At 64.9% G+C, this 57671-nt stretch carries 52 protein-coding genes (1 of these 52 running past the window's edge); 23 read left to right on the plus strand and 29 right to left on the minus strand.

What is annotated here, in order from left to right; translation table 11 throughout:
• Positions 1-84: 84 nt before the first annotated feature.
• A complete protein-coding gene (locus VFG49_RS01260) occupies positions 85-474 on the minus strand; it encodes a hypothetical protein (protein WP_324857588.1) in 390 nt (129 codons plus the stop codon).
• Here VFG49_RS01260 and VFG49_RS01265 point away from each other — a divergent pair.
• A complete protein-coding gene (locus tag VFG49_RS01265) occupies positions 473-907 on the plus strand; it encodes a hypothetical protein (protein WP_324857590.1) in 435 nt (144 codons plus the stop codon). The two genes, VFG49_RS01260 and VFG49_RS01265, sit on opposite strands and share 2 nt — an antisense overlap.
• A gap of 80 nt (positions 908-987) precedes the next feature.
• Here VFG49_RS01265 and VFG49_RS01270 read toward each other — a convergent pair whose 3' ends face one another.
• From VFG49_RS01270 to dgcN, 4 genes are all read right to left on the minus strand, one after another.
• Entirely contained in the window at positions 988-2532 is a 1545-nt protein-coding gene (locus VFG49_RS01270; protein WP_324857592.1) for a tetratricopeptide repeat-containing sulfotransferase family protein, read from the minus strand.
• A gap of 171 nt (positions 2533-2703) precedes the next feature.
• Positions 2704-5841: a TonB-dependent receptor gene (locus VFG49_RS01275; RefSeq protein WP_324857594.1), complete on the minus strand. Its 3138-nt coding sequence runs from the start codon at positions 5839-5841 to the stop codon at positions 2704-2706.
• 558 nt (positions 5842-6399) lie between these two features.
• Positions 6400-7605: a sodium/glutamate symporter gene (gltS, locus tag VFG49_RS01280; RefSeq protein ID WP_324857596.1), complete on the minus strand. Its 1206-nt coding sequence runs from the start codon at positions 7603-7605 to the stop codon at positions 6400-6402.
• Positions 7606-7770: 165 nt separating this feature from the next.
• Positions 7771-8814, minus strand: coding sequence for an N-acetyltransferase DgcN (gene dgcN / locus VFG49_RS01285; RefSeq protein WP_324857598.1), 1044 nt, complete (start codon positions 8812-8814; stop codon positions 7771-7773).
• Positions 8815-9105: 291 nt separating this feature from the next.
• Here dgcN and VFG49_RS01290 point away from each other — a divergent pair, with 291 nt between their 5' ends.
• Entirely contained in the window at positions 9106-10005 is a 900-nt protein-coding gene (locus VFG49_RS01290; RefSeq protein ID WP_324857600.1) for a LysR family transcriptional regulator, read from the plus strand.
• A gap of 102 nt (positions 10006-10107) precedes the next feature.
• Here VFG49_RS01290 and dcp read toward each other — a convergent pair whose 3' ends face one another.
• The 3 genes from dcp to bioD all read right to left on the minus strand — a co-directional run bounded on the left by dcp (position 10108) and on the right by bioD (position 13586).
• Positions 10108-12309, minus strand: a complete 2202-nt coding sequence (gene dcp / locus VFG49_RS01295; RefSeq protein ID WP_324857603.1) for a peptidyl-dipeptidase Dcp — start codon at positions 12307-12309, stop codon at positions 10108-10110.
• 204 nt (positions 12310-12513) lie between these two features.
• Positions 12514-12864, minus strand: coding sequence for a hypothetical protein (locus tag VFG49_RS01300; protein ID WP_324857605.1), 351 nt, complete (start codon positions 12862-12864; stop codon positions 12514-12516).
• Between the two features lie 50 nt (positions 12865-12914).
• Positions 12915-13586, minus strand: a complete 672-nt coding sequence (gene bioD / locus VFG49_RS01305; RefSeq protein WP_324857607.1) for a dethiobiotin synthase — start codon at positions 13584-13586, stop codon at positions 12915-12917.
• A gap of 104 nt (positions 13587-13690) precedes the next feature.
• On the opposite strand from bioD, the gene VFG49_RS01310 reads away from it, so the two are divergent.
• Positions 13691-14182, plus strand: coding sequence for a GAF domain-containing protein (locus tag VFG49_RS01310; RefSeq protein WP_324857608.1), 492 nt, complete (start codon positions 13691-13693; stop codon positions 14180-14182).
• A 48-nt stretch (positions 14183-14230) separates the two neighbouring features.
• Here VFG49_RS01310 and yihA read toward each other — a convergent pair whose 3' ends face one another.
• Positions 14231-14866: a ribosome biogenesis GTP-binding protein YihA/YsxC gene (gene yihA / locus VFG49_RS01315; RefSeq protein ID WP_324857610.1), complete on the minus strand. Its 636-nt coding sequence runs from the start codon at positions 14864-14866 to the stop codon at positions 14231-14233.
• Between the two features lie 110 nt (positions 14867-14976).
• Here yihA and VFG49_RS01320 point away from each other — a divergent pair, with 110 nt between their 5' ends.
• From VFG49_RS01320 to VFG49_RS01340, 5 genes are all read left to right on the plus strand, one after another.
• Entirely contained in the window at positions 14977-15756 is a 780-nt protein-coding gene (locus VFG49_RS01320; RefSeq protein ID WP_324857612.1) for a c-type cytochrome, read from the plus strand.
• A 69-nt stretch (positions 15757-15825) separates the two neighbouring features.
• A complete protein-coding gene (locus tag VFG49_RS01325; protein ID WP_324857614.1) occupies positions 15826-16710 on the plus strand; it encodes a thiol:disulfide interchange protein DsbA/DsbL in 885 nt (294 codons plus the stop codon).
• Positions 16711-16751: 41 nt separating this feature from the next.
• The gene (locus VFG49_RS01330) at positions 16752-17402 is read left to right on the plus strand and encodes a thiol:disulfide interchange protein DsbA/DsbL (protein ID WP_324857615.1); all 651 of its coding nucleotides are present in this window, start codon (positions 16752-16754) and stop codon (positions 17400-17402) included.
• A gap of 121 nt (positions 17403-17523) precedes the next feature.
• On the plus strand, positions 17524-18333 hold the full coding sequence (locus VFG49_RS01335) for an endonuclease/exonuclease/phosphatase family protein (protein WP_324857618.1): 810 nt from the start codon (positions 17524-17526) through the stop codon (positions 18331-18333).
• A complete protein-coding gene (locus VFG49_RS01340; protein WP_324857620.1) occupies positions 18330-18764 on the plus strand; it encodes a hypothetical protein in 435 nt (144 codons plus the stop codon). Before VFG49_RS01335 ends, VFG49_RS01340 begins: the two co-directional genes overlap by 4 nt.
• Here VFG49_RS01340 and VFG49_RS01345 read toward each other — a convergent pair.
• Entirely contained in the window at positions 18663-20282 is a 1620-nt protein-coding gene (locus VFG49_RS01345) for a glycosyl hydrolase family 17 protein (protein ID WP_324857622.1), read from the minus strand. The genes VFG49_RS01340 and VFG49_RS01345 overlap by 102 nt on opposite strands.
• A 206-nt stretch (positions 20283-20488) precedes the next feature.
• Here VFG49_RS01345 and VFG49_RS01350 point away from each other — a divergent pair, with 206 nt between their 5' ends.
• From VFG49_RS01350 to VFG49_RS01365, 4 genes are all read left to right on the plus strand, one after another.
• Positions 20489-22564, plus strand: coding sequence for a transglycosylase SLT domain-containing protein (locus VFG49_RS01350; RefSeq protein ID WP_324857624.1), 2076 nt, complete (start codon positions 20489-20491; stop codon positions 22562-22564).
• Between the two features lie 13 nt (positions 22565-22577).
• A complete protein-coding gene (locus VFG49_RS01355; protein WP_324857626.1) occupies positions 22578-23522 on the plus strand; it encodes a complex I NDUFA9 subunit family protein in 945 nt (314 codons plus the stop codon).
• A 224-nt stretch (positions 23523-23746) separates the two neighbouring features.
• On the plus strand, positions 23747-24976 hold the full coding sequence (locus VFG49_RS01360; protein ID WP_324857628.1) for a multifunctional CCA addition/repair protein: 1230 nt from the start codon (positions 23747-23749) through the stop codon (positions 24974-24976).
• Between the two features lie 158 nt (positions 24977-25134).
• A complete protein-coding gene (locus VFG49_RS01365; RefSeq protein WP_324857630.1) occupies positions 25135-27126 on the plus strand; it encodes an LTA synthase family protein in 1992 nt (663 codons plus the stop codon).
• 9 nt (positions 27127-27135) lie between these two features.
• Here the strand turns inward: VFG49_RS01365 and VFG49_RS01370 are convergent, their stop codons facing one another.
• The 3 genes from VFG49_RS01370 to VFG49_RS01380 form a co-directional block, all read right to left on the minus strand.
• Positions 27136-28479, minus strand: a complete 1344-nt coding sequence (locus tag VFG49_RS01370; RefSeq protein ID WP_324857632.1) for a hypothetical protein — start codon at positions 28477-28479, stop codon at positions 27136-27138.
• A 62-nt stretch (positions 28480-28541) separates the two neighbouring features.
• A complete protein-coding gene (locus tag VFG49_RS01375; RefSeq protein WP_324857634.1) occupies positions 28542-29735 on the minus strand; it encodes a class I SAM-dependent methyltransferase in 1194 nt (397 codons plus the stop codon).
• A 100-nt stretch (positions 29736-29835) separates the two neighbouring features.
• A complete protein-coding gene (locus VFG49_RS01380; RefSeq protein ID WP_324857636.1) occupies positions 29836-32028 on the minus strand; it encodes a TonB-dependent receptor in 2193 nt (730 codons plus the stop codon).
• A gap of 189 nt (positions 32029-32217) precedes the next feature.
• Here VFG49_RS01380 and VFG49_RS01385 point away from each other — a divergent pair, with 189 nt between their 5' ends.
• Together VFG49_RS01385 and VFG49_RS01390 are read left to right on the plus strand one after the other, a co-directional pair.
• Positions 32218-32850 carry a hypothetical protein gene (locus tag VFG49_RS01385; protein ID WP_324857638.1) on the plus strand — a complete coding sequence of 211 codons (633 nt, stop codon included), beginning with the start codon at positions 32218-32220 and terminating at the stop codon, positions 32848-32850.
• A gap of 58 nt (positions 32851-32908) precedes the next feature.
• The gene (locus tag VFG49_RS01390) at positions 32909-33655 is read left to right on the plus strand and encodes a pteridine reductase (protein ID WP_324857640.1); all 747 of its coding nucleotides are present in this window, start codon (positions 32909-32911) and stop codon (positions 33653-33655) included.
• A gap of 123 nt (positions 33656-33778) precedes the next feature.
• Here the strand turns inward: VFG49_RS01390 and VFG49_RS01395 are convergent, their stop codons facing one another.
• From VFG49_RS01395 to folB, 3 genes are all read right to left on the minus strand, one after another.
• Positions 33779-34636 carry a DUF6159 family protein gene (locus VFG49_RS01395; RefSeq protein ID WP_324857642.1) on the minus strand — a complete coding sequence of 286 codons (858 nt, stop codon included), beginning with the start codon at positions 34634-34636 and terminating at the stop codon, positions 33779-33781.
• A 90-nt stretch (positions 34637-34726) separates the two neighbouring features.
• Positions 34727-35209 carry a 2-amino-4-hydroxy-6-hydroxymethyldihydropteridine diphosphokinase gene (folK, locus tag VFG49_RS01400; RefSeq protein ID WP_324857644.1) on the minus strand — a complete coding sequence of 161 codons (483 nt, stop codon included), beginning with the start codon at positions 35207-35209 and terminating at the stop codon, positions 34727-34729.
• Positions 35210-35211: 2 nt separating this feature from the next.
• Positions 35212-35571, minus strand: a complete 360-nt coding sequence (gene folB / locus VFG49_RS01405; RefSeq protein WP_324857646.1) for a dihydroneopterin aldolase — start codon at positions 35569-35571, stop codon at positions 35212-35214.
• 203 nt (positions 35572-35774) lie between these two features.
• On the opposite strand from folB, the gene VFG49_RS01410 reads away from it, so the two are divergent.
• Positions 35775-36524, plus strand: coding sequence for a hypothetical protein (locus VFG49_RS01410; RefSeq protein WP_324857648.1), 750 nt, complete (start codon positions 35775-35777; stop codon positions 36522-36524).
• A gap of 83 nt (positions 36525-36607) precedes the next feature.
• On the opposite strand, the gene tsaD is transcribed toward VFG49_RS01410, so the two are convergent.
• Positions 36608-37672 (minus strand): tRNA (adenosine(37)-N6)-threonylcarbamoyltransferase complex transferase subunit TsaD, encoded by a 1065-nt coding sequence (tsaD, locus tag VFG49_RS01415; RefSeq protein ID WP_324857714.1) that lies wholly within the window; start codon positions 37670-37672, stop codon positions 36608-36610.
• An 85-nt stretch (positions 37673-37757) separates the two neighbouring features.
• Here tsaD and rpsU point away from each other — a divergent pair, with 85 nt between their 5' ends.
• The 3 genes from rpsU (at position 37758) to VFG49_RS01430 (ending at position 38937) form a co-directional block, all read left to right on the plus strand.
• Positions 37758-37973 carry a 30S ribosomal protein S21 gene (gene rpsU, locus VFG49_RS01420; RefSeq protein WP_014404075.1) on the plus strand — a complete coding sequence of 72 codons (216 nt, stop codon included), beginning with the start codon at positions 37758-37760 and terminating at the stop codon, positions 37971-37973.
• A gap of 166 nt (positions 37974-38139) precedes the next feature.
• On the plus strand, positions 38140-38586 hold the full coding sequence (locus VFG49_RS01425) for a GatB/YqeY domain-containing protein (RefSeq protein ID WP_324857656.1): 447 nt from the start codon (positions 38140-38142) through the stop codon (positions 38584-38586).
• Positions 38587-38766: 180 nt separating this feature from the next.
• On the plus strand, positions 38767-38937 hold the full coding sequence (locus VFG49_RS01430; protein WP_324857658.1) for a DUF1328 domain-containing protein: 171 nt from the start codon (positions 38767-38769) through the stop codon (positions 38935-38937).
• Positions 38938-38943: 6 nt separating this feature from the next.
• On the opposite strand, the gene VFG49_RS01435 is transcribed toward VFG49_RS01430, so the two are convergent.
• The gene (locus VFG49_RS01435; RefSeq protein WP_324857660.1) at positions 38944-39600 is read right to left on the minus strand and encodes an N-acetyltransferase; all 657 of its coding nucleotides are present in this window, start codon (positions 39598-39600) and stop codon (positions 38944-38946) included.
• 148 nt (positions 39601-39748) lie between these two features.
• Between VFG49_RS01435 and dnaG the strand changes: the two genes are divergently transcribed.
• Together dnaG and VFG49_RS01445 are read left to right on the plus strand one after the other, a co-directional pair.
• Positions 39749-41479: a DNA primase gene (dnaG, locus tag VFG49_RS01440; protein ID WP_324857662.1), complete on the plus strand. Its 1731-nt coding sequence runs from the start codon at positions 39749-39751 to the stop codon at positions 41477-41479.
• A 218-nt stretch (positions 41480-41697) separates the two neighbouring features.
• Positions 41698-42318 (plus strand): DedA family protein, encoded by a 621-nt coding sequence (locus VFG49_RS01445; protein WP_324857664.1) that lies wholly within the window; start codon positions 41698-41700, stop codon positions 42316-42318.
• 35 nt (positions 42319-42353) lie between these two features.
• On the opposite strand, the gene mgtA is transcribed toward VFG49_RS01445, so the two are convergent.
• The 6 genes from mgtA to VFG49_RS01475 form a co-directional block, all read right to left on the minus strand.
• Positions 42354-45026: a magnesium-translocating P-type ATPase gene (gene mgtA, locus VFG49_RS01450; protein WP_324857666.1), complete on the minus strand. Its 2673-nt coding sequence runs from the start codon at positions 45024-45026 to the stop codon at positions 42354-42356.
• Positions 45027-45191: 165 nt separating this feature from the next.
• A complete protein-coding gene (locus VFG49_RS01455; RefSeq protein WP_324857668.1) occupies positions 45192-45422 on the minus strand; it encodes a hypothetical protein in 231 nt (76 codons plus the stop codon).
• 388 nt (positions 45423-45810) lie between these two features.
• Entirely contained in the window at positions 45811-46719 is a 909-nt protein-coding gene (cyoE, locus tag VFG49_RS01460; protein ID WP_324857670.1) for a heme o synthase, read from the minus strand.
• Between the two features lie 2 nt (positions 46720-46721).
• On the minus strand, positions 46722-47885 hold the full coding sequence (locus VFG49_RS01465) for a COX15/CtaA family protein (protein WP_324857672.1): 1164 nt from the start codon (positions 47883-47885) through the stop codon (positions 46722-46724).
• A complete protein-coding gene (locus tag VFG49_RS01470) occupies positions 47885-48454 on the minus strand; it encodes a hypothetical protein (protein ID WP_324857674.1) in 570 nt (189 codons plus the stop codon). The genes VFG49_RS01465 and VFG49_RS01470 overlap by 1 nt, the downstream gene beginning before the upstream one ends.
• Complete coding sequence (locus VFG49_RS01475; RefSeq protein ID WP_324857676.1) at positions 48441-49190, minus strand: SURF1 family protein; 750 nt, start codon at positions 49188-49190, stop codon at positions 48441-48443. The genes VFG49_RS01470 and VFG49_RS01475 overlap by 14 nt, the downstream gene beginning before the upstream one ends.
• Before the next feature lie 59 nt (positions 49191-49249).
• On the opposite strand from VFG49_RS01475, the gene VFG49_RS01480 reads away from it, so the two are divergent.
• Entirely contained in the window at positions 49250-49465 is a 216-nt protein-coding gene (locus VFG49_RS01480) for a twin transmembrane helix small protein (protein ID WP_324857678.1), read from the plus strand.
• Positions 49466-49704: 239 nt separating this feature from the next.
• Here VFG49_RS01480 and VFG49_RS01485 read toward each other — a convergent pair whose 3' ends face one another.
• The 5 genes from VFG49_RS01485 to VFG49_RS01505 all read right to left on the minus strand — a co-directional run bounded on the left by VFG49_RS01485 (position 49705) and on the right by VFG49_RS01505 (position 54001).
• Entirely contained in the window at positions 49705-50592 is an 888-nt protein-coding gene (locus tag VFG49_RS01485) for a cytochrome c oxidase subunit 3 (protein ID WP_324857680.1), read from the minus strand.
• A 107-nt stretch (positions 50593-50699) separates the two neighbouring features.
• The gene (locus VFG49_RS01490; protein ID WP_324857682.1) at positions 50700-50828 is read right to left on the minus strand and encodes a hypothetical protein; all 129 of its coding nucleotides are present in this window, start codon (positions 50826-50828) and stop codon (positions 50700-50702) included.
• 52 nt (positions 50829-50880) lie between these two features.
• Complete coding sequence (gene ctaD, locus VFG49_RS01495) at positions 50881-52497, minus strand: cytochrome c oxidase subunit I (protein ID WP_324857684.1); 1617 nt, start codon at positions 52495-52497, stop codon at positions 50881-50883.
• Positions 52498-52544: 47 nt separating this feature from the next.
• A complete protein-coding gene (gene coxB / locus VFG49_RS01500; RefSeq protein ID WP_324857686.1) occupies positions 52545-53495 on the minus strand; it encodes a cytochrome c oxidase subunit II in 951 nt (316 codons plus the stop codon).
• 20 nt (positions 53496-53515) lie between these two features.
• A complete protein-coding gene (locus VFG49_RS01505; protein ID WP_414649021.1) occupies positions 53516-54001 on the minus strand; it encodes a DUF2244 domain-containing protein in 486 nt (161 codons plus the stop codon).
• A gap of 458 nt (positions 54002-54459) precedes the next feature.
• On the opposite strand from VFG49_RS01505, the gene putA reads away from it, so the two are divergent.
• Together putA and VFG49_RS01515 are read left to right on the plus strand one after the other, a co-directional pair.
• The gene (putA, locus tag VFG49_RS01510) at positions 54460-57615 is read left to right on the plus strand and encodes a bifunctional proline dehydrogenase/L-glutamate gamma-semialdehyde dehydrogenase PutA (protein WP_324857688.1); all 3156 of its coding nucleotides are present in this window, start codon (positions 54460-54462) and stop codon (positions 57613-57615) included.
• Positions 57616-57666: 51 nt separating this feature from the next.
• Positions 57667-57671, plus strand: partial view of a TlpA disulfide reductase family protein gene (locus VFG49_RS01515; protein WP_324857690.1) — the start only. 751 nt of this gene lie beyond the right edge of the window; the window shows 5 of its 756 coding nt (coding positions 1-5); it begins with the start codon at positions 57667-57669; its stop codon lies off the right edge, out of view.

Raw genomic sequence — 57671 nt, forward strand, 5'->3', positions numbered from 1 at the left:
GGGACATCTTGCAACACTCCTGCTGCTCGCGCAGTCTTTAGTGTGTTGCAACGACCGGCTGAAACCGCAGTCGGAAGCGGACGCTCAATTTCCGTGCCCAAGTGTTGGGTTTCTCGGCGGATCAAGCAACCAGGCCAGCAACAGCAGCCCGGCGACCGCTGGAATAATCCATGCCAACAAGCTCATCACGGTAGGGGATTCCCCGGGGTAGTCCATTGCGGCGAACGGATTAATAACCCCGAGGGGAATGATGATCGCAGCAAGAAGGGAGAATGCGGCCGCCACGCGGCGCGCATATCGGTTCATACACAGCAACCCTAGTGCGAGTGTCAGCAGGCCGATCGACAGCGCGGCCGCGCCGATGAGTGCCACCTGCCCCAGAAATGCACCATAACACGCGTCTCCCGCACGCCAAACGCACCAAATGGCTACGAGATAGGCAGCAATACGGCGAACCCAATCCAAACGCCCCATGTCTATCCCCTGCTTTGTTGTTTCGCTCAACAACGCCCACTCGATATGTCTGATTCGGGTCGACAGCGGACCTCTGAAAGCTGAAGAAGAATCCTGCCCACATCAAGCCAAGGCCGCAACCAGGGAAGTGACATTGACGACGCGTGGAGAAGGATCGCTCGCAGCAGAGAGGACGCCGCCGGACCAGGATTCCAAGCATCAGGCCAAGGGCCAGCAACTGGTGCGTGGTGATCACCGCCGGATCCTCGGTCAACGGCATCGCCGTCTGGATGGCTCGCATGCGCTCGGCCATGACCTTGGCGGAGCGCACGTTGTGAGCACGGAAGAAGGCCTCAAGCGTGGCCTGACGTGCCCGATGCGCCTACCTGAGCGTGGGCCAGCGCAGCAGGAAGTCACTGAACACCACCGTGTCGTGCTGCTCAAACCAGCCTAAAACCCGCGGGTATTACCGCTTGCGCGTGTGACCGAAACCGATGGCATCGATCACGCTGTCAGCGCGCGAAAATTTCTCTCTCACGCCCCGAACAGTCCGGCATCCCGCAGGCGCTGGCGCAGGCCATCCAGTTTTTCGCCGTAGCGCGCGCTGCGTGCGGTGTCGCGGCGCAGTGGCTGCCGCACTTGCGCCGCGCTGGGTGCGCTGAGAACGGTGCGCGAGGTTTTGTGGAATTCCAGGCAGGCGGGATCGAATGGCAGGCCGCAGAAATCCAGCAGGTTGCGGATGACGGGCTCTGGTTCGGCCACCAGGGATTCGTAGGGGAGATCGAGCACGCGGCCGGGGTATCGCTCCAGCCAGAAGCGCGTGAGGCGCGAGAAGTCGATGCAGTAGTCGGCCATCTCGTCGAGGTCGCAGGTGAAGGCGGTCTGCTCGGTGAAGCACTGGCGATAGCATGCCAGGCAGGTTTCCACCGGATCACGGCGAACGACGACGACGCGCGCCGCCGGCAGCATCGCCAGTGCCGCGCCCACCAGGTACCAGGTCACCAGGCTCTTGTCGGTGAAGCGCGGTTTGCTCTTGCGCCAATGTACGGTGCGCGCCAGGTATTCCTGGCCAAGGCGATGCCAGTCCTGGGCGCTGGCGTCGGTTGCCCACAACGGGAAGGCCGAACGGCGGCGCCGTGTCTCCGCGTCGATCACCTCGGGCATGTCCTTGATCTCGTTGGCGCCCTCCACGTGCGGATGCGAAGCGAGTATCTGTTCTACCAACGTTGAACCGGAACGCGGGATGCTGACGATGAAGGTGACTTCGCGACCCAGTTCGGGATCGAGCGGCGGCGGCATTTCGTTGGCGAAGATGCGCTGGATGTCATCCACGCGGCGGCGCTCTCCTGCGGCGTTCCACTTCACCCGATGGCGACGCGACGCGTTGGCTTGGCGGAACGTCTCGAAGGCCTCGCCATAGTCGCCCTGATCCTCCAGCGCCTTGGCCAGAGTGAAGCCGAGCAGCTCGCGCTGGCGGGCCGGCAAACCCTCGCGCGTGATGGCGCGCTGCAGGCGTGCTGCATCCGCGGCATCGAAGCGGACGGTGTTGAGATTCGAAAGCCCGAACCATCCTTCGGCATTGCCCGGATCGAGACGCAGCACTTCCCTGAATCCCGCGACCGCCGCGTCGATCTCACCCAGGCTCGCTTGTGCCTTGGACAGCGACAACCGCGCAGGCATGTGCGCGGGATCGATTTCCAGTGCGTGCTGCAAGGCGGCAACGGCCTCGCCGGTATGCGTCACCCTCGCCAGGGCTTCGCCGAAATTGAACCAGGCCGGGGCGGAATCAGGTTGCAGTTCGCACGCGCGACGCATATGCGTGAGGGCCTGCTCGATACTGCCGCGCTCGAACAGCGCAATGCCGATACAGACATGCAGGTCCGAGTCGTCGGGCCACACGGCGAGCACGCGCTGGAAGCAGTCGATGGCCTGCACGTGATTGCCGCGACGCTGGGCCACCATGCCGAGCATCCGCATGGCGGCGGGCTCGCCGGGCGCCAGCGCGAGCACGCCGGTCAAGGATCGTTCCGCCGCCTCGAAGTCATGGCGTGCCCATTCCTCGCGTGCTTTCGCCAGCATGCGCTCGGCGGTTCCTGAAAGCGGTTGCCGTGGCGTGCCCTGCGCTGGCCGAATTTCTGTCATGTCGTCACCGGCGATGGTGGAGTCAGCAGACTATACAAAGGCATGCATGGGCTGCAAAAAAAACGCCGGGCAGAGCCCGGCGCGGGGAGAGGAACGTCTGCAGGTTACTCAGAAATCGTAGGCGACCGAGAATCTCACGTAGCGCGGCGAGAGCGTGTCCTGCACCCGGCCGAAGTCGGGATTGGGACTGGAGGTGGTGCCGTAGAAGTCGTTGTAGAACACGGGTGTCTGCTGGTCGAGCAGGTTGAACACGGCCAGGTTGAAATCGAGCTTGTGATCGGCCCAGCCCGGCTTGTAGTCCACGTTGAGACCAACCTGATGCGTCCACGGCAGGCGACCCAGCGAACCCGGCGGGACGGGCTCGCCGCCACACCAGTAGTAGGTGTGCGAACCATGCAGCGCCAGCTGGTTCGGCCCGTAACCGCCGCGGCAGAGCACGGGCGTGCCGGAGGCGATGTAGAGGTTGGCACCGAGCGTCCAGTCTGGAGCCACCTGATACGCGCCGAAGAGCTTGATCTGGTGCCTGCGATCGTTGGGCAACACGCCGGAGGAATACTCCATGCGCTCCGGGAAGTCCCAACCCGTGGTAAGCGATTCGTAGGAACCGCCCTGCTGGGAATACGTGCTTACCGGGCCTTCGTCATTGCCCCAGGTGCGCGAGAACACGTAGTCGAGCTTGGCGAACCATTTGCCGTCCCATGCGTGCTCCAGCGAGAGGTCCAGCGAGTAGTAGCGGCGCGTCGGTCCCTTCGGGAAACCCTGGTCCTTGGCGGACAGCGTCACTGGCACCAGGGCACCGCTGGGTGATTGCATCCACAGGTTGCTGGTTTCGCCGGGATTGATCAGCACGAGACTCTGCGCCCACTGGCTGCAGGTATCGGCCGTCATGTACGCATAGCCTTGCGCACGTCCGGCCGCGCATTCGATCTGGATATCGTCGAAGTCGTCGATGATGCGGTTCATGCGCTGATAGGTACCGGTCGCGCCGAACACCCACTGCGTTCCCAGCATCTGGAACTGCTGCTGCATGCCCAGCACGTAGTTGTCCGAGTACTCCGCCTTGATGTTGCGCGATGCGGAAACGCGAGGATCCTTCGGCTGGCCATACTCGCTGTCGATCGACACGCCCGTCGATGGATTCTGCGGCAGCGGCGTGAACCCGATGGGCGCGCCCGTGGTCGGGTCGATGCCGGTGTAGGTGCCATAGATGCCCGCGTTGGTCACCGGCGCGGCGATGGACAAGGCGACCTGCTCCGGCAGTGCCAGGTAATAGCGGCCGGCGTTGCCGAACACCTTCAGAGAGGAGTCGCCATGCACGTCCCAGCTGAAGCCCAGGCGCGGCGCCCATTGCGGCGTGGTCAGGCGGATATAGGGCACGCCCGAGGCGTCGTAGTTGGTGAACTGGTCATTGCGCAAACCCAGGTTCAACAGGAAGGTCGGCGTGACCTGCCAGTTGTCCATCACGTACTGGGCGCGTTGCTGGACGCGCACGGAAGCCACGCTGATGTCGGTGTGCTTTTGCACGAAGTAGCAGCGGACGGTTCCGGTGGAATCGGGATGGCACTGGGTCGACGGCGCGACGTAAGGCGGCACGTTGGGGTCCACACCGAACACCGGCGAGCCAGGATCGCTCTGGCCGTAGATCCATTGATATCCCGGACCCGGGTTCACCGAGCCATCGTTCAAGTCTTCGGAGTTGATGTTGTCGATGCCGACCTGGAAGTCGTGGTCACCCAGCTTGTAGTCCAGATTCAGGCGATAGTTCGTCACCGATTCCTTGTGCCGGGAATCGGTAATCGACGAGTTGATCTGCGAGTTCGAAATACCGCCCGGCGGCACGAACGCCGGATCCTGCACCGAGCTGCTGGCGATGTGCGGCAACAGCGGGTCATAGCCCGGATACCCCGGCTGCGCCGTGTAGTACGAGCCGTGCATCTTGCCGGCCATCGCATTCAAGGTCAGGTTGTCGGTGATGTAGGACGTGTAGTTGGCCGACCACACCTTGAAGGTGGTCCGGTTGATCTGGTCAAGACTGTTGAAGTCACCCGTCTTGAGGGTGTCGTAGTCAAAGTCGTAGATGGTGCCAGCGGTCTTGTGCGAGTTCTGCACGTAGCTCGCGCTCAGCACGTTGCTGTCGTTGATGTTCCAGTTGAACTTGGTATAGAACTTCGGGTCGTGCACCTTGAACGTTTCTTGCGTGCCGGTGCTGCTGAACTCCGAGGTGCTCCGGTAGTGGGAGTCGTCCTGCTCCAGGCCGATGTAGAAGAACAGCTTGTCCTTGATCAGCGGACCGCTGACGTAGGCGTCGTAGATCGTTTCGCTGCTGCTGTTGTTCTTGCGATAGACGGCGAGGTCGCCGGGGCGGTTGCCTTCACTGGTCACCAGCGGATTGGCGTAATAGTAGTTGTCCGGATCATCGCGCAGGCTGCCCGGCTGCCACAGGGCGCGCGCACCGAAGTGCCATTCGTTGTCGCCGCTCTTGCCGATCTGGTTGATCACGCCGCCGATGGAGCGGCCATAGCGGGCGTCGTAACCGCTGGTGAAGGTCTGCTGCTGCTCGATGGCGCCATAGGGAAGCGAGATGCCGCCCTGGTTGTTGAGCAGCTCGGTGGTGTTCATGCCATCGAGGTAGTACGCGTTCTCCGCCGTCGATGCGCCACCGAACACCAGGTTGGGCGTACCCAGCGGGCCGGTGCCGATCTCGGGCGAACCCAGGTTGACGCCCGGCGCCAGCAGGGCAATGTCCTCGGCGGTGCGCTGTATGGGCAATTGCTGCAACTGCTTGGCGGTGATCGTGGTCACCTGGTTGGTGGTGCTCACGTCGATGGGCGGCAGCGAGTTGCCGGTGACGTTGATCGTGCCGAGCGTCCTGGCATTCGCATTCGCGCCAGCGGTCGGGACGGCGAAGTCCACGGCCACGGCGCCTGCGGCCACCGGGCTCACGCCGCTGCGCGTATCCACGACCTTGCCGTCCTGCAGCAGTGAAACGGTGTAGGTGCCTACCGGCAGCGTGACCGAATACTTGCCGGACGTCCCTACATCGACGGTGCGGTTGAAGCCCGAGCCGCCGGTGATCTGGACCGACTCGCCCGCCACCGCGGGTACCGTGCCGTAGATGGTGCCGCTGGTCGCCTGTCCCCATGCATTGCCGGCGAAGCCCAGGACGATCGAGCTGATGGCAAGCGGCAACGCCTTGCACTTGAGGACATGCTGGGGACGCAACGCGCGCAAAGATTTGCCCTTCATGACGATGTGCACTCCACTCTGTTGAAACGCCGGGTACTGCGCCTTCGTGACTGGTGGCAGCCCTGTTGCATCATCGCCACGTGGGCGCAGGCAACACGACGTCCAGACAACAGGTCATGCAAACCCGACATGGGCCTGCTGACCGAACAAGGGCATGGCTTGGCAGAGTGCGGCGACAGCGCGGCACGACATGACGGCGCGAATCCATCGCGAGGACGGACCTGCGCCGGGTGACGATGCGCTACGAACGGCTCTCCCCAACCAGCTCATAAGTGCGCGTTCGAGCGTAGTCTTCGTCAGGCGCGAGCCGCCAATGAAAAAACATCGGCTCACCATAACTGGGGGTTATGGGATGCGACGCGGGATGGCCCGAATGACACTTGGAGTACTTTTCCTCTTGTTGTAGCGCCGCAAAACCTGCACGCCAAAACAGCGCGTTGCGTTCGGCAACGCTCGGAACCAGCGAGGAAACATCACGTATCCAAGCGTCGCGGTGCATGTGCGCACGGCGCGTCGTGCGTGCCTGCATACGCGACACGAGCGCCCGTCTACCGCTGGCTATTTCCAGATGTTGACGAACACCGTGATGATGACGGCGTTGGTGAAGTCGATGAGGAAAGCACCGACCACAGGCGCTACCAGGAAGGCGCGCGGCGCGGGACCAAAACGTTCGGTAAGCGAACTCATGCACGCCATGGCGTTCGCCGTCGTGCCGAGCATGAAGCCGGTGAAGCCGCTGGCCATGACGGCAGCATCGTAGTCGCGCCCCATCAGTTGCAGCAGCGGCCAGCAGCACACGGCCAGCACCAGCACGGTCTGCAGCGCGAGGTTGAGCAGCAGCAGCAAGGCGAGGCCCGACAGGTCCCACAGATGCAGGTCCATGAGGGCCATGACCAGGAACAGCGAGAGGCTGATGTGACCGATCAGCTCCATGCTGCATGTCGACAAGCCGAACCAGCCGCGGCGATCGTCGATGTTGCGGATGACGGCGCCGGCCAGCATCGCGCCGATGTACGCCGGCAAGGTCAGGCCAAGCATGCCCAGCCCCGTGCTGATCCATGCACCGATGCCCATGGCAATCAGCATGAACACCACGCTCTTGAGCGCCGCGTAGGCCGGGTCGACCAGGCGACTCTTCGCCGACAACGCGGCCGACGGCTCCTCCACGCCTGTGTCGGCGTTTGCAGCCACGGCGGGATACAGCCCCAGCCGCTCGATGAGCATGGCGCCCAACGGCGAGCCCAGGATGGAACCGCACACGATGCCGGCCATCGCATTGGCCAAGGCCACGCTCTTGGCGCCCTGCACGCCGGCGCTGGCGAACAGCGGCGCGAAGGCCAGCCCGGTGGCAGGGCCGCCCGCCAGCGTGGCCGATCCGGTAATCACGCCGAACAGCGGCGGCAGACCGAACGCCTTGGCCATGCCGACGCCCAGCAGGTTCTGCACCACCGCCAGGCCGCTGGCCAGTCCCAGGAACAACAGGATCTGGCGACCGCCGACCTTCAGCAGCGTGGTGCTGGCGTTGAAGCCGATGCCGGTGAAGAACGCGATCATCAGCGGCTGCTCGAAACCGGTGTCGAAGCGGACAGGCGTGATGCTCCAGTGCCTGCAGGCCAGCATCAGCAACGCCACCAGCAAGCCGCCGATGACCGGCGCAGGGATGCTGAAGCGCGCGAGCAGCGGCACGCGTCGCCGGATGGCATAGCCGACGAGCAGCAGCACGCCACCGCAGGCCAGGGTCTGTATCGAATCGAGTGTCAGCACGCGCGCGTACCCAGGTCGACAGCGAGGAAGAGTCTATAGGCAACACTCATCAAGCAGCGCCGTCCTCACCTGCCAAATCCACTCGCACGGCACAGGCCCGCTGGCGCACGGGGGAAGCGGCCATGGATGGCCACGGTTTTGAGGAGCGAGGAAGGCAGGCCGTGCTCAATCCGCGAAGCAGGCGACGAGGTTGTCCGCGATCGATTCGACGCCCATCGTCACCGGGTCCAGGCAAGGCAGCCCGAACAACGCGCTGACACGCTCGCAGGTGGCGATGGCTTCCTGCGCGGGCAGGCGCGAAGTGTTGAGCGCGATGCCGACGGGTTTCACCGCGGGGTTGGTCAGGCGTGCGGCGGCGAGGTTGGCCTCCATGCAAGCCATCAGTTCCGGTATCGGATAATCCCGCAGCCCACGCATGTGACGCCGCGTCGGCTCGTGGCAAAGCACCAGGGCATCGGGCTGCGATCCATGCAGCAAGCCCAGCGACACGCCCGCGTAGGACGGGTGGAACAGCGAACCCTGGCCCTCGATGAGATCCCAGCCGTCATCGGCACGCGCAGGCGAGATCGACTCGGCGGCGCCGGAAATGAAATCCGCGATCACTGCGTCGACGGGAATGCCCGCGCCGGCGATGAGGATGCCGGTTTGCCCCGTGGCCCGGAAATCCGCCGGAAGCCCGCGCCGACGCAGCGACTGCTCCAGCGCCAGGGCGGTGTACATCTTGCCCACCGAGCAGTCCGTACCCACCGTCAGCAGGCGGCGTCCCAGGCGGCGCGCACCGGTGCCGACCGGAATGCCCGGCCGGGGGGCACGCGCATCGAACAGCGCACGTCCGTTCCGGCGCGCGGCTTCCACGATCTCCGGTTGATCGCGCAGTTTCTGGTGCAAACCCGATACGACGTGGAGACCGGCGTCCAGCGCCGCGATGGCGTCGGCAATCATGGCGTCATTCATCACGCCGCCCGCGTTCGCCACGCCGATGACCATGGTGCTCGCGCCCGCGGCCTTGGCCCGGACGATGTCCATGTCAGGCAGATCCAGCGTCACCGCGCAATCGTCGCGACGGTGCTGGCCCAGGCACCAGTGCGGGCGCCAATACGCCAGCCCCCGGGCCGTCTTGATCGCCAGGTCATCGTTGGCACTGCCCAGGTACAACAGGTACGGCGGCCCCCACTGGGCGGACGCGGCCTCTTCGCCTTGGTCCGACATCGGCAATGCTCCCTGTTTGCGGATGGTCTCGCGCGCGTCGTGGATTGCGACTGCGTGGTTGCCGCACGGGCGGCCTTGTCGTGCACGGGCGCCGGCAGGTCCCTGCCCACGCCATCGAGCATAGTCATCGGCCGATCCGCGTCGCCAATGAAAAGTTGAACACGAGGCATAACCGTTGGTTGTGGATGCCGTACGATCTGGACACGGGCACGCCGGCGGTTTCGCGGCATTTGTTCGGACAAACCACTGGATGCCGGCCATGGCCGCATCGAACCGGATGGGGAACGGCCTATGCGTCTCCGTTACATCGAGCTGTTCCACGCTGTCCTGAGCACGGGCAGCCTGACCGGCGCGGCGAATCTGCTGAACGTCTCGCAGCCTGCCGCGAGCAAGGCGCTGCAGCAGGCGGAAAGCCACCTGGGCTTTCCGCTGTTCAGCCGCGTGCGCGGCAGGCTGCAACCGACGCAGCAGGCCTTGCTGATGCGCCATCACATCGACCGTGTCATGCGCGACCTGTACGACCTGCGGCGCCTGGCGTTGAACATCACCCGCCCGGAGAGCCATCCGCTGAGGGTCACCTGCACACCCGCCCTCGCGCAGGTGCTGGTGCCCGACGCAATCGCCCAGGTGGGAAAGGCTTACCCGGAGACGACCGTCGAGCTGTTTACGCAGCACTCGGCGGTGATGTGCGAGTCGCTGATGCTGCGCGAGGCGGACATCGGCCTCACCCTGCAGGACATCAGCCATCACGGCCTGAAGCAGGAGCCGCTATGCCGCGGCAACATCATGGTGATCGCGCCACCGGGCTGGTGGCCAAAACGCGAACTGGACCGGCCACTGCCGATCAAGGCGCTGGCCGACCAGCCGATGATCGGCATCACCGTGCAGGATGCGCTGGGCGCGATGCTGCAGAACCACCTGGCCAAGGTCGAGCCTGCGCCGCGGACCAGCGTGTGGGTGCAGACGTATCAGCTGGCGTGCTCCCTGGTTGCACGCGGCGGCGGACTCGCCCTGGTCGACCCATTCACCGCGCAGTGCAGCAGGGAGCCGGTACAGAAGCGCGCGTTGAAGCTGCAGATGGATGTCGTCCTGTACGCCGTCTATCGACCCGACAGTCCGCTCAACAGCGTGCAGACGCGTTTCCTTGACTACGTGCGCGAGCTTGCCAGGAAGATCTTGTCGAACGATTGAGATCGACCATCGGTTGTCTACCGCGCGCGTCACTGCCCATCGCATGGCCGCGAAAAAAGGGCCGGCAATGCCGGCCCTCTTTCTTTGACGCCTGTCGAAGGCTTACTTCTTCTGCGGCGCTTCCTTCAGGCCACGATTGAGCAGCATCGGCTCGATGGTCGGGTCCTTGCCACGCCAGTCCTTGTACATCTTGCCCAGTTCCTCGGTGTTGCCGCGCGAAAGGATCATCTCGCGGAAGCGGTCGCCGTTCTCGCGGGTCAGGCCGCCCTTGTCCACAAAGCCCTGGAAGGCATCATCGGCCAGCATCTCGGTCCACAGGTAGGCGTAGTAACCGGCGGCATAACCGTTGCCCCAGATGTGCTGGAAGTAGCTTGAGCGATAACGCGGCGGCACGTAGCTGAGGTTGATCTTGGCCTTGGCCAGCGCATCGGCTTCGAACTTGTCCGGGTCCTGCTTCGGCATATCGGCGCTCAGGCTATGCCAGCTCATGTCGAGCAGCGCGGCGGAGACCAGCTCGGTCATGTCGTAGCCCTTGTTGAAGGTCTTCGACTTCTTGATCTTCTCCACCAGCTCGGCCGGCATCGGCTCGCCCGTCTTATAGTTCTTCGCGTAGTTGGCGAAGATCTTCGGGTCGGTGGCCCAGTGCTCGTTGAACTGCGACGGGAATTCCACGAAGTCGCGCGCGGTGGCCGCACCCGACAGGCTCGGATACTCGGAGTTGGCGAAGATGCCGTGCAGGCCATGGCCGAACTCGTGGAACATGGTGATCACGTCGTCGAACGACAGCAGCGCCGGCTGGCCCGGCGCGGGCTTGGTGAAGTTCGCCACGTTGAACACCACCGGCTTGGTGCCCATCAGCTTGGACTGGTCGACCAGGTTGCTCATCCAGGCGCCGCCGTTCTTGTTGTCGCGCTTGAAGTAGTCGCAGTAGAACAGCGCGAGCGAGCTGCCGTCCTTGTCGAACACTTCGAACACGCGCACATCCGGCTGCCACACCGGGATGTCCTTGCGCTCCTTGAAGGTCAGGCCGTAGAGCTGGTTGGCGGCGTAGAACACGCCGTTCTGCAGCACGTTGTCCAGTTCGAAGTACGGCTTGATCTGCGATTCGTCCAGATCGTACTTGGCCTTGCGCACCTGCTCCGAATAGTGGTTCCAGTCCCACGCCTCGACCTTGAAACCGCCCTTCTGCTGGTCGATCACGTCCTGGATGTCCTTGGCCTCGCGCTCGGCGCGCGCCGTGGCGGCCGGGGCCAGCTTGTCCATGAAGGTCAGCGCCGCTTCCGGCGTCTTGGCCATCTGGTCTTCCAACTTCCACGCGGCGTAGCTGGAGAAGCCCAGCACCTTGGCTTGCTCGGCGCGGATCTGCGCAATGCGGCCGATCATGTCGCGCGTGTCGTTGGCGTCGCCCTTCTCGGCGCGATCCCACGAAGCCTTGAACAGCTGCTCGCGCGTGGCGCGATCATTGAGGCTCTGCAGCGCCGGCTGCTGCGTGGTGTTCTGCAGCGGGATCACCCACTTGCCGTCGAGCTTGCGCGCCTTGGCCGCTTCCACTGCCGCAGCGATGTCGCCATCGGACAGGCCATCGAGCTTGGCCTTGTCATCCACCACCAGCGCGCCGGCCTTGGTGGCGGCGAGCAGCTTGTTGGTGAACTGCGTGCTGAGCGTGGACTCTTCCTTGTTGAGATCCTTCAGCTTCGCCTTGTCGGCGTCGGACAGCTTGGCACCACCACGCACGAAGTTCTTGTAAGTCACTTCAACGAGACGCTTGGATTCCGGATCGAGCTTGAGCGAATCGCGCTGCTCGTAGATGGTCTCGATGCGCTTGAACAGCTTGTCGTTCATCACGATCGCGTCCTGGTGCTCGGCGAGCTTGGGCGCTTCTTCTTCCTGCACCTTCTGGATCGTGTCGTTGGTGTTCGCGCCGCTGACGGCATTGAACGCCTGCATCACGCGCTGCATCAGCTGGCCCGACTTCTCCATCGGGATGAAGGTGTTCTCGAAGGTCGGCGCATCCGGGTTGTCGGCGATCTTCTGGATCTCCGCCAGGTGCTGCTTCATGCCTTCTTCGAACGCAGGCTGGTAGTCGCCATCCTTGATCTTGTCGAACGGCGGCGCCTGGAACGGCAGCGTGCTGGGCTCGAGGAACGGGTTCACGGCGCTGACCTCCGGCGTGGCGGCCGCAGTGGAAGCCTTGGCAGGCGTGGTGCTGGCCGGGGCGGGCTGCGCGGCTTGCTCGTTGGACTGCTGCGAGCAGGCGGCGAGCGCGATGGAAGTGGCAATGACGAGAGTGCGGAGACGAAGCATCAGGATTCCCCTGCGGGTGAAAAAATCGAACCCGCAGCCTAACCACACCTTGGCTGGGGTGCCAAGGGCTGGAAGTCCTGGCCTCATTCTTGCCTTTGCCCGTCGTCTCCTTGCGGGAGCGCACCCTGTGCGCGACTCGCTACGCCGCGACGCATCATCTTCGTTGGGTCGTCGCGCACAGAGTGCGCTGCCACAACAACAACCTCAGGCCTGGCGCATGTCCCGCAGCTGCCAGCTCGGGCCGATCAACAAGTTCAGCCGATGGCGCACGACGTTCATGGGCAGGTCGGTGATCAGGTCCACGTCGGTGCGCAGATCGTGCACTTCCGCCATCACCGTGGCACTGGGGTCGGTGACCGCCAGCGCGGGATCGACGTCGTCAGGCTCGTCCTGCATCGCGCGCCAGCGCTGGAACAGCGTGGCCGTGCGCAACGATTCTTGCAACGCAGCAGCAAAATCATTCGGACCGGCGCCGTCATAGCTCAACGAGGGGACGGGGCCACGTGCTTGGGCAAGATCGGCAATGGAAAGGTAGTAGTGGCTACGCGCGGCCATGGCGGCACTCCGGGATCGACAGTCGCATGCAAACACGCGACGCGTGAAGATCACTCCAAGATGGCGTCCAGATCCAGTCGTGATGCCGCCTCGTGCGGCGGCGCGCCATGCGGCAGCACGCCCAGGCACGGCGCCGGCAGCATCCGGCGCAGCGTCGTCAGGTTCTCTTCCACGGCCGCCATGTCCGGATCGATGAGATTGCCGATCCAACCCACCAGGCGGCAGCCGTCCGTGGCGATGGCGCGCGCTGAGAGCAACGCATGGTTGAGGCAGCCCAGGCGCATGCCCACCACCAACACCACCGGCAGCTGCCACTGCCTGGCGATGTCCGACGCCAGCAATCCGCGCGACAGCGGCACCAGCCAGCCACCCACGCCCTCCACCAGCACGGCGTCGTGCATGTCGCGCAGGCGCAGGAACGCCTCGTGCAGCGGCGCCAGGCCGATCTCCACACCGTCGTGCGCCGCCGCCAGGTGCGGCGAAAGCGGCTCGCGCAACGCGATGGGGTTGATCCATTCGTAGGGCATGAGCGCGCTGCTTGCCGCCTGCAGTGCGAGTGCATCGTCGTTGCGCAGGCCTTCGGCGGTTTGCGTGCATCCGCTCGCCACTGGCTTCATGCCGCATGCGCTGCGGCCTGTCGCGCGCAGCGCATGCAACAGGGCGCACGTGGCGTGGGTCTTGCCCACGCCCGTATCAGTGCCCGCGATGAAGAACGTCGACATGCGCCTGTCCCCTGTTGACCGCAACCATCGTTCTGCGGGCGGCGTTATGCCGCAGTGCAGCGCGTCGGCGCATAATACGTTCTTTGACAGCGAGGCCCATGCCCATGTTCGACGTATCCACGCAGGCCTATGCCAGCAAGCGCGAGCACTACGAAGACCTGTGCAGCCAGGCGCGCGGCCTGCTGGAGGGCGAGCCGAACGTGATCGCCAACGCCGCCAACTTCTCGGCGCTGCTGTATCACAGCTTGCCGGACCTCAACTGGTGCGGTTTCTACCTCTACGACGGCACCGAACTGGTGGTTGGCCCCTTCCAGGGCAAGCCGGCCTGCATCCGCATCGCGCTGGGCCGCGGCGTGTGCGGCACCGCGGCGCAGACGCGCCAGACCCAGGTCGTGCGCGACGTGCATGATTTCGACGGCCACATTGCCTGCGACGCAGCATCACAGTCGGAAATCGTGGTGCCGCTGGTGCGCGCCGACGGCAGCCTGTTTGGCGTGTGGGACGTGGACAGCCCGTCCATCGCGCGCTTCGACGACGAAGACCGCGCCGGCATGGAAGCGCTGTGCGCGGTGTTCATGAAGTGCGTGAACGGTTGAGACTTTCGCTCGTCGTCCCAACGAGGGACGACAAAGCCTTCTCGGGGTTTATTCGCGCGGCGTATTGAGCAAGGTCATCACCGCCGCGCGTGCTTCCTCCACGCCCGTCGGCGTCTGCGAGGAGAACATCTGCGCCGTGGCGTGCGTGCCGCCGGCCACCAGCTCCTTTCGCAACGCGGCCAGGGCCTGCGCCGCCTGGTTGCGCGAAAGCTTGTCCGCCTTGGTCAGCAGCACGTGGCAGGGCAAGTGCGTGACGAAGCAGAAATCCAGCATCAGCCGATCGAATTCCTTCATCGGATGGCGGATATCGGTAATCAGCACGATGCCGCGCAAGCTGCGGCGTTGGTGCAGGTAAGCGTCGATTTCCTGCTTCCAGTGCTCGCGCAGCTCCGGCGGAACCTTGGCGTAACCGTAGCCCGGAAGGTCGATCAGGCGTGCCGCAAGCGGCGCCTCGCCTTCGCCCTGTGCCAGCGGCGGCAGCGAAAACGCGACCATCTGCTGCGTGCGGCCAGGCGTCTTGGACGTGCGCGCCAGGCCTCGATGCGCTGTCAACGCATTGAGCGCGCTGGACTTGCCCGCATTGGAGCGTCCGGCAAAAGCCACTTCGGCGCCGCTATCGGGCGGAAGCTGTGAGATTCGATGGGCGGCGAGTACGAACTGGGCGCCCTGCAAAGGATTGGACATGGTTTGACCGACTAAGGTGGCGCGGAGATAATCCGTCAGTTTCTGCCAGTTGCGGACGTGCAGGCCAGCGCGAGCCGTGCAGCCATAGCAGTTTTTCGGGAGACAAGTGTATGAGTTTTCGGCCCGCCGGTTTCCGGCCCGCTGTTGTTGGTTATGCCGTAGCTTTCGTCTTTGCGCTGTCTTCCAGCGTAGTGCTCGCCCAGGAAGCCAAGGCTCCCGCCGCTGCGGCCAGTGCCGCGCAGCCGGCCGCGGCCGCTCCCGCCGCCGAAGCGGCCAAGCCCGCCGAGGCTACCGCCGCCCTCAAGCCCGGTGACGCCGCTGCCGGCGCCGGCAAGGCTGCCGCCTGTGGCGCCTGCCACGGCATGGACGGCAATTCCAGCGACGCCCAGTACCCCAAGCTCGCCGGCCAGCACGAGTCCTACATCGTCCGCCAGCTCACCGACTTCAAAAGCGGCAAGCGCCAGAACCCGATCATGCTCGGCATGTCCACCCCGCTCTCCGAGCAGGACATGCACGACATCGGCGCCTATTTCGCCAGCAAGAGTGCCCTGCCCGGCGTCGCCGACCAGGCCCTTGTCGAGCGCGGCGAGCAGCTTTATCGCCAGGGCGACACCACCAAGGGCGTGCCCGCCTGCATGGCCTGCCACAGCATCGACGGCCGCGGTAACCCGGGCGCGATGTATCCGCAGCTGACCAGCCAGCACGCGCAGTACATCGAAGCGACGCTGAAGTCCTGGCACGACGGCACCACCTGGGGCGATGACGCGCACGCGCAGATCATGCCGGGCATCGCCAAGAAGCTGGACGAGAAGGACATCACCGCCATCGCCAGCTACATTGAAGGCTTGCACGCTGCCGACGGCGCCTCGGGCGCATCGGCCGCCAAGTAAGCTGCTTCGACACGCCGGCCCGATGGCCGGCGTGTCCGTTCCAAGCCAGACAAAGTATCGAGGACCACCATGCTGAAGCGTTTGTCGTTCCTGTGTGCCGCCCTGCTCGCGCTCGCCGCCTGCAGCAACAACAACGACAACGCCAGCACTGCGCAGCCGCCGGCTCCGACACCGGCACCGGCAGCCACCGCGCCCGCGACCCAGCCGACGCCCGCTGCCACCGCGCCGGCCCCGGCTGCTGCTTCCACCGCCGCTCCCGCCCCGGCCGCCAGCGCCGCAGCGGCGGAAGCACCGGCTGCACCAAGCCCGACCCCCGCCACACCGTTCGTCGACAACGGCAAGTGGGTGGAAGGCAAGCACTACGTGCGCATCGAACCGGCTCAGCCCAAGCTGACCAATACCGACAAGATCGAAGTTGTCGAGGTGTTCTCCTACGGCTGCCCGGCCTGCAACCAGTTCCACCCCACCATGAACAAGCTGGTGCAGGAGCTGCCGTCCACCGCCGTGGTCGCCTATCTGCCCGCCTCGTTCATGCCGCAGGAAAACTGGCCGATGCTGCAGCGTGCCTTCCTCGCCGCGCAGGCGCTGGGCGTGGCTGACAAGGCCAACGATGCAATGTACGACGCCGTGTGGAAGACCAACGAACTCAGCGCGCTGAAGGCCGGCGGCAATGGCCTTAAGCCGGCCTCTGCACTGCCGACGATCGATGACGCCGCCAAGGTCTACGCCAAGTTCGGCGCCGATCCGCAGGAGTTCGCGGCCGTGGCCAATTCCTTCACCATCAACACCAAGGTCAAGCGCTCCGACGAACTGGTGAAGAACTACGGCGTGGAAGAAACGCCGACCATCATCATCGACGGCAAGTATCGCCTCACCCCACGCGCCGCCGGCAGCTACGAAGATACGGTGGAACTGGTGAAGTGGCTGGTGTCCAAGGAAGCGGCCGGCAAGTAAGCCGCGCCATCATCCAACACGATCACCCGAGGTTCCCCTTCATGTTCAAGCGTTTCGCCTCACTGCGTGCAATCAGCCTGTTTGCCGGCCTGCTGCTGGCCAGCGCCTGCACGGCCGGTTCCAATGAGCCTGCGCCCTATACCAACGGCACCGAGTACGTGACGCTCGACGGCCCCGCCCATCGCTACAGCAGCGAGGGCAAGGTGGAAGTGGTCGAAGTGTTCTCCTATGGCTGCATCCACTGCGCGCACTTCGCGCCGATTGCCGAACAGATGCGCAAGCAGCTGCCGCCGGGCGTGGTGTTCAAGCTGCTGCCGGCCGCGTTCAACGACCAGTGGGTGCCGTTCGCGCGCGCCTTCTACGCCGCCAAACAGCTGGGCGTGCTCGAGCAGACGCACCTGGCGCTGTTCCAGGCCAAGTTCGACAACCACTATCCGATCTCCACGCTGGACGAACTGGCCGATTTCTACGCCACCCACGGCGTGAAGCGCGAAGACTTCATGCGCATTGCCACCTCCGACGAAGTCACCGCGCAGATCCGCAAGGATGCCGCGCTGGTGCAGGCGTGGCAGGTCGATGGCACGCCCACCATCGTGGTCAACGGCAAGTACCGCAGCGCCAACATCAAGACGCTGGATCAACTGTCCGCATTGACCCAATGGCTGGCCAAGCGCGAGCTTGCCGGGAAGTAAATCGTTGCGGGGGAAGGCTTTCCGGAACTTTCCCCGCATTCACGTGCAGGCGGGCATGCTTGCGCACCCGACAGAACCGCCGATGGCGCCTGTCATCCTTTCCCAATAACCTGCCCGCCCGATGAATCGCGCCGACACTTCCGCCCCCGCAGCCCCCGAGCGTCGCCTGCGCCTGCTCAGCTGCAACATCCTGGCCGGCGCCAGCGTGCAGCGTTACCACGAATACGTCACCCGCAGCATCAACGCGGTGCTGCCCGGCCGCAGCAAGCTGGACAATCTCGATCGCCTGGCCGAAGTGCTGCCGCAGTTCGATGTCATCGGCCTGCAGGAGGCCGACGCGGGCAGCCTGCGCTCGGGCTTTCTCAACCAGACGCGCTACCTCGCCGAAGCGGCGGGCATGCCGTTCTGGAGCCATCAGCCGAACCGCCCCATGGCGCGCCTGGCGCATTCGGCCAACGGCCTGATCAGCCGGCTGGAACCCTCCAGCGTGCTCGACTATCCGCTGCCCAGCCGCATTCCCGGTCGCGGTGCATTGCTGGCGCGTTTTGGCGAAGGCCCCGATGCGCTGGCCGTGATGATCGCCCACCTGTCGCTGAGCGCGCCTGCGCGCGCCAAGCAGCTAGGCTTCATCGGCGAGGTGATGCAGGACTATCGCCATGCCGTGTTGATGGGCGACCTCAACACGGATCTGCACAGCACCGAGATGAAGCACCTGTTCGCCAAGTCACCGCTGGTGCCGCCGGAACGTGTGACGCCCACGTTTCCCAGCTGGAAGCCGCGGCGCGCGCTCGACCACATCCTTACATCCGAGGCGATCCAGCTCGACAAGGTCTGGGCGTTGCCGCAGGCTTTCTCCGATCACCTGCCGCTGGCCGCGGAAATCCGCCTGCCGGGGCACGTCGCACCACAACCCCACCGACTGCGCCGATGAAGCGAACGCTTGCCCTGATCCTGCCCTGGCTGTTGCTGCTGGTGATCGCTGCGCTGCCGCTGCTGCTGCGCTACGGCCTGGTGGAATCGGCCGAGCTGGCGCGCGTCTGCGATGCAGGCAAGACGCTGGCTTGCGAGGTTCGCCACATCACCGTGCTGGGTTTCATCACCGGCAATATCGGTGGGCTGCGCATCGGCGTCTTCGGCTGGGTGGCGCTGGCCGCGATGCTGCTGGCGCTGTGGCACGTGCGCGTGTTCACCGCCTGGCTTGCGGCGGCCACGGGTCTGTTCGCCGTGGTGCTGTACTGCTTTGAACCCGGCGCGCTGGCGCTATTGGTGGGCTGCCTTCGCCTGGTGCGCGCGCAGGCGAACGGTGTGGACCCAGCGGATCAGCACGGCGCCACCCAGCGCGAGATTGGCGCCCATCCATAGCCACGCCGCCGGATTGAGCCCGACGTCCTGCACGACGGTGACGGCGGCCAGCAACGGCAAGGCGCAGGCCAGCAGGCGTTCCTCCGGCGAGGGCATCCCGCCTTTGTCCGCATCCAGCATGGTCGCAACGAAGTAACCCAACGCTGGCGGCCAGAACAGGCCCAGCGGGAAATCACGGTAGCGGCCGTCGAACACCAGCAGCAGCCCGTACAAGGTGAGGATGAACATCCACGCGTAGCGTGCGCGACGGTTCGGCGCCTGCCGCGGGCGCTCGCCCGCCAGCTGCGCACCGATCCAGCGCGCGAGCCCCATCGTGGTGATCAGCGCCAGCGCGCACAGCGCCAGCGATACGGTCCATTCGACCGCATCGCGGCAGGCGTAGGACATCTGCCTCAACTGCCACGCCATCGCAGTGCCCGCGGCAAAGCCCGACAGCGCCATCGCGATACGCGCGCGACGCAGCCGCCATTCGCGCCGCCACCAGCCGGCCAGCACGAACAACACCGCGCCCGCGACGCCCGCCGCCCAGCCCCACAGCCAGCGCGGCTCTTCGACCACCGCGCCCTGCATCGAAAACTTCGGGCGCGCATGCACGTCGAAGATGCCCCAGTAGCCGCCGACGGTGCCTTCCTGCTCGCGTTTCCACGGCTGGTCGAAGGCTTCGATCACGTTGTAGGGCATGTCGACGCTGCCGGCGTAGCGCAGGAAGTCGCGCATGTAGCGCGCCTCGTTCACCACGCTGGCTGCGGCGCCACGACGCTGCTTGCCTTCGCTGGGCCAGCCTGTTTCGCCGATCATCACCGCGCGCCCGGGAAACTGCGCCTTGGTGTGCGCATAGACGTCCGCCACGTGCTGCAGCGCGTCCTTCGGCTCGACCGGCTCGTCTTCCCAGTACGGCAGGATGTGGATGGTGATGTAGTCCACCACTTTGGCCAGCTCGGGATAGCGCAGCCAGAATTCCCACACGTCCGCGTAGGTCACCGGGACATGCGTATCGCGCACCGCATCGTGCAGCTCGTTGATGTAGCGCGCGAGTGCTTCGGGTGTCTGCTCGCCACGCAACAGCACTTCGTTGCCGACGATCACGCCGCGTAGCACGCCCGGGTTCGCCTTGATGGTGGCGATGCCCTTGCGAATCTCGTTTTCGTTGGCGACCGGATCGCGGCCGATCCACACGCCGAGCAGCACCTTCATGCCGTAGCGCTGCGCGATGGCCGGCACCGCGTCCAGGCCGAAACCCTGCGAATACGTGCGCACGCAATCGAAGCGCTCGGACAATGCGCGCAGGTCGGCATCGATGCGCTCGGGACTCACGAAGGCACGAATGTTGAGCGGTGTTTCGCCCGGCTTGCGGAACGGCGCATAGGACACGCATGCGATGCGCGCGCTCGGCGCATCGGGCAAGGACACCGGGCGACCCATCTGCCACCACCAGAGCGCACCGCTGAGCGCGGCCACGATGAGCATCAGCCATGCGATCGGCGCGACTCGGGACGATGGCGAGGACGATGGCGGCATGCGCTTCCTGCTGGCTGGGTGCGCCGGACGCGGCGCCTCGTGGGCCGCAGATTCTATCAGGCCATTCCGCACGTCCATGTGCGCCGGTGCCCGGCCGCCGTTTCACGCCACGCTCAGCGGCCGTTGGCCATGCTGCCGGGCCGCGCATTGCATGTCGTCCCCGAGGACCGCGAAGTCGTTCGCCGCGGGTTGGAAAAGGAGTGGTCATGTCCCTGTCTGTGGCACCACGGCGTCTTGCCGGACGCCTGTTCATCGTGATGGCCGGTCTTGCGCTGGCTTTTGCCGCCAGCGCCGCCGAGCCCACCGCCGCGCAACGTGCCGCGTTCAAGCAGGCGTATGCGGCCGCCCAGCAGGGTGGCGATGGTTGGCGCGCTCAGGCCAATGGGCTGCAGGACTATCCGCTGTATCCGTACCTGGAGGCAGCGGCACTCACGCACGACATCCGGCAGATCGACCGCCCCCAGGTCGAGGATTACCTCAAGCGCAATCCGGGGCTCATTCCCGCCACGGATCTTCGCCGCGACTTCCTCGCCGAACTGGCGCGTCGGCAGGACTGGGACAATTTTCTTGCGATGTACCAGCCCGGCCAGGGCGACACGCTGGCGTGCAGCGCACTGCAGGCGCAGCTGAGCAAGGGCACGCCGCTGGATTTCGACCGTGACCTCGCCGCGCTTTGGGCCAAGCCCAAGCTGCCCAGTACCTGCGACCCGGTGCTGAGCGCTGCGCACGACCAGGGTCTGCTGACCCCGCAGCGCCTGTGGGATCGCATCGATCGCGCAGCGGATGCGGGCCAGCCTGGCTCCATCAACGCCATCGCCGGCTGGCTTCCAGGCGAGGACGCCGAGTCCGCCCGGCGCATCGCCTCGGCGCTGAGCGATCCGGCCGCGGCGAGCGTCGCCGCCAACCAATGGCCCGACACGCCGCGCAACCGCCAGGCTGCCACGCTGGCGCTGGAACGGTTGGCCCGTCGCCAATCGGTGACCGCCGACATCGCGTGGCAGAAGCTGCAAGGGCATTTCGCGTTCTCGCCGGAACAACGCAACCGCGTCGAATACGCCATCGCCCTGTTCCATGCCACCGACTATGACCAGGGCGCCCTCGCACGGCTGGCCGCGTTGCCGGCCGCGTCGCAGACCGACACCAGCCGCGAGTGGCGCGTGCGCGCCGCGCTGGCACAGCAAGACTGGCGCGCCGTGCTCGCGGCCATCGACGCCATGCCGGCCGCGCAGCAAAGGGATGGCGAATGGCGCTGGTTCCGCGCGCGCGCGCTGACCGAACTGGGACGCCAGAGCGAAGCGCAGCAGGTACTGACATCGCTGGCGACAGAGCCGACGTTCCACGGCTTCCTCGCGGCCGATCGCCTGGACGCGCCGTATGGCATCTGCCCGAACACGCTCAACGGCGATGAGCAGCGCGAACAGGCGCTGCTGGCCAATCGCGCGCTGCTGCGTGCGTTCGAGCTGTATGCCGTGGGCCTGCCCCGACAGGCGCGCCGCGAGTGGACGCAGGCAATGGACGGTGCCGACGCGCAAACGCTCAGGCTGGCGGTCGATCTCGCCACCCGCCGGGGCTGGTACGACCGCGCCGTGTTCACCTTCAACACCGGCGACGCGCTGCGCTATTACGAGCATCGCTTCCCGCTCGCCAGCCAGGACGGACTGGTGCCGCAGGCACAGGAAGCGGGTATCGATCCTTCGTGGGCTTACGCGATCCTGCGCGCGGAAAGCGCGTGGATGAGCGATGCACGTTCGGGCGCCGACGCGCGCGGCCTGATGCAGCTGCTGCCTTCCACGGCCGCCCTGGTGGCCAAGCGCAATGGCATCAGCTGGGGCGGCGGCGACACCTTGTTCGACCCGGTGACCAACATCATCCTCGGCACACGCTACCTCGCACAGATGGCCGAGCGTTTCAGCGGTTCGATCTGGCTGGCGAGCGCCGCGTACAACGCCGGCCCGGGCAAGGTTGATCAATGGCTGGAAGCACGCGGCACGCTGCCCGCCGACATTTTCGTCGCCACCATTCCGTACAAGGAAACGCGCGAATACGTGGCGCGCGTGATGTCCTTCGCGGTGATCTACGACTGGCGCCAGCACGGCAACGCGGTGCCGCTGTCGCAGCGGCTTACGCCGATCGGCCAGGGTTTCAGCCTGCCGGACGCGCGCAGCCAGCGTAAGCTGGTAGCCTGCCCGGCCGTGACGACACCCGCTCCCGCGGAAGCATCCAGCGCCGCGCCGGCCAGCAACATGGCGCCTCCGTCCGCGGCATCGAGCGGCACGCATTGAGATTGGGGATTCCGTGACACAACGAACCGCGCAACTGGTGGTACTCGGCGGCACAGGCTTCGTCGGAACGCATCTGGTGCCGCGACTGGCAGCTGATGGACACCGCATCCTGCTGCTTTCGCGCAATCGCGAGCGACGTCGCGAGCTGGGCGTGCTGCCCAGCGTGCGTATCCGCAGCGTCGACATCTACGACGGCAATGCGCTGCGCCGGCAATTCGAAGGCGCGGATGCGGTCATCAACCTGGTGGGCATCCTCAATGCCTCCGGCAACCAGACCTTTCAGCGTGCGCACGTGGAACTGACGCAGCGCGTGATCGCCGCGTGCCAGGCCGCCGGTGTTTCGCGCCTGCACCAGATGAGCGCGCTGAAGGCCGGCCAGGGACTGTCGCAGTACCTCAAGACCAAGGGCGATGCCGAGGCGCACGTGCGCAACTCCTCGCTGGACTGGACCATCTATCAGCCCAGTGTGATGTTCGGCAACGGTGGCGGACTGGTCGATCGCTTCGACCGATTGTTGCGACAGATGCCGATGTTGCCGTTGGCACGCGCCTCTTCACGCCTCGCACCGACCTGGGTAAGCGACGTGGCAGAAGCTTTCGCGCGCTGCGTCGGTGACAACAAGCTCGGCATCGACCGCAGTTTCGAACTGTACGGACCCGAAGTGCTCACGCTGGGCGAGATCGTCCGGCAGGTACGCGACACCACTGGGCTACGCACACCCATCCTCGACTTGCCTGATGGCCTTGGCCGCCTGCAGGCACAGATCGCCGGCATGCTGCCGGGCAAGCCGTTCTCGCTGGACAACTTCCAGACACTGCGCACCGATTCGGTGGGCAAGACCGATGGCTACGCCGCGCTCGGCATCGTGCCGCAACCATTGTCCCCATGGTTGCCGGTGTTGTTGAACGAGCCTGCGCAACAGCGGCGACTCACCAACGCCCGCACCAGCCGCGGCTGAGCACATCCGGCCACACACGGCCCTTGTAGGAGCGCACCCAGTGCGCGACCGCGGCGTTGCGTGAACCAGGATCATCGCCGGTGATTCGTTCCCACACGCGTGGCCGAGGGGTTGTTCACCATAGAACGCGACTGATCGCGCCTAAGTCGTCGTCCCACGATCCCGCCGATCGCGCACTGGGTGCGCTCCTACAGGGCGGGCGCGCGCATGGCAGAATCCCGGTCATGCGCATCTATCTCGTCGGCGGCGCCGTTCGCGACAAACTGCTGGGAAGGCCCGTCGTCGACCATGACCATGTCGTGGTCGGCGCGCGTCCCGACGAGCTGCTCGCGCAAGGCTATCGGCCGGTGGGCAAGGATTTCCCGGTGTTCCTGCACCCGAGGACCGGCGAGGAGTACGCGCTGGCACGCACCGAGCGCAAGACAGGCCACGGTTACCACGGCTTCGCCTTCCATGCCGATCCGTCGGTAACCCTCGAACAGGATCTGGCACGTCGCGACCTCACCATCAATGCGATGGCCGAGGCCGAAGACGGATCGCTGGTGGATCCGTTCGACGGCGCACGTGACCTGAAGCAACGCCTGCTGCGCCACGTCTCGCCCGCCTTCGCCGAAGACCCCGTGCGATTGCTGCGCGTGGCAAGGTTCGCCGCGCGCTTCGCGCCACTGGGGTTCACGGTCGCGCCAGAAACCATGGCATTGATGCAGCAGATGGTGCAGGCCGGCGAAGTCGATCATCTGGTGCCCGAGCGGGTATGGCAGGAGACACGCAAGGCGCTGGGCGAGGCGCAGCCTTCTGCCTTCCTGCGCGTGCTGCGCGAATCAGGCGCGCTCGCCGTGCTGTTTCCCGAGGTGGATGCGCTCTATGGCGTGCCGCAGCGCGCGGAGTTCCATCCCGAGATCGACACCGGCGTGCACGTGGAAATGGTGCTGGACATGGCTGCGCGTATCGCGCCGGGCAACGACGTGGTCGGGTTCTGTGCGCTCACGCACGACCTGGGCAAGGCACTCACGCCCGACGACGTGCTGCCACGCCACATCGGCCACGAGCACGCGGGCGTGGAGCCGCTGCGCCGGCTGGTGGCGCGGCTCAAGGTTCCCAACGAACACGCCTCGCTGGCCGAACAGGTCTGCCGCGAGCACCTGAACGCGCATCGCGCCTTCGAGCTCAAGTCCGCCACCGTCTTGCGCCTGCTCGGTTCGCTGGACGCCCTCCGGCGGCCGGAGCGGCTGGACCTGTTCCTTGCCGCCTGCGAGGCCGACAAGCGGGGGCGACTGGGGCATGAGAACGACTCGTATCCACAAGCTGACTATTTGCGGCGAGCCCGGGCAGCCGCCGCGGCGGTCAGCTCGGAGCCCTTCGTCGCCAGGGGATTGCAGGGGCCGGCCTTCGGCGAAGCCCTGACGGCGGCCCGCATCGCGGCCATCGGCGCGGTGGAACGCCCCCAAGCCTGAACGAACCGCGGCAAGGAAAGCCTGGCGGAAGACAGCCGTTTCTAAGGTTATGGGTTCACAATCGTCCGCGATGCCATGCGCCCCGCCCGGCGTGTATAAAGGCGGGCCGCTGTCGCCGGACCCACTGGCCTGGCGCCTTACTTTCACCGGAGCACTCCGTGCCGACTGCACTCAACTCGACCTCCCCGCTGCGCCAGCGCTTCCGCCCCCTCTGGTGGCTGGCCATCAGCTATGTGGTGATCGGCGCCATTACCCGCATCGCACTGCTGTCCATGTCAGGCGCCGGGGTGCCACACAACCCGCTGTACTGGGCCTACGCATTCGGCGTGGGCCTGGCCTACGACCTGGTGGCGTTCGTCTACCTTGCGTGGCCGCTCGTGCTCTATCTGTGGCTGATGCCGCAGCGCTTTTATGTCTCCCGCCCAGGGCAGTGGCTGCTGTATGCGGGCGGCGCAGTGCTGCTGTTCGGCCTGATGTTCGTGGGTGCTTCCGAACTGGTGTTCTGGGCCGAGTTCGGCACGCGCTTCAACTTCATTGCCGTGGACTATCTGGTCTACACCACCGAAGTGATCGGCAACATTCGCGAGTCCTATCCGCTGGGCACCTGGATCAGCCTGCTGGCGCTGGTGACGGTGCTGGTGGTGTGGTTCACCCGTCGCGGCCTACGCGCGGAAGACAGCGGGACACGGCTGCTCCAGCGCGGCAAGGTGGTGCTGGTGTGGCTGTTGATCACCGTGGTGACGGCGGTGGGCATCAAGGGCACCTTCAAGGACCGCACCGACAACGCCTACGTCAACGAGCTTTCCGGCAATGGCGTGTTCGAGTTCTTCGCCGCATTCCGCAGCAGCCACCTGGACTATTCGCGCTTCTACCGCACCCTGCCCGACGACGTCGCGTTCAAGCGCGTGCGCGAGCGGCTGCAGACGCCCGATGCCACCTTCGTCAGCGATGATCCGCGCGACCTCACCCGCGAGATCCGTCACGCAGGGCCGGAGAAGCATCTCAACGTGGTGCTGATCAGCGTGGAGAGCTTCTCGGCGGACTTCATGGCGGAGTTCGGCGACAAGCGTGGCATCACGCCCAACCTCGATGCCCTGATCAACCAGAGCATGTTCTTCGACAACCTCTATGCCAACGGCACGCGCACGGTGCGCGGCCTGGAAGCGCTATCGCTGTCCGTGCCGCCCACGCCAGGCGATTCCATCGTGAAGGCGCACAACAACGAGAACCTGTTCTCCGCGGCCAACGTCTTCAATGACCGCGGCTACCAGTCGGATTTTGTCTACGGTGGCTACGGCTACTTCGACAACATGAACTACTTCTTCGCGCACAACGGCTATCGCGCGGTGGACCGCAACGACATCGGCAAAGGCGAGACCATCCATCACGAGAACGTGTGGGGCGTGGCCGACGAGGATCTCTACACGCTGTCGCTCAAGCAGATGGACGAGGCCCATGCGCAGGGCAAGCCATTCTTCCTGCACATCATGACCACCTCCAACCACCGTCCGTTCACGGTACCGGCCAATCGCGTGCCGCAGAAGAACGGCACGCGCGAGGCGGCCGTGGCGTACACCGACTGGTCCATCGCCGATTTCATCAAACGCGCGCAGTCCAAGCCGTACTTCGACGATACGGTGTTCGTGATCACCGCCGACCACTGCGCCTCCAGCGCGGGCCGCACCAGCGTGCCGATCAACCGCTATCACATCCCGCTGTGGATCTACGCGCCCAAGCACATCCAGCCGCAGCGCGTGAGCCGGCAGATGGCGCAGATCGACATCATCCCCACGGTGATGGGCCTGCTCAACTTCAGCTACCGCAGCCGCTTCTTCGGTGCCGACCTGTTCCAGCTTGAACCCGGCCGCGAACGTGCTTTCCCCGCCACCTACGAAAAGCTCGGCTACCTGCACGGCGACGTGCTGACCGTGCTGGAACCGCAGCGCAAGCTGGAGCAGGTCCGTCCCAACTTCGACAACGGCGATGCCGTGCCGAATACGCCCGTGGACCAGACCCAGGTGGACGACGCCACGGCCTACTATCAGGTGGCCGCTTACCTCTTCAAGCATGGGTTGATGGTGAAGCGTGCGGATGATGGGAAGCCGGTGCAGCAGGCCGTTACGCCGGAACCCGCAAAGGCGGCAAATTGAGCGTTGCCCTCAGCGGGTGCGGACGATCTTCAAGTCGCCCTGAGAGGTGATGAGGTAATCACTCGCCTCGTCACCGCTCACCAGTTGCACGCGCCCACCGATGGCAACGCCCTGGTAGCCAGGGATGTCAAAAGTGAGCCGCTCATAGATCCATCGGTCTTTTTCAACTTCCGGTCGCAGGCGCACGATCGAGGTGGAGGCTTTTACGGCCTGCGCCAGAGCCGGGGAGAAATGCGATTGCTTGACGCCAATGTCGTGCGTACTGCGCACGATGTTGACGCCATGCCAAACGCAAAACAGGGCGTATATCGCCACGATCACTCTAGATACCCGCGGCATCTCGCGCCAGGCAAGCGCCACCACGCCGGCGGTAACCGCGGCAAACCCGTAGCCATATTGATTGGCTGCGCCGCCAAGCAACAGCACCGGCCCGAGGGCGGCAGCCCCACCAAGCACGAACGCCGCAACCCAACGCCATCCGACGCGCCACAGCGCGGCGACCAGCAAGAGCCAGCCCACGCAGGCCATCTGAATCTGCTGGCTGCCAAAGCCTTTCTGCAGAAAATCGCCTGCACCAAGGCGGGATGTGAGCACAGGGAACAGCTGGTACTCCAGCCAGCGCACGGGTATCGACGCAAAGCTCCACTGGTAGATCGAGCCCGTGGTTGCTTTCGAGAAGAGGATGCTGCCCAAGCGCAAGGCGAGATAGATGGCCACGGGGGCGCCAGCGGCGAACATGGCGATTCCCCATGCGCGTTGTCTTCCCGAAAACCACCACGCAAGAAGGACAAGCACGGGAATGACGATGGCCGCTTCCTTGGACAGCAAGGCGACGGTCGTCAATGCGGACACGATGGCAACGATGACCCATGCACGACGCGCATGCATGGCGACCAAGCCAATGGACAGGGCACAGCTCAGCCAGATGAGATCGGCAATCGTGCCTACCCAGCCATGTATGTAGCTCGCGTAGGGCCCGAGTGCGAACACCAGGGCGCCCAGCAGGGCGATGTGAAATTCCGCGCCTGCACGCCGCAGCAGCTGCGCCAGCAGGCCTGTGTTGATGGCGCCCCACATCACCAGCACCGCATGGAACGCGTAGGGATGCTCAAACAGGTGGCGCGACAGCACCATCCATAGCGAGAACGTCAGTGGTCGATACTGGAAGGCATGAATGTCGCCCCACAATCCATTGCCGAAGAATCCACCGGGTGAATGCGTGGCGTAATAAGCCCATTGCAGCTCGTCATGGCTGAGATAGCCTGGATTGAAGATCAGCGGCGACTGCAAAAGCAGCACGCCCAGCACGGCAAGGACAAACAGCGTCCATGGTTTGTTGGTGATCACATCCATCGCAGACTTGCTTCCTTCAAGGAAATCCTGGCGAGACTGTCGGGCGCCCCATGGGCGATCGCCTAAAGCCTATCCCCCTGGTCCGCCTCCAGCAGTTCCGCCGGGAGCGGGACGACATCCATGTTCCGTGCAAACAGCATGGCCTGGAAGCGTTCGCCCATCTGATCGGGCATGGTGAGTTTCTTTACTTCCTGAGCGAGGCGATAGCGCGCCGCTTCGTCGGGTGCCGCTTCGTAAGCCTGCTCGAACGCCGCCTGCAATCCGCTGCCGATGAGGAACTGCGCCTGCGGCATGTAGCCGGCCACGCCAAAGCCCGCACTGTTGCCGGCCTCGGCCAGCGCAGTGAAGTCGACGGAGGCAGTGAGGTCGTTGAGGCCAGGCAGGTAGAACGGGTCATTGTGCGAGCGGTGGCGGTAATAGGCGCGCAAGGTGCCGTCGTTGCGTTCGGGCAGGTAGAACTCGCGGCGCACGTAGCCATAGTCGATGAAGAGCATCAGCCCGGCACGCAGCGAGCCGCCGATGGCCTGCATCCAGTACGGCAATTGGGGCAGTACTTCGGAACGGTAGCCGTTGGCGAATTCCGTTTCGATGTCGCGCTCCACATGGCGCACCGCCCCCGACACCAGCGCGTCGGCAGGACGATCCACGCGCATCAGTCGACCTTCGCCGTCCAGTGCAACGTATTCCTCGTAGACCTCGCCGTCGCGCAGCGCGAAACGCGTGGTGGGCAATGCGTCGATCACCTCATTGGCGAACAGCACGCCTTGCCAGTCCTGTTCCGGCGGGCGATCGAGCCATTGCACGCGCGCGAAGATGTCGGCAGGCAACGCCGTCGCAAGTCGCTCCCGCTGACGCTCGCGCAGGTCGGCGCTGGGTTCGAGGATGTAATAGTGGCCCGGCAGAGAGCTGGCCTCTGCAAACGCCTTCAGCGCCGCTTCGGCGAATGCACCGCTGCCGCCGCCAAGCTCAAGGAAGTCCGCGTCGCTGCCGAGCAATGCCAACACCGGGTAGGTCGCGTTCACCACGCAACGGGCGAACAGCTCGCCCAGCTCCGGCGCGGTGATGAAATCGCCTGCTTCACCGAACTTGGTCTTGCCCGCGCTGTAGTAGCCAAGGCCCGGCGCGTACAGGCAGCGCTCCATGTACTGGGAGAACGGCATCGCGCCATGCGAGGCGATTTCCTCGCGCAGGTGCGTCAGCAGCCGGTCGGAATGGGCGCGTTCGTCGGCGCTCGGTTCGGGAAGTTGGGAAGACATGCGCGTAGGCCAGGCAGGAAACGCGCAAAGAATAACGCATGCCCCGCCGCAGCCTCGGGGGAGGGAGACCGGCTGCGGCGGGGCATCGGCCCAGCGGGGCTTAGAAGCTGAAATCCTTCTGCACGGTCAGGTACAGCCCGCGCCGCGGCGCGAACTGCGGCGCGCCCACGCCAACGCCCGTGCCGTCGCGCAATTCATAGGTGCGATCCAGCGCATTGATCAGCGCCAGTTGCGTCTTCAGCTTACCGAGGCTGCCTACGTTGAAGTCGTGCGCCACGTTGAGGTTCAGCTGGAAGTAGTACGGCAGCGAGGCACCGTTGGGCACACCACTATCCTTGCGCAGGCCGCTGCCGAAGAGGTAGTCGGCACCCACGCGCGTGGCTTCGCTGAACGAGTAGGTGATGCCACCGGACGAGGCCAGCTTCTGGTCGTGGTCGAGATGGATCCAGTTGTCGTAGATGTACGCCAGCTCGTCTTCGTCGAAGTTGTACTGACCGGTGATCACGCGCTTGCCCATGGCCCGGCTGAACGAAAGATTGAAGTACGCCGAGACGGGACCGTTGTCGTAGTTGACGGTGAGTTCCGCGCCCCGGATGCGGCCAAAGTCGTAGTTGAAGTTGGAGTAGATCAGCGCCGCGCCGAACTGGCCTTCGTCCTGCAAGCGGCTCACCTTGCGGTAGTAGCCGTCCAGACCCACGGTGAGGCTGGAACCAAACTGCTGCTGGATGCCGAGATCGAAATAGTCCGAGCGCTCCGACAGCGGAAGATTGTTGCCGCCGCTCGGCAGCTCATTGGTGGTTCCGTTGAAGCGGGCAATGTTGCTGTCGTCGATCACTTCGGTCGCCGGCGGCGTGAAGTAACGCGAGTAGCCCGCATGGATCGTGGTGCTGTCGGTCGCCTGGTACACCACGCCAAGGCGCGGGCTCAGCTGGCTCTCGGTGCGGAACAATTCGTAGCGGTCGCCACGCACGCCGTAGTTCACCGTCCACTTGTCGCCGATGCTCCATTCGTCCTGCAGGTAGGCCGACCAGGTGCGCGCCAGCAGGTTGGTGGCATCGTAGATGCCGATCGGCGTGGTGCTGGCCTGCGAACCATCCGGATTGGCCGGGAACACCAGCGAGTTGTTGCTGATGTTGCCGCGCTCGAACTCACCGTAGATGCCGTAGCGCAAGGTGTGGCTGTCGCCCAGCGGCGTGGCGAAATCCGCCTGCAGCGTGCTGGCGCGGTTGGAGCGATTGATGGTGGAGGCAACGCCATTGAACATCAGATCGCCCACTTCGTCGGGCAGGAAGTTCACTGTGCTGTAGCGCTGGCCCAGCGACATCTGGTAGTTCGTCTTGCCCCACTTGCCCTGCAGCGAGAGCACGCCAAAACGCGTCTGCTCCTTCTGCCGCTCGTTGAGGTCGGCCGAGTTGAAATCCGTCTGGTCGAGGTAACCGAACTGCGGCTCCTGGTTGGGATTGTTTGGAATCTCGAAGCGGTTGTTGGTCGCGCCGAACATGAAGCTGATGCGCGTGTCGTTGTTGATCAGGTAGGAGATATCGCCAAAGCCCTTCACCTGGTTGGTGTGGTCGTGGATGGGCGTGCGGCTGGACGTCGGGTTTTCGATGCCGACATCGTTCTCCAGATAGTTGGCCGTGACGAACCAGCTCCAGCGATCGCTGCTGCCCCATAGCGAGGCGTTGGGGTTGAGCGTGCCGAACGAACCACCCGTGATGCCGATACTGCCGCCGTTGCCCAGGTCGTGGCCGCTCTTGGTGTCGATATCCACCACGGCGGCGGTGCGCAGGCCGTACTGCGCCGGCAGCGCGCCATCGAGCAGTTTCACGCTCTGGATCGTGCGTGCGTCCAGCGTCTGGCCGAAACCGGAGATCGACTCGGGAATGATCACACCGTTGATGCGGTACTGCAGGTTCGCGTGGTCGCCGCGCACATGCAGGCCGCCGTAGGAATCCTGCACCACGCCCGGCGCCTGCAGGATCACCTGGTTGAGTGGCGTCGAGTCGCCCAGCGGCAACTGCTGGATCGCCTTCTGGTCGATCACGTACTGGCTGCTGCCGGTATCGGGCGACAACGAATTGCGCGACTGGTCGAGCGCCGCGCTGACATCCACGGCGCCAAGCTGCTTCACCTTGGGCTTGTTGCGGGCGCTGGTCGTGTCGGCATCGTTGCCGTCACTGGCAGCGCTGGTGGCGACGGTGCTGGTATCCGGCGTCGGGCTGGTTTGGGCAAAGGCGGCAGGGACGGCGCCCAGCGCGACAGCGAGGCTCAGGGCAAGCAGGGAACGTTTCATGAGGTTTCCGGTGGGGCGGCGTTGTTATTTCGATATGTTATAACATTGCCACTGCCGCCGGGGCCACGCCTGCCCCAAAAGTCATGGTCCGCCGCGCCCTCCAGCGCACCCACCGCAAGATCAGCCCACCTTCACGGCGTGCGCCTAGACTGCCCCCATCGACTCCTCGCCTCGTGTAGCCCTGGAATCATGAGCAAACCCTCGTCCCAGCTTCCGGCCGTCATCACGGACCACAGTCGCGTCACCCAGGCGATCCTCGACTTCGTGAGCCAGATCCCCGACAGCGATGTGGCGGGCGCCCGGGACCCGGAGAAGGAAGCGCAGCGCCTGGCCACGCGCGCGGCGCAACGAGCAGGGCTGACGGCCGGCTCGCTGGCGCTGCCGCCGGGTCCGCTGGGCTGGCTGACCGTGCTGCCGGAACTGATCGCCATCTGGAAGATCCAGGCGCAGATGGTCAGCGACATCGCCGCCGCCTACGGCAAGCACTCGGACCTGGGCCGCGAGCAGATGTTGTGGTGTCTGTTCCGCCATACCGCCGCGCAGGCGTTCCGCGACCTGGTGGTGCGCGTGGGCGATCGCCTGCTGTTCCGGCGCCTCAGCTACAGCGTGGCCGAACGCATCGCCAAGACCGTGGGCATCAAGGTGACCCAACGCGCGGTCGGCCAGGGCATCAGCCGCTGGCTACCGGTGGTCGGCGCCATGGGCGTGGGCGCCTACGCGTACTACGACACCGGGCAGGTCGCGCGCACGGCCATCGCCATGTTCAGCTCGCCCATCGAGACCGAGCAGACCGACATGGAAACGGCGACGCCCGCGGGGTGACGTTGCCGATGCTTTGCGGCAAGCTCGCGGTCCAGTCGCGTCACGCAGGAGCCCACGCATGAGTCCACGCCACGAGCGTCCTGTCGTCCTCATCACCGGCGCCGGCAAGCGCGTCGGCGCAGTCATCGCGCGCACCCTGCATGCGGGCGGCTACGACCTCGCCCTGCACTACCGCCACTCCGCTGCGGACGCTGAACTGCTCACCGCCTCGCTGGAGCGTCAACGCGCCAACAGCACGTTCACGGTGCAGGCGGAACTCGCCGACGTCGAGGCACTGCCCTCCCTGGTCCAGCGCGTGCTGGATCGATTTGGACGTCTGGACGGCCTGGTCAACAACGCGTCCGCCTTTTATCCAACGCCGGTGGGAACCGCAACCGTCCCGCAGTGGAACGAGCTGTTCGCGTCGAATGCGCAGGCACCCTTTTTCCTCTCGCAGGCCGCCACGCCCGCCCTGCGCGAAACGCATGGCGCGATCGTCAACCTGGTGGACATCTACGCGGAACGCCCGCTGGCAAATCATGCCGTGTACTGCATGGCCAAGGCGGCGCTGGCGGCGATGACACATGCACTCGCGCTGGACCTTGGCCCGGATGTGCGCGTCAACGGTGTTGCGCCAGGCGCCGTGATGTGGCCCAGCGACGGCAAACCCTACGACGACCAGCAGGCGATGCTGGCGCGCACGCCACTGAAGCGGGCCGGCGCACCGGAGGACGTAGCGGGCGCCGTGCTGTGGCTGCTGCGTGATGCGCCATTCGTGACGGGACAGATCATCCGCGTCGATGGCGGGCGCACGCTGTCGGTGTGATTGCGCACCGGCGCGCTGGCTTGGTGTTGCAAAGCGTCCGCTATCTAGGCCCGCCGCGCACAGGGCGCGCCCCACAGAACGAAAGATGGTGCGTCGCGCAAAACACGAGCGCACCGTCGCAGCTTACTTCTTGGGCTTGAACGCCTGCTCCAGCATCGCCTGGTCGAAGCCATAGCCGACCTGTCCTTCCTCGGCATAGCGATACAGCGCCGCCGCATAAATGCCCTGCAACGACGCCTGGACCAGCCCGATCAGCGTCAGGCTGACGGCCACCACGGCGAAGGCCACCACAATGGCGGCGATCGACTGCGTGGCGAACGCGCCGACGATCAGGCCGAAGCACACGATCATCGCCAGGAACATCAGCAGGCCAAACACCACGCCCAGACCCGCGTTACCGATGATGTTCTCGCCCCAGGTGCGCTTGAGCAGTTCCGTGCTGCGCTTGATCGCCTCGGTGGGACCAACGTCCTGGCTTGCCAGCACCGGCACCACAAGGAAGGTCGCCACCGTCCACGCCAGGCCGAGGAAACCGGCGACGAGGCGTCCAATCAGGCCCAGGCGCTCCTGCAACGCGCGCAGCAGCAAGCCGACCGTCGCCGCGATCAACGCATAGCCGAAGATGTTGACGATGCGCGCACGCGCCAGCGCAAAACCCGCCGCGAAGCTGGTGGGCTCGCCGCGCAGACGCATCAGCGCGGCACCGGCGAGTGCTGTGTTGAAGAAGATGATGACGAAGTACTGCGCCAGGTAGAACAGGAACAGCGCGAGATAGCCGCCCGCGGAAAAGGCGCGCTCGTGTGGACCGACCTCGCCGTGGGTTGCCGCGAAGGCAAATCCGATGGGGATGAGGAAACTGGCCGCCACCAGCAGGCAGCAAATGCTCGAAGCCAGCGGAAACATCAACAGGGATTTGTCCGACCGCAACACCGCGGCGCTCGCCTTCATCAGGCTCCAACTGCGCGAAAACCGACCTGCCATGACAACCTCCTTGTGATGGATGCGGATTTCTAGCATCCGGGCGTTACCCGCGACAGTGCCCACGCCAGGCTCCGCGAAAATCGGCAGGCCTCAGAGCGCCTCGACCACCAATGGTTCGCTCTCCGCCGGGAACGCCGCCCACAGTTCCGCCATGGTGCGGCCATTCACTGGATGCACCAGCGTGGGCGCGATATCGGTCATGGGCTTTAGCACGAAGGCGTGCTGGAGTTCCTTGCGTGGAATATCCAGATGGCCCTCGCCCTTCTGCACGAGGTCGCCGAACAACACGATGTCCACGTCCAGCGTGCGGTCGGAAAAACGCGGCACGTCGCGGCGGCGGCCATGGCGATCTTCCAGCGCATGCAGCCACACGTTGAGTGCCTCGGGCGAGAGATCGGTGTCCATGCCCACGGCGAGGTTGATGAAGTCCGCGCCATCGAAACCCACCGATTTGCTGCGATAGGCCGGCGACACCGACAGCACACCGAAACGCGCGCGCAGTTCGTCGAGCGCAGCACGAAGATAACGATGCGGCTCGAGATTGGAGCCCAGGCTCAGGTAGACGCGGACCATCGCTATTGGGGGCGCGTGCCGCGCTCGATGCGCACACCGACGGCCTTGGCGCCGCGCACGGCGCCGGGCTTGGACAGCTTCAACCGCACCCATGACACGCCGAACTCTTCGCGAATGATTCCCGCGCAACGTTCCGCCAGCGTCTCCACGAGGCCGAAGCTGGAGGTGCCCACATAGTCGATCAGACGCTTGGACACGTCCTTGTAGTTGAGCGTGTGCGCGATGTCATCGCTGGCAGCCGGCACGGTGTTGTCAAACGCCATCTCGATGTCGAACGACAGCGTCTGGCGCACGCGGCGCTCCCAGTCGTAGATGCCGATGACGGCATCGATGCGCAGGTCTTCGATGAAAACGATATCCATGGAAAGCAGTGGTCCGACCTTGGGTGTGGCGCGGCGAAAGGCCGCCGTTGAACGCCTTTGCCGGCTTATTGTAACGGGGGTTTTCCCTTACATGACGGCGGGCAACTCCGTAGAGGCGTGAACCGTAAACTGCTTGGTTCGCGGCGACGACCGCGAGCGACGGCAACCACCTCGGCCGCCGCCTCGACGCATAGGGATATCACATGTCTTTTCTGAACAGGGTCGACCTCCTCTACGGGAATCTCATCCGCCTGCTGACCGCGTTGCTCACGGTGGCGTTGTTGGCCCTCGCAGTCATGGCGTGCTTCAACTGGCAACGACTCACCGCCATGGAAGAGGTTGACACCAGCACGCAGCCGCAGACGCCACCCAAAATCGCCACGGAAGACGTGGTCAAGCACACCGTTGCCTCGCAGACGGATTCCGTACCCGATCCCATCGGCGCGAATGATCCCCATCGCGCCGCCTACGATCGCATCGGCAAGGCCCTGGAAACGTTCGCACGCAAGCACGACATCTGCGCGGACGAATTCCAGGCCGAGTCACTGCTTTCGACCATCCATGCCAACGTCGACTTCCAGGACACCGACGCACTGAAGGCCGCGTATGCCAATGGCCTGGCCGATACCTTCGAGCGCGCGCTCTCCGACCCCAGGATCGAGGCGCTGCTGCCCAGGCCGGCGGATCAGAAAGAGGAGCGTTCCTTTGGCTATCCCGATGCCCGGGGCGTTGTCGTCGATATGATCAACCAGTACGACACCCTCTTCTCGCAATCGCTTGCAGCGACCAGCGCTACCCACGGTTACCTGGATAAAAAGGACAGGCAGGATGCGGCATGGCGCTCGCTGGCACGTATCGGCGGCCCGATGCTGCTGCTGGTTGTCGTCTTGCAGCTGCTGACCTTCGGTCGCATCGAGCAAAACACGCGGCGACTGGACAGCCCCAGGGCATGAAAGAAGAGAGAGCCGCCCCGTGGGCGGCTCTCTTCCATGCGCGAAGCGGTTCGGCCTGCTGCCGACCACCACGCCGCCGCAGATCACATGGCCGGCGGCAACGTCTCCAGATCCCAGCGCGGAAACACCTGCACCGATGCATCCTGGTGCTGGCCGTGGGCGAGGCGAATGGCACCGGCCAGGGCGATCATGGCGCCGTTGTCGGTACAGAACGCCAACCGCGGAAAATAGACCTTGAAGCCGTCCTTTTCGCCGGCTGCCGCCAGCTCCGCGCGCAGGCGTCTGTTGGCACCCACGCCGCCGGCGATCACCAGACGCTTCGCCCCGCTGGCTTCCAGCGCACGGCGGCACTTGATGATCATGGTGTCGACGATGGCTTCCTCGAACGCGCGGGCCACGTCGGCGCGGGTCTGCTCGCTCTGGTCGGACTGCTGCCAGGCCAGCAGCACCTGGGTCTTGAGTCCGGAGAAGCTGAAATCCAGGCCGGGTCGGTCGGTCATCGGCCGGGAAAAGCGGAATATCCCGGGACGACCTTGCTCGGCCAGCTTTGCGAGCGCGGGGCCGCCGGGATACGGCAGGCCCATCAGCTTGGCGGTCTTGTCGAAGGCCTCACCAGCGGCATCGTCCAGGGTGTCGCCCAGGATGCGGTATTCGCCGATGCCCTTCACTTCCACCAGCATGGAATGGCCGCCCGACACCAGCAGGGCCACGAATGGCGGCTTCGGCGGGTCTTCTTCCAGCAGCGGCGCCAGCAGATGGCCTTCCATGTGGTGCACGCCGATGGCCGGAACACCCAGTGCCCAGGCCATGGCGCGGGCCGCGGAAGCCCCCACCAACAGGGCGCCGACCAGGCCCGGGCCAGCCGTATAGGCCACGCCGCCGAGGTCGGCCGGGGTCAGGCCCGCCTGCGCCAGCGCTTCGCGCACCAGCGGCAGCAGCTTGCGCACGTGGTCGCGACTGGCCAGCTCCGGAACCACGCCGCCGTAGTCAGCATGCAGCTTGATCTGGCTGTAAAGGGTATGTGAAAGCAGGCCGCTGCCCGGCGCGTCCGGTTCCCAGCGCAGCAGGGCCACGCCGGTCTCGTCACAGGACGTTTCGATGCCCAGTACCGGCTTATTTGCCGAAGGCTCGTATTGGGGCTTTGAAATTGCTGTCGTTTGCACGGTATACTTCGCGGCTCACCGTATTCATAACGGCCTGTCTAGGCGGGTCAGTCTAACACTTGGAGTTTCCATGCCCAGCGTAAAAGTCCGCGAGAACGAGCCGTTCGAGCTTGCCCTCCGCCGCTTCAAGCGCACCTGCGAAAAGGCCGGCGTCCTGGCCGAGACCCGCAAGCGCGAGTTCTACGAGAAGCCGACCCAGGAGCGTAAGCGCAAGCGTGCCGCCGCGGTGAAGCGTCACCTGCGCCGTCTCTCGCGCGACACGTCGCGTCGTACGCGCCTGTATTGAGCCTTCCCGTCCGCATCTGCGGACGATCCCGAGGCTCCGGCGCTTCCGCGCCGCATCAGGTAGCTTGGCAGCTGGCGCGTCCATCCGCTGCCGCTGACTTAGTAGACCTACACGAGCCGGCGTTGCCCAGAGCAACGCCGGCTTTGTGTGCTTCCAAGGAGATGACATGACTCTCAAGCAGCAGCTGACCGAAAACATGAAGTCCGCCATGCGTGGCGGCGACAAGCACCGCCTCGGCGTGGTCCGCCTGATCCTCGCCGAAATCCAGCGGCGCGAGGTGGATGAACGCATTGAACTGGATGACGTGCAGACGCTGGCCGTGCTGGAAAAGATGGTCAAGCAGCGCAAGGACTCCATCAGCCAGTACGACGCCGCCAACCGCCAGGACCTGGCCGACGTCGAGCGCGCCGAGATGACGGTGATCGAGGCCTATCTGCCGGCCAAGCTCACCGATGAGGAGCTCGACGCGCTGATCAGCGCCGCCATCGCCGAAACCGGCGCCTCCTCGCCGCGCGACATGGGCAAGGTGGTGGCCGTGGTGAAGGAAAAGGCCGCGGGCCGCGCCGACATGGGCGTGGCGTCGAACCGCATCAAGACCCGCCTGGCCAGCTGATCACGCCGTTTTCACGACAGCCCACGCGGGCTGTCTCGTGATGGCGTACACGGCCTCCAGGGCACCCTCTGCACGCCCGCCAAAGGGTTCCACTGCACCTTATTCACGTTTCTCTCCCTAAAACACGTCGCGTGGCCGGCGCCTTCTGCCAGCCCCCATCGACTTCAAAGGGAGAGAGTCATGCTCAAGTGGGCCATCATTTTCGCCATCGTCTCGCTGGTTACTGGCTGGATGGGTTTTGGCGGCGTCGCCGGCGTCACCGGCACCATCGCCAAGATCCTTTTCGCGATCTTCCTGATCCTGTTCCTGCTGGCCCTGCTGGCTGTGACCGGCATCTTCCATGCGGTCTGACGCAGGCTAGTCGAGCATGCGCTCCATGCGCCGATGATCGGGCACGCGGCTTCGCTCATTGGACAGCCGTGACCTGCGCTCGCCAGTGATCTTGAAACCCGCGCGCTGATAGAGCGACTCAGCGCGCGGGTTGCTGGCCGCGACATCGAGCGTCACCCGCCGCCGGCCCGCCTCGCGGCCCACCCCGATCAACTGGTCGATGAGCGCGCGGCCCACGCCATGCCCGCGCAATTCGGGCAGCACGCCCAGGTGAGCGAGGTAATGCATGTCGCCCTCGGGCGGCCGTATCACCGATTCCACGCGTAGCCCGCGCGAAACCACGCCGGGACTTTTGCGCCACCCGTAGTAGCCGAAGATCTGCCGGGCCGCGGCCAGCATGAATGGCCACTTGGCATCTGCACCGAAGCCCGCACCGACCGCCACCACGCGCTCCTCCACGGTGCCAACCCAGTGGTTGCGCCAGCCGAACTCGCCCGCGCCGTCCACGAAGCAATGATTGAGAAAATCCAGCGCATCGTCGCCTTCGCGTGTCGCGAAGACAAAGTCGAAGGCGGCGGGCCCGGAGCTGTAGATGAGCGGCACCGCCACGTCGGCATCGGCCGGCACGGCGGGGCGAAAGTGCACCTGCAGCCCTGGCCGCGCCATTCCGACGATCGTCCCCATGCTTGCTGTTCCCCTGGTCCGCAACGCGCGGCAATCGCAGCATAGAGCAAGGGCCCTACCCTGCAGCAGAGGGGATGACGCTCGCCCGTGGGGGCGGTAGCGGCCACGAGCGCTGCGGAACCGCTCCAGCCCTTACACTAGGCGCCTTATGCGCGGACGTATTCCCGACAGCTTCATTGACGAGTTGCTTGCCCGCGTCGACATCGTCGACGTGATCGAGCGGCGCGTGCCGCTGAAGAAAGCCGGACGCGAATGGACCGCCTGCTGTCCATTCCATAATGAGCGCACGCCGTCGTTCTATGTCAGCCCCGCCAAGCAGTTCTTCCATTGCTTCGGCTGCGGCGCGCACGGCAGCGCGGTGAAGTTCCTGATGGACTATGAGCGCCTGGAATTTCCCGATGCGGTGGAAGAACTGGCGCAGTCCGCCGGACTGACCGTGCCTCGCGAGGGCGGTGACGATCGTGCCCAGCGCGAGGACAAGACCGATCTCTACACCCTGCTCGACGACGCCGCCCGCTGGTATGAAAACGAGCTGCCCAAGAACAACGACGCGCAGGCGTATTGCAAGAAGCGTGGCCTCGATGCCGAGACCATCAAGCGCTTTCGCATCGGCTGGGCGCCCGCCGGTTTCGATGGCGTGATCAAGGCGCTGGGCGGCAGCGACAAGCGCATGCAATGGCTCAACGAAGCGGGCATGGTGGCCAGCAACGAGCGGGGCAACCGCTACGACCGCTTCCGCGAACGCCTGATGTTTCCCATCCTCGACCGCCGCGGCCGCGTGATCGCTTTCGGCGGAAGAGTGTTGCAGTCGGATCAGGGGCCCAAATACCTCAACTCGCCCGAAACCCCGCTGTTCCACAAGGGGCGCGAGTTGTTCGCCCTGTGGCAGGTGAAGCAGGCCAACCCGAGCCTCGCGCGCATCGTGGTGGTCGAGGGCTACATGGATGTCATCGCCATGCACCAGGCGGGCCTGCCGATCGCGGTGGCCACGCTGGGCACGGCCACGACGCCGGAGCACACCGAAGTGCTGTTCCGCGCGGCGCCCGACGTGGTGTTCTGCTTCGATGGCGACCGTGCCGGCCGCGCCGCCGCGTGGAAGGCACTGGAGTCGGCGCTGCCGCGGCTGCGCGACGGAAGGCAGGCGTACTTCCTGTTCCTGCCCGATGGCGAGGATCCGGACACGCTGATCCGCAAGGAAGGCAAGGACGGTTTCGAGAAACGCCTGAAAGCCGCGACGCCGCTCTCCGAATACTTCTTCGGCGAGCTCGCGCACGATGTCGACACGGCCAGCCTCGATGGCCGCGCACGCCTCGCCGAACGTGCGCGTCCGTTGATCGCGCGACTGCCGGACGGCGCCTTCCGCGACCTGATGGCACAGGAACTGGAGAAGCGCACCGGCGCGCGTGCGGTACTCGAAGCCGATGCCTCGCGCCGTCCGGTGCAACGCCCCATCGCCGTGCAACGCTCGCTGGTACGCAGCGCCATCGCTTTACTGCTGGCCCAGCCGGGCGTGGCGGACGATGTGCCGCGTCCCTACGGCTTCCTTCGCATGGACAAGCCGGGCGTCGAATTGCTGGCCGAACTGATTGACCTTGCGCGATCACGCCCCGGCATCAATCCCGCCATGCTGGTGGAACACTTCGCGGAACGCCCTGAATACAGCGCGCTGCAGAAACTGATGGCCGCCATGGTGGTGGGCGAGCAGGACGCGCAGCGCGCGGAATTCTTCGATGCATTGACGCGCATGGAACAGCAGGCCGTGGACCAGCGCCGCGACTGGCTGACCGCGAAAAGCCGCGAGGGCGCACTGGACAGCTCAGAAAAAGCCGAGCTGCGCGAACTGCTGGCCGCCCGCGTGGCACCGGTGAAGGCCGACTGAGTCCCGCTCCGGGAGCACGCGCGTCGCTGCCGCAAAGCCGCTGAAACAACGGCGTTCTAACCCATCAACCCGCAAGATGCGCGCTCGTCCCAGCCTCTTTCCCGTATGGGAACGGGCGCACGAAGGGTGCGTGCACTGCGACAAGCGTGCCGACGCCTTCCTATGGGATCATCGACCCCTCTTGAGAGGCATGGCGGCTGGCCTGGGCATGGACGTAGATGGAACTGCTTGAACGACTGGTGACCCTGTTCGCCGAAAACGGCTACCTCGCGGTGTTCGTCGCGTTGTTGCTGTGTGGCGCCGGTGCACCGCTGCCCGAGGACATCACCCTGGTCGCCGGTGGCGTCATCACCGGCCTGGGCTACGGCAACGTGCACGTGATGTTCGGCGTGGGCATGGCGGGCGTGCTGGTCGGCGATGCGGGCATGTTCCTGCTCGGACACCACTACGGCGCGCGCATCCGCCAATGGCGCCTGGTGGCGCGCGTGCTCACGCCTGAGCGGTACGCCAAGGTGCAGGAAAAATTCGAGCGCTATGGCAACCGCCTGATGTTCATCGCCCGCTTCCTGCCGGGCATGCGCACGGCAGTATTCATCACCGCCGGCTCCACCCACCGCGTGTCGTTCCTGCGCTTCTTCCTGCTCGATGGCAGCGCCGCGCTGATCAGCGTGCCGATCTGGGTCTATCTCGGTTACTTCGGCGCCAACAACCATGAGTGGCTGGCCACCTGGATCCATCGCGGGCAGAACGGCGCGTGGCTGCTGGCCGGCGTTATCGTGGCCATCCTGCTGGCACTGTGGTGGCGCCACAAGCACAAGCGGCGCTGCCAGGAAAACTAGGCGTCCCTCCCCTTCCGGAACGGGACGCCCGTGCGTTACAGCCAGCGACCGTAGCGTCGGATGTAAAGCGTCTTCACGATCTGTGTCAGCACGGCATAGGTCAATACCGTCAGCGCCACCCAGCCGAAGTACACCGACGGCAACGTCACGAAGCCGAACTTCGAACCAATGCTGGTGAACGGCAGCGCCAGGCCAATCAGGATGACGGCCGTGGTGAGCGCCAGCACCGGCGCCGCGGCAATGCTCTGCACGAACGGAATCTTGCGCGTACGGATCATGTGCACGATCAGCGTCTGCGTAAGCAGGCTCTCGATGAACCAGCCGGTCTGGAAGAAGGCCTGGTGTTCCGTCGAGTTCGCGCCGAACACGTGCCACAGCAGCCAATAGGTGGTGATGTCGAAGATCGAGCTGACAGGACCGATCCACACCATGAACCGGCCGATGTCGCTGGCGTCCCATTTGCGCGGCTTGCGCAGGTACTCCTCGTCCATGCGGTCGAACGGAATCGACAGCTGCGAGCCGTGGTAGAGCAGGTCCAGCACCAGCAACTGCAGCGGCAGCATCGGCAGGAACGGCAGGAACGCGCTTGCCACCAGCACCGAGAACATGTTGCCGAAGTTGGAACTGGCGGTCATCTTGATGTACTTGATGATGTTGCCGAAGGTCACGCGACCCTCGATCACACCCTCTTCAAGCACCATCAGGTTTTTTTCCAGCAGGATGATGTCCGCCGACTCCTTGGCGATGTCGGTGGCCGTATCCACCGAGATGCCGACATCGGCCTCGCGCAGCGCCGGCGCGTCGTTGATGCCATCGCCAAGGAAGCCCACGGTATGGCCCTGGCGCTGCAGCGACTTCACCACGCGCGCCTTTTGCAGCGGCGACATCTTGGCGAACACCGTGGTGCGCTTGACCAGCTCATCCAGCTCCTCGTCCGACAGCGGCTCAATGTGCTTGCCCTGCGCGGAGTGCTCCACGTCCAGGCCCACTTCACGGCAGATCTTGCGCGTCACCGCCTCGTTGTCGCCGGTGATCACCTTCACTTCAACGCCGTGGTGGTGCAGCGCCGCGATGGCGGTAGCCGCACTATCCTTCGGCGGATCGAGGAACGCGAGGCAGCCGATGGCCGTGAGGTTGGCCTCATCGGCGACACCGTAGGCGCGCCCTTGGGGCGGCTGATGCTTGATGGCCACGACCAGCACGCGCAAGCCATCCTCGTTGAGGTGGCGCGTCATCGCCTTGATGCGGGCGCGCTGCTCGTCGTCCATCGGCACGATCTCGTCGCCCGACTTGGCCTGGGAGCAGATGGAGAGCATTTCCTCCACTGCACCCTTGCACACCAGCAGTTCGTTGCCATTGTCGTTGGTGACCACCACCGACATGCGGCGGCGCTGGAAGTCGAACGGAATCTCGTCGACGATACGGAAATGCTGCGCCACCTCTTCCAGGTCGCGATGCTCCAGCACTGCCTTGTCCATCAGGTTCTTCAAACCCGTCTGGAATCGGCTGTTGAGGTAACCGAATTCGAGCGCCTCGTCGGACTCGTTGCCGTGCAGGTCGAGGTGACGCTCCAGCACGATCTTGTCCAGCGTCAGCGTGCCGGTCTTGTCCGTGCACAGCACGTCCATGGCGCCGAAGTTCTGGATCGCGTTGAGGCGCTTCACCACCACCTTGCGCTTGGACATCGCGATGGCGCCCTTGCCCAGGTTCGCCGTCACGATCAGCGGCAGCATTTCAGGCGTCAGGCCCACCGCCACCGACAGCGCGAACAGGAACGCCTGCAGCCAGTCGTGCTTGTCGAGGCCGTTGATGATGAAAACGATCGGCACCATCACCGCCATGAAGCGGATAAGCAGCCAGCTCACGCTCTTCACACCGCGGTCGAAGCTCGTCTGCACGCGCTGGCCCACAACGGAACGCGCGAGCGAACCCAGGTACGTCCGCCCACCGGTGGCGACGATCACCGCAGTCGCGGTACCACTGACCACGTTGGTGCCCATGTAGCACACGGTCGCCAGATCCAGCGGGTTGTCACCGTTGCCCGACCCCTCCAGCTCGTCGCCCGTATGGACGCGCGCTGGCGGCGCCTTTTCCACCGGCAGCGATTCGCCCGTGAGGATGGCCTGGCTGATGAACAGATCCTTCGCGGAAACCAGGCGCAGGTCCGCGGGTACCATGTCGCCCGCGGCGAGGTGCACGATATCGCCAGCCACCAGCTCGCCGACCGGCACTTCGATGCGCTCGCTGTGGCCATCGGAGGCGCGACGCGTGACCGTGGCGGTGTTGCGCACCATGGCCTTGAGCTTTTCAGCGGCCTTGGACGAACGGTATTCCTGGGTAAAGCTCAGGAACACGCTGATGCACACCATCACGCTGATGATGGTCGGCCCCGTAAGGTTGGTGCTATCGGTCGCCAGTTGGACGCCGGCGAGCACCAGCAACACCACGATGAACGGGTTCTTGAAGGCGTGAAGCAGCTGCTTCCACCACGCCGGCGGCCGCTCGTGCGATACCTCGTTGGCGCCATCGCGATCCAGGCGCTCGGCGATCTGGTCCGCGTTGAGACCGGCGGCACTGGTATCCAGCGCTGCGTAGAGGGCCTCGTTAGGGCGAAAGGCTTCCTGTGCCACGGCCACGCGCACAGGCGCAGCTGCGGCGACCTTGCCGGCCGCCTTGCCGGTGACGGTCTGGGTGGAGTGCTTCAACATGACTCGCTTCCGTGAAATCGGTGACATCTGGGCCGGACCAGCGAGCCGGGCGGGTATCCCGCGCGTGACGCTTAGACCTGCGCTACGGACTTCGTCGCAATCGACGCCACGGGACTGGCGGAGGCCAGCCCTTGCGGGGCAGCGCGGGGCGCGACAAAGCCTTCATCAGTGACTGGATACCAGCTGCAGATGACGATGAGCTTGCGGAGCGGCATGTTCCTGCTTGCGCGCGAGCTGATGGCCACGCGTAGCGTCCGAAAGGCGGTGGGCTTCGGACGACTCAGACGGCTGCGCCTGCCCCAGCGGGGCCGGCACGGTGATCGTCCAGGAACGGGAATCCGAACGGCGGCCCAGACGGGCGACACGCAGACGGAAAAAATCGCGAAGGAGCTTCATGGCCCTTTCTCCTCGTTAACGGCGCCGACGGCGCCGTCAGAGGTGGGCCGGTCTTCCCTAGTCCAGGAAAGCGCCAGCCGACCGCAGGCGGTCGCCGCAGCAGATCAGCTTGTTATGCAATGCCGGCACCCGATGCTCGCGGATGTCGACGTTGCGACTAGGGTAAACGTCCATATGCCTTGGGTTGATAGGACAGAGGCCACTGAGGGCGAAACGCGCCCGGCGGCGCATAAATTGTCTTGCTGCAGTGCGGGAGTGTCAACCCTATGGCATGGATTTGGGTGGCGAAAGTTGTTGCGTTCAGGGTCAGCACGAACATATCGCGCAGCAAGGTTGGCACCTCACCCCGACCCTGTCTCCGAAGGCGAGAGGGAGAAAAGACCCCGGGTCACGCCGAACGCTCGATCACTACGCCCTGATGCTGCACCAGCGGCTCCATCACCCAATGGTCCACCAGCAGGAACGCAAACAGCGCCATCAGGTACACAATGGAATAGTTGAACACCTTCATCGCGAAGAACTCATCCGGCGGATTCAGCAGGCGGATCGCGTAATACAGGAAGCCCAGGCCCAGCACCGCGGCACCACCGAGATAAACCATGCCGCTGTAACCCGTCAGCGCCGGCAACAACGTCACCAGTACCAGCAGGATCGTATAGAAGAGCACGTGCCAGCGCGTGAACACCACGCCGTGCGTCACCGGCAACATAGGCACCTGGGCGCGCGAATAGTCGTCGCGACGGAAGATGGCCAGCGCCCAGAAATGCGGTGGCGTCCACACGAAGATGATCAGGCACAGCTGCAGCGCGAACGGATGCAGCGATCCGGTGACTGACGTCCATCCCAGCACCGGCGGAATGGCGCCGGCCAGGCCACCGATCACGATGTTCTGCGGCGTGGCGCGCTTGAGGTAAGCGGTATAGATCACCGCATAGCCGATCAAACCGCCAAAGGTCAGCAAGGCGGTCAGCGGATTCACCAGCACGACAAGGACGACCATGGACAGCGCGCCGAGCGCCAGCGCAAACGTGAGCACCTGGACCGGCTTCAGGTGTCCCGTGGCAAGCGGACGATGCGCCGTGCGTGCCATCACCTTGTCGATGCGCTGGTCGATCAGGTGATTGAACGCAGCTGCTGAACCCGAGGCCATCCAGATGCCAAGCGTGCCAAACACCAGCGCGCGCCAAGGTGGAATGCCCGGCACCGCGAGAAACATACCGATGACGGCGCAGAACACCAGCAGCGCGACGACACGCGGCTTGGTCAGCTCCATGTATTCGTGGAAACGGCTCGTCATCGTCAGCGCCCGAGGGAAAGGAACATCGCGTCGTCATGACGCTTTTGCGTACGCGCCAGCGTCGCCAGCAACGTGAACAGCAACAGCGCGGCCACGCCATTGTGCAACGTCGCCACCGGCAACGGCAGGCCGAAATGCACGTTGCTGATGCCCAGCAGCACCTGGGTGACCAGCACCACGGCAATAGAGAGGCCCTGCGACCGCAGTCCACGGCGGGACACACGATGGGACAGCCACGCCAGGTAGCAGAACACCACCAGCGCGCCGATGCGATGGGCGATCTGGATCGCACTACGCGCGGCCATGTCGAGCACACCACCCTCGTAGTTCACACCGACGCCGCGCCACAGCACGAAGCCTTCGCGGAAATCGGTGGGCGGCATCCATTGGCCCAGGCACTTGGGAAAATCCGTGCCGCACGCCAGCGCCGCGTAATTGGAAGAAGTCCAACCGCCCAGCGCAATCTGCGCCAGCAGTAGCACGATCCCGAACACCACCGCCCTGCGCAAGCCGGCGTAGCTGTCGTCCTGCGCGGCGATGCCACCGAAACGCAGCGCCGCATAGGCAAGCAATGCGAACGTGGCGATGCCGCCCATCAAGTGGCCCATGACCACGATGGGCTTGAGCAGCAAGGTTACCGTCCACATGCCAAGCATGGCCTGGAACACCACCACTGACAGCGCCAGCACACTGATGCGCCACGCGCCCGGCCGGTGCATCCTGATCGCGCAGATCAACGGCAGTCCGATCGCCACGATCGACAACAGCAACGACCAGTGATGTTCACCGCGTATGTACATGCCCACGCCTATCGCCGCGCAGACCGCGCCCACGATGACGGCGTAGCGCGCCCAGCGGTCACGCCAGCTGGCGATCAATGCCAGCGCGAGCACGAGCGTGCCCAGCGTACCGGCGAGGAAACGGTGCACCTGCTCGCGCCACGCCTTGTGCGTTTCGTACGGACGATCCGGGAAGGCCTGGTTGGCCTGCGCAATCTCGTGCTGTTGCTCGGGCCAGGCGGCGCGTCCGTAGCAGGTCGGCCAGTCGGGACACGAAAGCCCGGCGTTGGACAGGCGCACGAAGGCACCGAACATCACCACGCCAAAGGCGAACACCGCGGCGAGCAGCGCGAGTCCGCGCAGCACCTTGGAGGAACGGGCGGTCATCAGCGGATCACCTTCTGCAGATCCTTGCGCAAGCCGGAAGGATCGAAACCTGCGGGATACAGCGACAACGCGGTGCCGTCGGATTCGACCAGCAGTGCACTTACGCTGTCCGGTTCAGACGGGCGGAACGCGGCCAGCGCGTCCATGTCGTCATGGCCCAGCTGCCAATAGCTCGCCATGCCGCTGTCCTTCGCATCCGCGGGCGGCTGGCCCACGTAAAGCAACCGCAGACGCGGAGCGTTGCGATTGAGCGTGATGCGGGCGGCCGCCATCTTGGTCAGCGTCTCCAGGCAACGGGCAGCGCATCCGGGACCGGCGAGCGCCATCAACGTGAGCTGCGGCTCGCTTGACCGCCATGCCCACGGCTTGCCGTCGGCCAGCGTGACCTGCAGCTGTTCCGTCGCGAAGTTGCGCTGCGGCGTCACCGCGAGCCCATTCGCCTTGCCAGAAGGCTGCCAGCCAGTGGCCGTGAGCGTGATCGCGGCGATGATGGGTGCGGCAAACACCAGCATGATCAACAGCAGTTTCAGTCGGCTCGCGCGCAGCGCGGCGGGTTCAGGCTTGCTCATGGTGTGTCCGGATTTTCGAAGGGCGGCGTCGATGCAGCACAAGCAGGATCACCACCGCCGCCACGGCAAAAGTGAACCACTGGAAAGCGTAGGCGCGATGGCGGGCAGGAGGCATCGCGGAAAAATCGATGGTGTGTTCGCGCACGTAGATCGACGTGGGGTCGGCATCCATCGCTAGCACCTGCGGATAAACCGTAGCGCCGAGATCGGCGGCGATTTGCGGCAGCTCGAGATAGACCGTGGTCTTGGGCCAGTGCACCTGACGAGCGAGGGCATTGCCACCCATCTCGAAACCGACGCCCGGTGCCGGCACATACAGGCCCTGCAGCGTCTGCTTGCCCGTGGGCAGCGCTGGCAGTTGCGGCGGCTGGTCGGTGCCGTTGCCGGGCAGGAAGCCGAGATCCACCAGCAGCAGACGCTTGCCGCCAAGTGGACGGAAAGGCGCATAGACTTCCACACCGCCGCGCTGGTCATGCTTGGGGTTGTCGAGCAGATAGAGCTTGCCGGCGATGTATTCGCCTTCGACGCGCACGCGCGCAAACGCATTGATGGGGGGCTTTGCGGCCACCGCGGCGAAGTCGCGCGGCGACTCGTTTTCCGCTGCGGCATACCGTCGCAGAATGACTTCCTTCTCGTCCGCGCGGTGCAGCTGCCACACGCCCAAACGTATGAACAGCAAGGCACCTGCCACCGTGAGCAGCAAGGCAAACCACGAAGGGCGGCGCAGCCACTTCACGCAGTGGCACCACGCACGACCGCTATACTGCGGATGTCAAAAACGTTCGGACCAATCACGTGGAAACCATCTACAAATATGCGCTGGTGATCCTGCTGCTGGTGGTGCTGTTCAACCTTGGTCAGGCCCTGTATTTCATGATGACCGACAAGGACGGCAGCAAGCGCACGGTGTGGGCGTTGACCCGCCGCATCGGTCTGTCGATCCTGCTCATCCTGATGGTCGTACTCGGCATCTGGATGGGCTGGCTGCACCCGCACGGCGTGGGGCAGTAATTGTAGCGTCACGACGTAGACAGCGCTTCGTCGCGCACGCGGTTTCCCCGAAGGCCCGCCACTGGCGGGCCTTTGTTTTGGGGCGAGGCCCTTCCCTGTAGGAGCGCACCCAGTGCGCGAAAAGCCGACGGAGCGGTGACGCCGTTGCTCCGCGATCGCGCACTGGGTGCGCTCCTACAAAGTCTCGGCACAAAAAAGCCCGCCTTCCGGCGGGCCTTTTGCTGCGACGCGCAAGCGCCTCAGAGGATGTAGACGAACATGAAGAGGCCCAGCCACACCACGTCGACGAAGTGCCAGTACCACGCCACGGCCTCGAAGCCGAAATGGTGGTCCTTGCTGAAGTGGCCCTTGGCCACGCGCAGCCAGATGATCGCCAGCATGATGGTGCCCAGCGTCACGTGCATGCCGTGGAAGCCGGTGAGCATGAAGAAGGTCGAGCCGTAGACACCGCTCTGCAGCGTCAGGTTGAGCTCCTTGTAGGCTTCCATGTACTCGTGCGCCTGGAAGTACAGGAACGTCGCGCCGAGCAACACGGTGAGCGCCAGGAACACCAGAATCTTGCCGCGATGACCCACCTTCAGCGCGTGATGCGCGATGGTGATGGTGACGCTGGAAGTCAGCAGGATCAGCGTGTTGAGAAGCGGCAGGCCCCACGGCGCGACGGTCTGGAAATCACCGCCGATACGTTCCGGACCACCGCCGCCGTTGGCGCCCCACGAAGCGGAGTAGTCGTTCCACAGGAACTGGTGGGTCAGCACGCCATGTCCTTCGCCACCGAGCCACGGCACCGCGAACATGCGGGCGTAGAACAAGGCGCCGAAGAACGCGCCGAAGAACATCACTTCGGAGAAGATGAACCACATCATGCCCATGCGGAACGAGCGGTCCACCTGGCTGTTGTAGCTGCCGGCGAGCGACTCGCGGATCACCGAACGGAACCAGCCGAAGAACATCAGCAGGATGCCGACGAAGCCAACGGTGAGTACCGTCTTGCCGAAGCTTGCCTCACCCGGAGGCGCGTTGAGCCAGTGCGCGGCACCGAACACGGTGACGAACATGACGACCGCGGCCACGATGGGCCAATAGCTCTTGGTCGGTACGAAATAAGCGCCTTGCTGCTGACCCATGGTGCGACCCCGTGGATATTTCTTGTTTACTTCCGCCCCCGCATTCGCGGGAACTGCAACCCGTCATGCCTTGGCGGCACCACGGACGGATACTGCGGGAAAACGCGTCAGGAGTACTTCAGGCCCTGCAGCAGCGACAAAAGAAAGATCGCAATGGCGATGGCGCCGAACACCGTGACGGTGCGTCGCACGCCCCTCTTGCGCATGTCTTCGATCGTTGCGTTGGCCTGCTTCATCCGACTCGTTTCCCTCCGCCCCGGCACGAGGCCGGAGCGGTTGAACATTCCATCAATCTTCGACGTGGCCGTGGGCCAGTTCTTCGTCGTGGATCACCGGCGGCAGCTCGAACGTGTGGAACGGCGCCGGCGACGGCACGGTCCACTCCAGGCCCTTCGCGCCTTCCCACACGCGGTCCAGGGCCTTCTTCTTCGAGAACCATACGGCATGCACGATCACGCCGACGAAGATCAGCTGCGAGGCGCCGAACAGGAAGCCGCCGATCGAGCTGATCATGTTGAAGTTGGCGAACGCGACGTTGTAGTCCGGGATGCGGCGCGGCATGCCGGCCAGGCCCAGGAAGTGCTGCGGGAAGAACAGCACGTTCACCCAGATCACGCTGTTCCAGAAGTGCATCTTGCCCCAGAACTCGCTGTACATGCGGCCGGTCCACTTCGGCAGCCAGTAGTACGTACCGGCGATGATCGCGAAGATCGCACCGGTGACCAGCACGTAGTGGAAGTGCGCCACCACGAAGTACGAGTCGTGGTACTGGAAGTCGGCCGGGGCCAGCGCCAGCATCAAGCCGGAGAAGCCACCGATGGTGAACAGGATGACGAACGCGATGGCGAACAGCATCGGCGTTTCGAACGTCATCGAGCCGCCCCACATGGTGCTGACCCAGTTGAACACCTTCACGCCCGTGGGCACGGCGATCAGCATGGTCGCGTACATGAAGAAGATCTCGCCGCCCAGCGGCAGACCCACGGCGAACATGTGGTGCGCCCATACGATGAACGACAGGAAGGCGATCGACGCGATTGCGAACACCATTGCCTTGTAACCAAAGATCGGCTTGCGCGCGAAGGTCGGAATGATCTCGGATACCAGGCCAAAGGCCGGCAGGATCATGATGTAGACCTCGGGGTGACCGAAGAACCAGAAGATGTGCTGGAACAGCACCGGGTCGCCACCGCCAGCGGCATTGAAGAAGCTGGTGCCGAAGTACTTGTCGGTGAGCAGCATGGTCACCGCGCCCGCCAGCACCGGCATCACCGCGATCAGCAGGAACGCCGTGATCAGCCAGCTCCACACGAACACCGGCATCTTCAGGAGATCCATGCCCGGCGCGCGCATGTTGAGGATGGTCGCGATGATGTTGATCGCACCCATGATGGAACTGATACCCATCAAGTGGACGGCGAACACCAGATAGGCGACCGAATCACCCTGCAGCGACAGTGGCGGATACATGGTCCAGCCACCGGCCGGGCCACCGCCGGGCAGGAACAGCGTGGACAGCAGCAGCGCGAACGCGAACGGCAGGATCCAGAACGACAGGTTGTTCATGCGCGGCAACGCCATGTCCGGCGCACCGACCATCAGCGGGATCATCCAGTTGCCCAAGCCCACGAAGGCCGGCATCACGGCGCCGAAGATCATGACCAGCGCATGCATCGTGGTCATTTCGTTGAAGAAGTATGGCTGCACCAGCTGCAGGCCGGGCTTGAACAGCTCGGCGCGAATCACCATGGCGAAGCTGCCGCCGATGAAGAACATCAGGAGCGAGAACACCAGGTACAGCGTGCCGATGTCCTTGTGGTTGGTGGACATGCACCAACGCACGAAGAAGTTTGACGGCGCGCCGTGATGATCGTCGTGGTGATCGTGGGTGGCTGCGTGGGCCATGCCTTGCACCTCTACCTAAATGCGGAAACTGTGGACGAACTGATTGCTCAGCCCTGATGGCCCTGGGAAACGGGTGCCTCGATGGCCTGCGCGGTGGCAGGAGCGGCAGCGGCCGGTGCAGCCGGTGCGGGCTGCTTGGCCTGCGCTTCCTGCTCCGCCAGCCACTTCTCGAACTCGGCCTTCGGCAGCGCCTTCACCACGATCGGCATGAAGCCGTGATCCTGGCCGCACAGCTCCGCGCACTGGCCGCGGAATTCACCCGGCTCCTTGATGTTGGTCCAGGCCGAATTGACGATGCCCGGGATGGCATCCATCTTCCAGCCCAGCGCCGGCACCCACCAGGAGTGGATCACGTCGCCCGCGGTGATCACGAAGCGGATCTTGGTGCCCACCGGCACCACCAGCGGCTTGTCCACGTTGATCAGGTAAGTGTTGTAACCGTCGACCTTCACCGAGTTCGGATCGAGGCCCGAGTTGAGCTGACGCGTCTCGTCGCTCTCGCGGTCGAGCTTGGACATGAAGCCGACCTTCTCGATCGCCTTGCCCTTGTACTCGACGTAGTCGTAGCGCCACTTCCACTGGTAGCCGGTGACCTTGACGGTCATCTCGGAGCCGGTGGTGTCGGCGAAGGTGCGCAGGCCGCCGGTGGCGAGATACGCCAGCACGATCAGGATGATCACCGGAATGGTGGTCCACACGATCTCGAGCATGGTGTTGTGCGACCACTTCTCAGCCACCGCGCCGCGCGATTTGCGGAAGCGGAACATCGAAATGAACATCGCGCCGAACACCAGGATGCCGATGACGACGCAGACACCCAGGGCGACATTGTTGAGGAAATACGCTTCGGGCGACCATTCGGACGCGCCGCGCGTCATGTTCAACTGTCCTGGCTGCGGATTGGCGAATGCCACGCCGCCGAACATTGCGATAGCGAAGAGTGCGCATGCCGCGACTGCTCGCTTGATACTGCCAGGCCTGATGCCGCCAGATGTCATGTCTTGCACCTTTGTTGAACCTACTTGCGCCGCTGTTGGTTGATCTCCGCCAGCAGCACCATGAGTTTCCTTGACAGCTCGGCGCGTTCTTCTTCGGCAAGGAACGCCCCGATTTCCAGCTCTTTTCCGTGCGACGCCAGCAGCAGACGACCCCTTCCGTGTCCGGCCCGCAGTTGCACGCGCACCCAATACGTGGGAAAGCGCGCACTGCGCCGACCTGGCAGGGATTGCACCTCCAGCGACGATTCGTCGAGGGTGATGCGCTCGCTGCGGTCGCCAGCCCGCCAGGCGACGCCAAGGGCGAACGCCACTGCGGAGGACTCGATCAGTGCGAACAGCGGAGCGAAGACATTCCCCTGCCACGCGCCGAGCACGGCCGTCGTCAGTGCCAGCGCCGCCAGTACTCCGATCAATCGACGCAGGTCGCGACGGCTGAGGGCGCGATTGGGCTTGAGCCACATGGTCGCGCACGGCAAGCCGGCAGCAGCTGGTCGAAGCACGATCATGAGGACCCGGCGTGCCTGGAACCCCGGCATGATAGGCCGCGACGGTGTCGATGGGCAAGAATGCCGCAGGGCCTTGATTTGAAGCGCGCATGAACACCCTCACGCGCGCGTTGCATCTCACGCAACGCTTGCCTCGCCGACCGTTTGTGTTGCACGTCATGGGTTTGGATCGGCACTGACCGTCGCCATGCGCGACGCGTCGGGCTGGCGCGGAGGGGTGCGACCGTTTGCCACGGGTCGCACTGAGCGAGCGGATTTTCGCGCCAAGGGGTGATCTGCAGGCACCTTTCCTTCAATCGCCTTTCCTGGCTCCCCGGCAGCCGGCGGCCGATCCACCTACATATATATGCGCCCGCGGAACACCCCTGCGGCACCGCAGCACCGCATACGGATGCGTGCGCCCTACCCCACGCGTACAATTCCGCGATTCCCCACCCGCTCCTCTCGGCTAAGCCTCTGTGACCCAACCCATTCTCAGCCCCGAACTGCCCACCGGTGTCGAACCGGCGCGTGCGCGTATCACCGCCAACTGGCTGCGCGACGAGACCGAAGCCGTCAACGACCTGCTGGCCCAGGCCACGCTGCCGCACGCCGAACGCGAAAAGGTCATCGACCTGGCCGCCGAGCTGGTGACCCGCGTGCGCGCCCGCGCCAAGGACCAGAGCGCGGTCGAGTCCTTCATGCGCCAGTACGACCTGTCGTCGGAAGAAGGCGTGCTGCTGATGTGCGTGGCCGAAGCGCTGCTGCGCATTCCCGACAAGACCACCGCCGACAAGCTGATCCGTGACAAGCTGGGCGACGCCAACTGGAAGAAGCATCTCGGCCAGAGCGAGTCGCTGTTCGTCAACGTGTCGACCTGGGGCCTGATGCTCACCGGCAAGCTGGTGACGCTGTCGGAGGAAACCCGCCACGACTTCACCGGCGCGCTGCGTCGCCTGGTCGGTCGCGCGGGCGAGCCGGCGATCCGTCTCGCGGTGCGCCAGGCCATGCGCATCATGGGCCACCAGTTCGTGATGGGTCAGACCATCGGTGACGCCCTGGACCGCTGCGCGCAGAAGGAATATGCGGTCTACCGCTATTCCTACGACATGCTGGGCGAGTCCGCGCTCACCAGCGAAACCGCCGAGCGCTACCAGCAGGATTACCGCAACGCGATCGCCTCGATCGGTTCGCGCGGCCCGTTCGCCAGCCACACCGATGCGCCGTCGATCTCGGTGAAGCTCTCCGCGCTGCATCCGCGTTACGAAGTGGCCAAGCGCGAGATCGCCCGCCGCGACCTCACCGCCAAGCTGCTGGAGCTGTCGCAACTGGCGATGAAGCAGGGCATCGCGCTGTCGGTTGACGCGGAAGAAGCCGATCGCCTGGAACTGTCGCTCGACATCATCGGCGACGTGTTCGCGCATCCCTCGCTGGAAGGCTGGAATGGCCTGGGCATCGTGGTGCAGGCGTACGCCAAGCGCACGCCGTTCGTCATCGACTGGCTGATCGAAACCGCGCGCGCCACCAGCCGCCGCTGGTACGTGCGCCTCGTGAAGGGCGCATACTGGGACGCGGAGGTGAAGCGCGCCCAGGAAAACGGCCTCAGCGGCTATCCGGTATATACGCGCAAGCCGAACACCGACGTGTCGTACCTGGCCTGCGCGCGCAAGCTGTTCGACGCTGGCTCGGATTTGATCTACCCGCAGTTCGCCACGCACAACGCGCACACCATTGCCGCCATCTATCAGATGTCGCAGGGTCGGCCGTACGAAAACCAGCGCCTGCACGGCATGGGCACGGACCTCTACGCCGAGGTGATCGGCAAGCAGAACCTCAACGTGCCGTGCCGCGTGTACGCGCCGGTGGGCACGCATGAAGACCTGCTGCCTTACCTGGTGCGCCGCCTGCTCGAGAACGGCGCCAACACCAGCTTCGTCAACCGCGTGGTCGACGAAACGCTGCCGGTGCGCGAACTGGTCGCCGATCCGTGCGAGACCGTGCGCTCCTTCGCCTCCATCCCCCACCCGCGCATTCCGCTGCCGGTGAATCTCTACGGTGAACTTCGGAAGAATTCCATGGGCGTCAACTTCTCCAACGACAACGAACTGAAGGCCCTCGCCGAGGCCATCCAATCGAAGAACGGTCCGTGGACCGCCGAGCCGCTGGTGCCCGGCGCCAAGAGCGCCGGCGCCACCGTGGCGGTGACCAACCCGGCCGATCGCCGCCAGTCGGTGGGCAGCTATATCGCCGCCGACAGCGCCACGGTGGAGAAGGCGCTTTCCAATGCGGTTGCCGCCCAGCACAACTGGGATCGCCTGCCGGCCGCCAGCCGCGCCGCGATTCTTGAGCATGCGGCGGAGCAGTTGGAAGCGCGTCGCGGCGAGTTCATCGCGCTGTGCGTGCGTGAGGCCGGCAAGAGCCTGCCCGATTCGATCGCCGAGATCCGCGAAGCCGCCGACTTCCTGCGTTACTACGCGACCATGGCGCGCCGCCTGTTTGGCCATCCGGAACAACTGCCCGGCCCCACCGGCGAGAGCAACCAGCTGTTCTTGAACGGCCGTGGTGTGTTCGTCTGCATCAGCCCGTGGAACTTCCCGCTGGCGATCTTCCTCGGCCAGGTCAGCGCCGCGCTCGCTGCCGGCAACAGTGTCATCGCCAAGCCGGCCGAGCAGACCAGCCTGATCGGCTACGCCGCGGTGAAGTTGCTGCACGAAGCCGGCGTGCCGGCCGACGTCCTGCAATACCTGCCGGGCGATGGCGCCACCGTTGGCGCCGCACTGACCAAGGATCCGCGCGTCGCTGGCGTCGCCTTCACCGGCTCTACCGAGACGGCGTGGGCGATCAACCGTTCGCTGGCTGCGCGCAACGCAGCGATCGCCGCGCTGATCGCCGAGACCGGCGGCCAGAACGCGATGATCGCCGACTCCTCGGCGCTGCCCGAGCAGATCGTCAAGGACGTGATCTCCTCCGCCTTCCAGTCCGCCGGCCAGCGTTGCTCGGCCGCGCGCGTGCTGTTCGTGCAGGAAGACATCGCCGACAAGGTGTGCGACATGCTCGCCGGCGCGATGGCCGAACTGAAGGTCGGCGATCCGGGCCAGCTCAGCACTGACGTCGGCCCGGTGATCGACGAGGACGCCAGGAAGATCCTGGTCGACCATGCCGCGCGCATGGACAAGGAAGCGAAGAAGATCGGCGAAGTGAAGATGGACGCCGCCGACACTGGCAACGGCACCTTCTTCGCGCCGCGCGCCTATGAGATCCCGGGTCTGTCCACGCTGACCCGCGAAATCTTCGGCCCCGTGCTGCACGTGATCCGTTGGAAGGCGGACGAGCTGCCCAAGGTGGTCGAGGCGATCAACGCCACGGGCTACGGCCTCACGCTCGGCATCCACAGCCGCATCAACGACACTGTGGATTACATCCAGAGCCACGCGCGCGTGGGCAACTGCTACGTCAATCGCAACCAGATCGGCGCGGTGGTCGGCGTGCAGCCGTTCGGTGGCGAAGCACTGTCGGGCACCGGCCCGAAGGCGGGTGGCCCGCACTACCTGCTGCGTTTCGCCGGCGAGCGCACGCTCACCATCAACACCACGGCAGCCGGCGGCAACGCCTCGCTGCTGACGATCGGCGAGTAATCGCACGACGGGCCGGTGCCAACACACCGGCCCGTTTCATCTGGAGGACGCATGCG

Origin of the sequence: Dyella sp., assembly GCF_035685885.1 — a bacterium.
GTDB lineage: Bacteria > Pseudomonadota > Gammaproteobacteria > Xanthomonadales > Rhodanobacteraceae > Dyella.

Coding starts and splice junctions, on each gene's coding strand:
- VFG49_RS01380 (WP_324857636.1), bottom strand. CDS start 32,028: ATGAAACGTTCCCTGCTTGCCCTGAGCCTCGCTGTCGCGCTGGGCGCC.
- VFG49_RS01320 (WP_324857612.1), top strand. CDS start 14,977: ATGAGTTTTCGGCCCGCCGGTTTCCGGCCCGCTGTTGTTGGTTATGCC.
- VFG49_RS01505 (WP_414649021.1), bottom strand. CDS start 54,001: ATGATCGTGCTTCGACCAGCTGCTGCCGGCTTGCCGTGCGCGACCATG.
- VFG49_RS01465 (WP_324857672.1), bottom strand. CDS start 47,885: ATGACCGCCCGTTCCTCCAAGGTGCTGCGCGGACTCGCGCTGCTCGCC.
- VFG49_RS01330 (WP_324857615.1), top strand. CDS start 16,752: ATGTTCAAGCGTTTCGCCTCACTGCGTGCAATCAGCCTGTTTGCCGGC.
- VFG49_RS01445 (WP_324857664.1), top strand. CDS start 41,698: ATGGAACTGCTTGAACGACTGGTGACCCTGTTCGCCGAAAACGGCTAC.
- VFG49_RS01340 (WP_324857620.1), top strand. CDS start 18,330: ATGAAGCGAACGCTTGCCCTGATCCTGCCCTGGCTGTTGCTGCTGGTG.
- bioD (WP_324857607.1), bottom strand. CDS start 13,586: ATGTCGACGTTCTTCATCGCGGGCACTGATACGGGCGTGGGCAAGACC.
- dgcN (WP_324857598.1), bottom strand. CDS start 8,814: ATGTCGGACCAAGGCGAAGAGGCCGCGTCCGCCCAGTGGGGGCCGCCG.
- VFG49_RS01335 (WP_324857618.1), top strand. CDS start 17,524: ATGAATCGCGCCGACACTTCCGCCCCCGCAGCCCCCGAGCGTCGCCTG.
- VFG49_RS01435 (WP_324857660.1), bottom strand. CDS start 39,600: ATGGGGACGATCGTCGGAATGGCGCGGCCAGGGCTGCAGGTGCACTTT.
- VFG49_RS01325 (WP_324857614.1), top strand. CDS start 15,826: ATGCTGAAGCGTTTGTCGTTCCTGTGTGCCGCCCTGCTCGCGCTCGCC.
- VFG49_RS01310 (WP_324857608.1), top strand. CDS start 13,691: ATGTTCGACGTATCCACGCAGGCCTATGCCAGCAAGCGCGAGCACTAC.
- folK (WP_324857644.1), bottom strand. CDS start 35,209: ATGGTCCGCGTCTACCTGAGCCTGGGCTCCAATCTCGAGCCGCATCGT.
- VFG49_RS01485 (WP_324857680.1), bottom strand. CDS start 50,592: ATGGGTCAGCAGCAAGGCGCTTATTTCGTACCGACCAAGAGCTATTGG.
- VFG49_RS01270 (WP_324857592.1), bottom strand. CDS start 2,532: ATGCTGGCGAAAGCACGCGAGGAATGGGCACGCCATGACTTCGAGGCG.
- VFG49_RS01395 (WP_324857642.1), bottom strand. CDS start 34,636: ATGGCAGGTCGGTTTTCGCGCAGTTGGAGCCTGATGAAGGCGAGCGCC.
- VFG49_RS01385 (WP_324857638.1), top strand. CDS start 32,218: ATGAGCAAACCCTCGTCCCAGCTTCCGGCCGTCATCACGGACCACAGT.
- rpsU (WP_014404075.1), top strand. CDS start 37,758: ATGCCCAGCGTAAAAGTCCGCGAGAACGAGCCGTTCGAGCTTGCCCTC.
- dcp (WP_324857603.1), bottom strand. CDS start 12,309: ATGCTTCGTCTCCGCACTCTCGTCATTGCCACTTCCATCGCGCTCGCC.
- mgtA (WP_324857666.1), bottom strand. CDS start 45,026: ATGTTGAAGCACTCCACCCAGACCGTCACCGGCAAGGCGGCCGGCAAG.
- VFG49_RS01290 (WP_324857600.1), top strand. CDS start 9,106: ATGCGTCTCCGTTACATCGAGCTGTTCCACGCTGTCCTGAGCACGGGC.
- VFG49_RS01265 (WP_324857590.1), top strand. CDS start 473: ATGTCTATCCCCTGCTTTGTTGTTTCGCTCAACAACGCCCACTCGATA.
- VFG49_RS01470 (WP_324857674.1), bottom strand. CDS start 48,454: ATGAGCAAGCCTGAACCCGCCGCGCTGCGCGCGAGCCGACTGAAACTG.
- VFG49_RS01390 (WP_324857640.1), top strand. CDS start 32,909: ATGAGTCCACGCCACGAGCGTCCTGTCGTCCTCATCACCGGCGCCGGC.
- VFG49_RS01430 (WP_324857658.1), top strand. CDS start 38,767: ATGCTCAAGTGGGCCATCATTTTCGCCATCGTCTCGCTGGTTACTGGC.
- coxB (WP_324857686.1), bottom strand. CDS start 53,495: ATGACATCTGGCGGCATCAGGCCTGGCAGTATCAAGCGAGCAGTCGCG.
- VFG49_RS01345 (WP_324857622.1), bottom strand. CDS start 20,282: ATGCCGCCATCGTCCTCGCCATCGTCCCGAGTCGCGCCGATCGCATGG.
- folB (WP_324857646.1), bottom strand. CDS start 35,571: ATGGATATCGTTTTCATCGAAGACCTGCGCATCGATGCCGTCATCGGC.
- VFG49_RS01425 (WP_324857656.1), top strand. CDS start 38,140: ATGACTCTCAAGCAGCAGCTGACCGAAAACATGAAGTCCGCCATGCGT.
- dnaG (WP_324857662.1), top strand. CDS start 39,749: ATGCGCGGACGTATTCCCGACAGCTTCATTGACGAGTTGCTTGCCCGC.
- cyoE (WP_324857670.1), bottom strand. CDS start 46,719: ATGACGAGCCGTTTCCACGAATACATGGAGCTGACCAAGCCGCGTGTC.
- VFG49_RS01370 (WP_324857632.1), bottom strand. CDS start 28,479: ATGGATGTGATCACCAACAAACCATGGACGCTGTTTGTCCTTGCCGTG.
- ctaD (WP_324857684.1), bottom strand. CDS start 52,497: ATGGCCCACGCAGCCACCCACGATCACCACGACGATCATCACGGCGCG.
- VFG49_RS01455 (WP_324857668.1), bottom strand. CDS start 45,422: ATGAAGCTCCTTCGCGATTTTTTCCGTCTGCGTGTCGCCCGTCTGGGC.
- VFG49_RS01360 (WP_324857628.1), top strand. CDS start 23,747: ATGCGCATCTATCTCGTCGGCGGCGCCGTTCGCGACAAACTGCTGGGA.
- yihA (WP_324857610.1), bottom strand. CDS start 14,866: ATGTCCAATCCTTTGCAGGGCGCCCAGTTCGTACTCGCCGCCCATCGA.
- VFG49_RS01490 (WP_324857682.1), bottom strand. CDS start 50,828: ATGAAGCAGGCCAACGCAACGATCGAAGACATGCGCAAGAGGGGCGTG.
- VFG49_RS01410 (WP_324857648.1), top strand. CDS start 35,775: ATGTCTTTTCTGAACAGGGTCGACCTCCTCTACGGGAATCTCATCCGC.
- VFG49_RS01300 (WP_324857605.1), bottom strand. CDS start 12,864: ATGGCCGCGCGTAGCCACTACTACCTTTCCATTGCCGATCTTGCCCAA.
- VFG49_RS01350 (WP_324857624.1), top strand. CDS start 20,489: ATGTCCCTGTCTGTGGCACCACGGCGTCTTGCCGGACGCCTGTTCATC.
- VFG49_RS01375 (WP_324857634.1), bottom strand. CDS start 29,735: ATGTCTTCCCAACTTCCCGAACCGAGCGCCGACGAACGCGCCCATTCC.
- VFG49_RS01260 (WP_324857588.1), bottom strand. CDS start 474: ATGGGGCGTTTGGATTGGGTTCGCCGTATTGCTGCCTATCTCGTAGCC.
- VFG49_RS01275 (WP_324857594.1), bottom strand. CDS start 5,841: ATGAAGGGCAAATCTTTGCGCGCGTTGCGTCCCCAGCATGTCCTCAAG.